The 57671-nt window shown below is 51.3% G+C and carries 60 protein-coding genes and 2 pseudogenes (1 of these 62 running past the window's edge); 56 read left to right on the top strand and 6 right to left on the bottom strand.

All coding sequences use genetic code 11. The features are described from left to right. On the bottom strand, nucleotides 1-727 hold the 5' portion of the coding sequence (gene fba / locus QZT18_RS06610; RefSeq protein WP_294145772.1) for a class II fructose-1,6-bisphosphate aldolase. Its footprint begins 137 nt before the window's first position; 727 of the gene's 864 nt are visible here — the first part of the coding sequence; the start codon lies at nucleotides 725-727; its stop codon lies off the left edge, out of view. A gap of 145 nt (nucleotides 728-872) precedes the next feature. Beyond that, nucleotides 873-2357, bottom strand: coding sequence for a threonine synthase (thrC, locus tag QZT18_RS06605; protein WP_294145770.1), 1485 nt, complete (start codon nucleotides 2355-2357; stop codon nucleotides 873-875). 476 nt (nucleotides 2358-2833) lie between these two features. Here thrC and sfsA point away from each other — a divergent pair, with 476 nt between their 5' ends. The 3 genes from sfsA to QZT18_RS06590 all read left to right on the top strand — a co-directional run bounded on the left by sfsA (nucleotide 2834) and on the right by QZT18_RS06590 (nucleotide 5616). Next, nucleotides 2834-3544, top strand: coding sequence for a DNA/RNA nuclease SfsA (gene sfsA / locus QZT18_RS06600; protein ID WP_294145768.1), 711 nt, complete (start codon nucleotides 2834-2836; stop codon nucleotides 3542-3544). A gap of 273 nt (nucleotides 3545-3817) precedes the next feature. Further along, a complete protein-coding gene (locus tag QZT18_RS06595; RefSeq protein ID WP_366925808.1) occupies nucleotides 3818-4075 on the top strand; it encodes a FeoA family protein in 258 nt (85 codons plus the stop codon). Continuing rightward, nucleotides 4072-5616 (top strand): FeoB small GTPase domain-containing protein, encoded by a 1545-nt coding sequence (locus QZT18_RS06590; protein WP_294145766.1) that lies wholly within the window; start codon nucleotides 4072-4074, stop codon nucleotides 5614-5616. Before QZT18_RS06595 ends, QZT18_RS06590 begins: the two co-directional genes overlap by 4 nt. A gap of 28 nt (nucleotides 5617-5644) precedes the next feature. On the opposite strand, the gene QZT18_RS06585 is transcribed toward QZT18_RS06590, so the two are convergent. Further along, a complete protein-coding gene (locus QZT18_RS06585; RefSeq protein WP_294145764.1) occupies nucleotides 5645-7156 on the bottom strand; it encodes an SEL1-like repeat protein in 1512 nt (503 codons plus the stop codon). A gap of 225 nt (nucleotides 7157-7381) precedes the next feature. On the opposite strand from QZT18_RS06585, the pseudogene QZT18_RS06580 reads away from it, so the two are divergent. The 18 genes and pseudogenes from QZT18_RS06580 to QZT18_RS06495 form a co-directional block, all read left to right on the top strand. Continuing rightward, a pseudogene (locus tag QZT18_RS06580) lies at nucleotides 7382-7552 on the top strand (recombinase); the annotation flags it as partial. A gap of 128 nt (nucleotides 7553-7680) precedes the next feature. Further along, nucleotides 7681-8499: a ParA family protein gene (locus tag QZT18_RS06575; RefSeq protein ID WP_120152663.1), complete on the top strand. Its 819-nt coding sequence runs from the start codon at nucleotides 7681-7683 to the stop codon at nucleotides 8497-8499. Next, nucleotides 8492-9529, top strand: coding sequence for a ParB N-terminal domain-containing protein (locus QZT18_RS06570; RefSeq protein WP_366925807.1), 1038 nt, complete (start codon nucleotides 8492-8494; stop codon nucleotides 9527-9529). The genes QZT18_RS06575 and QZT18_RS06570 overlap by 8 nt, the downstream gene beginning before the upstream one ends. Nucleotides 9530-10291: 762 nt before the next feature. Further along, nucleotides 10292-10669 (top strand): TnpV protein, encoded by a 378-nt coding sequence (locus tag QZT18_RS06565; RefSeq protein ID WP_294145755.1) that lies wholly within the window; start codon nucleotides 10292-10294, stop codon nucleotides 10667-10669. Between the two features lie 53 nt (nucleotides 10670-10722). Continuing rightward, nucleotides 10723-17406, top strand: a complete 6684-nt coding sequence (locus QZT18_RS06560; RefSeq protein WP_294145754.1) for an LPD11 domain-containing protein — start codon at nucleotides 10723-10725, stop codon at nucleotides 17404-17406. 12 nt (nucleotides 17407-17418) lie between these two features. Next, on the top strand, nucleotides 17419-18093 hold the full coding sequence (locus QZT18_RS06555) for a hypothetical protein (protein WP_120152658.1): 675 nt from the start codon (nucleotides 17419-17421) through the stop codon (nucleotides 18091-18093). Further along, nucleotides 18074-19471: a hypothetical protein gene (locus tag QZT18_RS06550; protein WP_120152657.1), complete on the top strand. Its 1398-nt coding sequence runs from the start codon at nucleotides 18074-18076 to the stop codon at nucleotides 19469-19471. The genes QZT18_RS06555 and QZT18_RS06550 overlap by 20 nt, the downstream gene beginning before the upstream one ends. Then, nucleotides 19456-20298 (top strand): DUF4314 domain-containing protein, encoded by an 843-nt coding sequence (locus tag QZT18_RS06545; RefSeq protein ID WP_120152656.1) that lies wholly within the window; start codon nucleotides 19456-19458, stop codon nucleotides 20296-20298. The genes QZT18_RS06550 and QZT18_RS06545 overlap by 16 nt, the downstream gene beginning before the upstream one ends. Then, the gene (locus tag QZT18_RS06540; RefSeq protein ID WP_120152655.1) at nucleotides 20274-21365 is read left to right on the top strand and encodes a DUF3991 and TOPRIM domain-containing protein; all 1092 of its coding nucleotides are present in this window, start codon (nucleotides 20274-20276) and stop codon (nucleotides 21363-21365) included. The genes QZT18_RS06545 and QZT18_RS06540 overlap by 25 nt, the downstream gene beginning before the upstream one ends. Continuing rightward, a complete protein-coding gene (locus tag QZT18_RS06535) occupies nucleotides 21362-21730 on the top strand; it encodes a hypothetical protein (RefSeq protein WP_120152654.1) in 369 nt (122 codons plus the stop codon). The genes QZT18_RS06540 and QZT18_RS06535 overlap by 4 nt, the downstream gene beginning before the upstream one ends. A gap of 358 nt (nucleotides 21731-22088) precedes the next feature. Next, complete coding sequence (locus QZT18_RS06530; protein ID WP_120152653.1) at nucleotides 22089-22559, top strand: hypothetical protein; 471 nt, start codon at nucleotides 22089-22091, stop codon at nucleotides 22557-22559. Between the two features lie 9 nt (nucleotides 22560-22568). Beyond that, nucleotides 22569-22940, top strand: a complete 372-nt coding sequence (locus tag QZT18_RS06525) for a hypothetical protein (protein WP_120152652.1) — start codon at nucleotides 22569-22571, stop codon at nucleotides 22938-22940. Continuing rightward, nucleotides 22916-23245, top strand: coding sequence for a hypothetical protein (locus QZT18_RS06520; protein ID WP_120152651.1), 330 nt, complete (start codon nucleotides 22916-22918; stop codon nucleotides 23243-23245). The genes QZT18_RS06525 and QZT18_RS06520 overlap by 25 nt, the downstream gene beginning before the upstream one ends. Nucleotides 23246-23262: 17 nt before the next feature. After that, the gene (locus QZT18_RS06515; protein WP_120152650.1) at nucleotides 23263-23739 is read left to right on the top strand and encodes a hypothetical protein; all 477 of its coding nucleotides are present in this window, start codon (nucleotides 23263-23265) and stop codon (nucleotides 23737-23739) included. A 12-nt stretch (nucleotides 23740-23751) separates the two neighbouring features. Then, nucleotides 23752-24252: a hypothetical protein gene (locus tag QZT18_RS06510; protein ID WP_120152649.1), complete on the top strand. Its 501-nt coding sequence runs from the start codon at nucleotides 23752-23754 to the stop codon at nucleotides 24250-24252. A gap of 16 nt (nucleotides 24253-24268) precedes the next feature. Next, nucleotides 24269-25486, top strand: coding sequence for a MobP3 family relaxase (mobP3, locus tag QZT18_RS06505; RefSeq protein ID WP_120152648.1), 1218 nt, complete (start codon nucleotides 24269-24271; stop codon nucleotides 25484-25486). 254 nt (nucleotides 25487-25740) lie between these two features. Further along, nucleotides 25741-26415, top strand: coding sequence for a hypothetical protein (locus QZT18_RS06500; protein ID WP_120152646.1), 675 nt, complete (start codon nucleotides 25741-25743; stop codon nucleotides 26413-26415). Between the two features lie 12 nt (nucleotides 26416-26427). Then, on the top strand, nucleotides 26428-27114 hold the full coding sequence (locus QZT18_RS06495; RefSeq protein WP_120152645.1) for a hypothetical protein: 687 nt from the start codon (nucleotides 26428-26430) through the stop codon (nucleotides 27112-27114). A gap of 27 nt (nucleotides 27115-27141) precedes the next feature. Here the strand turns inward: QZT18_RS06495 and QZT18_RS06490 are convergent, their stop codons facing one another. Further along, complete coding sequence (locus QZT18_RS06490; RefSeq protein ID WP_294145745.1) at nucleotides 27142-27390, bottom strand: helix-turn-helix domain-containing protein; 249 nt, start codon at nucleotides 27388-27390, stop codon at nucleotides 27142-27144. A gap of 149 nt (nucleotides 27391-27539) precedes the next feature. Further along, the gene (locus QZT18_RS06485; protein WP_120152643.1) at nucleotides 27540-27728 is read right to left on the bottom strand and encodes a hypothetical protein; all 189 of its coding nucleotides are present in this window, start codon (nucleotides 27726-27728) and stop codon (nucleotides 27540-27542) included. 122 nt (nucleotides 27729-27850) lie between these two features. On the opposite strand from QZT18_RS06485, the gene QZT18_RS06480 reads away from it, so the two are divergent. The 35 genes and pseudogenes from QZT18_RS06480 (at nucleotide 27851) to QZT18_RS06315 (ending at nucleotide 57444) form a co-directional block, all read left to right on the top strand. After that, the gene (locus QZT18_RS06480; RefSeq protein WP_120152642.1) at nucleotides 27851-28681 is read left to right on the top strand and encodes a hypothetical protein; all 831 of its coding nucleotides are present in this window, start codon (nucleotides 27851-27853) and stop codon (nucleotides 28679-28681) included. Nucleotides 28682-28767: 86 nt separating this feature from the next. Next, nucleotides 28768-29364 carry a hypothetical protein gene (locus tag QZT18_RS06475; protein ID WP_294145742.1) on the top strand — a complete coding sequence of 199 codons (597 nt, stop codon included), beginning with the start codon at nucleotides 28768-28770 and terminating at the stop codon, nucleotides 29362-29364. Between the two features lie 18 nt (nucleotides 29365-29382). After that, a pseudogene (locus tag QZT18_RS23490) lies at nucleotides 29383-29550 on the top strand (SymE family type I addiction module toxin); the annotation flags it as partial. A 3-nt stretch (nucleotides 29551-29553) separates the two neighbouring features. Further along, nucleotides 29554-29913 carry an SLOG family protein gene (locus tag QZT18_RS06470; protein ID WP_294145740.1) on the top strand — a complete coding sequence of 120 codons (360 nt, stop codon included), beginning with the start codon at nucleotides 29554-29556 and terminating at the stop codon, nucleotides 29911-29913. A 72-nt stretch (nucleotides 29914-29985) separates the two neighbouring features. After that, nucleotides 29986-30678 carry a DUF4406 domain-containing protein gene (locus QZT18_RS06465; RefSeq protein ID WP_294145738.1) on the top strand — a complete coding sequence of 231 codons (693 nt, stop codon included), beginning with the start codon at nucleotides 29986-29988 and terminating at the stop codon, nucleotides 30676-30678. Next, nucleotides 30675-32924 (top strand): VirD4-like conjugal transfer protein, CD1115 family, encoded by a 2250-nt coding sequence (locus QZT18_RS06460; protein ID WP_294145736.1) that lies wholly within the window; start codon nucleotides 30675-30677, stop codon nucleotides 32922-32924. Before QZT18_RS06465 ends, QZT18_RS06460 begins: the two co-directional genes overlap by 4 nt. Next, nucleotides 32914-33258, top strand: a complete 345-nt coding sequence (locus QZT18_RS06455) for an Mbov_0395 family pilin-like conjugal transfer protein (RefSeq protein WP_120152637.1) — start codon at nucleotides 32914-32916, stop codon at nucleotides 33256-33258. The genes QZT18_RS06460 and QZT18_RS06455 overlap by 11 nt, the downstream gene beginning before the upstream one ends. Before the next feature lie 92 nt (nucleotides 33259-33350). Beyond that, nucleotides 33351-33614 (top strand): DUF6133 family protein, encoded by a 264-nt coding sequence (locus QZT18_RS06450; protein WP_294145734.1) that lies wholly within the window; start codon nucleotides 33351-33353, stop codon nucleotides 33612-33614. A 65-nt stretch (nucleotides 33615-33679) separates the two neighbouring features. Next, nucleotides 33680-33991: a SpoVG family protein gene (locus tag QZT18_RS06445; protein ID WP_120152636.1), complete on the top strand. Its 312-nt coding sequence runs from the start codon at nucleotides 33680-33682 to the stop codon at nucleotides 33989-33991. Between the two features lie 22 nt (nucleotides 33992-34013). Then, a complete protein-coding gene (locus tag QZT18_RS06440; RefSeq protein ID WP_366925806.1) occupies nucleotides 34014-34895 on the top strand; it encodes a conjugal transfer protein TrbL family protein in 882 nt (293 codons plus the stop codon). 13 nt (nucleotides 34896-34908) lie between these two features. Further along, on the top strand, nucleotides 34909-35121 hold the full coding sequence (locus QZT18_RS06435) for a mercury transporter (protein WP_120152635.1): 213 nt from the start codon (nucleotides 34909-34911) through the stop codon (nucleotides 35119-35121). A gap of 9 nt (nucleotides 35122-35130) precedes the next feature. Beyond that, entirely contained in the window at nucleotides 35131-35460 is a 330-nt protein-coding gene (locus tag QZT18_RS06430) for a hypothetical protein (protein WP_120152634.1), read from the top strand. Between the two features lie 3 nt (nucleotides 35461-35463). Further along, the gene (gene dcm / locus QZT18_RS06425) at nucleotides 35464-36975 is read left to right on the top strand and encodes a DNA (cytosine-5-)-methyltransferase (RefSeq protein ID WP_294145730.1); all 1512 of its coding nucleotides are present in this window, start codon (nucleotides 35464-35466) and stop codon (nucleotides 36973-36975) included. Continuing rightward, a complete protein-coding gene (locus QZT18_RS06420) occupies nucleotides 36972-37562 on the top strand; it encodes an MT-A70 family methyltransferase (RefSeq protein ID WP_294145728.1) in 591 nt (196 codons plus the stop codon). Before dcm ends, QZT18_RS06420 begins: the two co-directional genes overlap by 4 nt. After that, on the top strand, nucleotides 37549-38115 hold the full coding sequence (locus QZT18_RS06415) for an A24 family peptidase (RefSeq protein WP_294145726.1): 567 nt from the start codon (nucleotides 37549-37551) through the stop codon (nucleotides 38113-38115). The genes QZT18_RS06420 and QZT18_RS06415 overlap by 14 nt, the downstream gene beginning before the upstream one ends. A gap of 22 nt (nucleotides 38116-38137) precedes the next feature. Further along, nucleotides 38138-38986, top strand: a complete 849-nt coding sequence (locus QZT18_RS06410; protein WP_294145724.1) for a Flp pilus assembly protein CpaB — start codon at nucleotides 38138-38140, stop codon at nucleotides 38984-38986. A 15-nt stretch (nucleotides 38987-39001) separates the two neighbouring features. Then, nucleotides 39002-39883 (top strand): zeta toxin family protein, encoded by an 882-nt coding sequence (locus tag QZT18_RS06405; RefSeq protein WP_294145722.1) that lies wholly within the window; start codon nucleotides 39002-39004, stop codon nucleotides 39881-39883. After that, complete coding sequence (locus tag QZT18_RS06400) at nucleotides 39883-40368, top strand: XF1762 family protein (protein ID WP_120152614.1); 486 nt, start codon at nucleotides 39883-39885, stop codon at nucleotides 40366-40368. Before QZT18_RS06405 ends, QZT18_RS06400 begins: the two co-directional genes overlap by 1 nt. Next, nucleotides 40343-41695, top strand: a complete 1353-nt coding sequence (locus QZT18_RS06395) for an ATPase, T2SS/T4P/T4SS family (protein ID WP_294145720.1) — start codon at nucleotides 40343-40345, stop codon at nucleotides 41693-41695. Before QZT18_RS06400 ends, QZT18_RS06395 begins: the two co-directional genes overlap by 26 nt. A 14-nt stretch (nucleotides 41696-41709) precedes the next feature. Continuing rightward, the gene (locus tag QZT18_RS06390; RefSeq protein WP_120152613.1) at nucleotides 41710-42579 is read left to right on the top strand and encodes a hypothetical protein; all 870 of its coding nucleotides are present in this window, start codon (nucleotides 41710-41712) and stop codon (nucleotides 42577-42579) included. Continuing rightward, a complete protein-coding gene (locus tag QZT18_RS06385) occupies nucleotides 42576-42917 on the top strand; it encodes a hypothetical protein (RefSeq protein ID WP_294145715.1) in 342 nt (113 codons plus the stop codon). Before QZT18_RS06390 ends, QZT18_RS06385 begins: the two co-directional genes overlap by 4 nt. Next, nucleotides 42914-43846 (top strand): type II secretion system F family protein, encoded by a 933-nt coding sequence (locus QZT18_RS06380; RefSeq protein WP_294145713.1) that lies wholly within the window; start codon nucleotides 42914-42916, stop codon nucleotides 43844-43846. Before QZT18_RS06385 ends, QZT18_RS06380 begins: the two co-directional genes overlap by 4 nt. A 15-nt stretch (nucleotides 43847-43861) precedes the next feature. Continuing rightward, nucleotides 43862-44737, top strand: a complete 876-nt coding sequence (locus tag QZT18_RS06375; RefSeq protein WP_294145711.1) for a secretion protein F — start codon at nucleotides 43862-43864, stop codon at nucleotides 44735-44737. Between the two features lie 12 nt (nucleotides 44738-44749). Beyond that, nucleotides 44750-45151: a DUF4320 family protein gene (locus QZT18_RS06370; RefSeq protein ID WP_120152610.1), complete on the top strand. Its 402-nt coding sequence runs from the start codon at nucleotides 44750-44752 to the stop codon at nucleotides 45149-45151. A gap of 10 nt (nucleotides 45152-45161) precedes the next feature. Continuing rightward, nucleotides 45162-45698, top strand: a complete 537-nt coding sequence (locus tag QZT18_RS06365; RefSeq protein ID WP_294145702.1) for a hypothetical protein — start codon at nucleotides 45162-45164, stop codon at nucleotides 45696-45698. A gap of 127 nt (nucleotides 45699-45825) precedes the next feature. Further along, complete coding sequence (locus QZT18_RS06360) at nucleotides 45826-46413, top strand: DUF6550 family protein (RefSeq protein ID WP_294145700.1); 588 nt, start codon at nucleotides 45826-45828, stop codon at nucleotides 46411-46413. A gap of 66 nt (nucleotides 46414-46479) precedes the next feature. Continuing rightward, nucleotides 46480-48177 (top strand): hypothetical protein, encoded by a 1698-nt coding sequence (locus QZT18_RS06355; RefSeq protein ID WP_294145698.1) that lies wholly within the window; start codon nucleotides 46480-46482, stop codon nucleotides 48175-48177. Between the two features lie 748 nt (nucleotides 48178-48925). Further along, a complete protein-coding gene (ltrA, locus tag QZT18_RS06350; protein WP_002570018.1) occupies nucleotides 48926-50899 on the top strand; it encodes a group II intron reverse transcriptase/maturase in 1974 nt (657 codons plus the stop codon). A 74-nt stretch (nucleotides 50900-50973) separates the two neighbouring features. Further along, nucleotides 50974-51744 (top strand): hypothetical protein, encoded by a 771-nt coding sequence (locus tag QZT18_RS06345; RefSeq protein WP_294145690.1) that lies wholly within the window; start codon nucleotides 50974-50976, stop codon nucleotides 51742-51744. 14 nt (nucleotides 51745-51758) lie between these two features. Then, nucleotides 51759-52394, top strand: coding sequence for a hypothetical protein (locus tag QZT18_RS06340; protein ID WP_022512925.1), 636 nt, complete (start codon nucleotides 51759-51761; stop codon nucleotides 52392-52394). A gap of 3 nt (nucleotides 52395-52397) precedes the next feature. After that, nucleotides 52398-53093, top strand: a complete 696-nt coding sequence (locus QZT18_RS06335; RefSeq protein ID WP_022512924.1) for a hypothetical protein — start codon at nucleotides 52398-52400, stop codon at nucleotides 53091-53093. Further along, nucleotides 53086-54918 (top strand): VirB4 family type IV secretion system protein, encoded by a 1833-nt coding sequence (locus tag QZT18_RS06330; RefSeq protein ID WP_022512923.1) that lies wholly within the window; start codon nucleotides 53086-53088, stop codon nucleotides 54916-54918. Before QZT18_RS06335 ends, QZT18_RS06330 begins: the two co-directional genes overlap by 8 nt. Then, nucleotides 54918-55745: a C39 family peptidase gene (locus QZT18_RS06325; protein ID WP_022512922.1), complete on the top strand. Its 828-nt coding sequence runs from the start codon at nucleotides 54918-54920 to the stop codon at nucleotides 55743-55745. The genes QZT18_RS06330 and QZT18_RS06325 overlap by 1 nt, the downstream gene beginning before the upstream one ends. Nucleotides 55746-55766: 21 nt before the next feature. Continuing rightward, complete coding sequence (locus QZT18_RS06320) at nucleotides 55767-56762, top strand: hypothetical protein (protein WP_022512921.1); 996 nt, start codon at nucleotides 55767-55769, stop codon at nucleotides 56760-56762. 25 nt (nucleotides 56763-56787) lie between these two features. Continuing rightward, the gene (locus QZT18_RS06315) at nucleotides 56788-57444 is read left to right on the top strand and encodes a helix-turn-helix domain-containing protein (protein ID WP_022512920.1); all 657 of its coding nucleotides are present in this window, start codon (nucleotides 56788-56790) and stop codon (nucleotides 57442-57444) included. A gap of 54 nt (nucleotides 57445-57498) precedes the next feature. Here the strand turns inward: QZT18_RS06315 and QZT18_RS23485 are convergent, their stop codons facing one another. After that, entirely contained in the window at nucleotides 57499-57654 is a 156-nt protein-coding gene (locus tag QZT18_RS23485; RefSeq protein WP_366925809.1) for a hypothetical protein, read from the bottom strand. Between the last annotated feature and the right edge of the window lie 17 nt (nucleotides 57655-57671).

The following is a 57671-nucleotide window of genomic DNA, read 5'->3' as shown; positions in this document are numbered from 1 at the left end:
GTGTTGCATCTGCAAAAGCAAGCTGGCACTCTGTGTTAACATTAATCTTGGCTACGCCAAGGGAAATTGCTCTCTTGATCATATCTTCCGGGATACCGGTACCGCCATGGAGAACTAACGGCATTTCACCCGTTTTATTCTTTACGGCTTCCAGTGTCTCAAAGCTGAGTCCCGGCCAGTTTGCCGGATATTTGCCGTGGATATTGCCGATTCCCGCTGCCAGCATATCTACGCCGAGATCTGCAATTGCTTTACATTCATCGGGATCTGCGCACTCGCCCATTCCTACAACGCCGTCTTCTTCACCGCCGATGGAACCAACCTCTGCCTCAAGTGATAAACCTTTCTCAGCACAGATACGAACGAGTTCTTTCGTCTTCTCAACGTTCTCGTCGATTGGATAATGAGAGCCGTCAAACATGATGGAGGAGAAACCTGCCTCAATACATTTCATGCAGCCGTCATAAGTACCATGGTCTAAGTGGATTGCTACCGGAACTGTAATCTTAAGTTCATCGATCATTGCCTTTACCATATCAGCAACAGTCTTGAATCCGGCCATATATTTGCCGGCTCCCTCAGATACGCCCAGGATAACCGGTGAATTCTGTTCCTGTGCGGTCTGTAATACTGCCTTTGTCCATTCCAGGTTGTTGATATTAAACTGCCCAACTGCGTACTGGCCTTCTTTTGCCTTCTGAAGCATGTCCTTTGCGTTTACTAACATATTACGAACCTCCTTGTCGCTTTTCTCACTTACATTCTTTTATTATATACCATATTTATGGTTTTGGGAAGACTGTTAAAAAATTAGCACATTTTTTTCGTAACGATACAACCGAACGTTAATCTGTCACATTTCTTCCATCCGTCTATTTCAGAATGTCAGCCACCGTGCTCTTCATGGTCTCAGATGTGCACTGTATATTATGGCGGATTTCGGCATTTCTAATCTCCTCAATGGCAGCCGGAACCACAACTCCGGAGGCTTTCTCCATCTCGTCAATCAGCTCAAACTCATCCTTACCCTCTTCGCTTCCGAAGATTGCTTCCATAACGCTTCTGGAAAACTTATATGGACTGGCTGTGGAGGCGATTACGGTTTTGGCCGTATCATTTGTTTCTTTTACATACTTTCTATATACGCAGGAAGCGACGCCCGTATGCGTGTCAATCATATAACCGGTCTCATCATAAAGACGTTTAATCTCGGCGGCATTCTCTTCCTGTGTTGCAAATCCTCCGAAGAAATCGCTCATTCTCTCTCTCATATCAGGAGTAACCGTGTATTTTCCGTCTCTTACGAGTTCTTCCATCAGTCCCTTTGTCTTTGCGGCATCACAGCCGGTGGAAAGATAAATCAGTCTCTCCAGGTTGCTGGAAATAAGGATATCCATGGACGGTGATGAGGTCAGAATAAAATCCCTCTTTCTGTCATAGATACCGGTCTGGAAGAAATCATATAAAACTTTATTGTCATTGGACGCGCAGATCAGTCTGCCAACCGGAAGGCCCATCTGTTTCGCAAAGTAAGCGGCCAGAATGTTTCCGAAATTACCGGTCGGTACGGTAATATTGATCTTCTCGCCTTCGGAAATCTCGCCGTTGTCAAGCAGTTTTACATAGGCATAAACATAGTAAACAATCTGCGGTACAAGACGTCCGATATTGATCGAGTTTGCGGAGGAGAGCTGGTATCCCTTAGCTGCCAGTTCCTTTCCAAACTCTTTATCATTAAATATCTTTTTAACGCCGTTCTGGGCGTCATCGAAGTTTCCGTCGATTCCCACAACGCTTGTATTATCGCCTTTCTGTGTAAGCATCTGCAGTTCCTGCACGCGGCTTACGCCATCCTTCGGATAAAATACGATAATCTTCGTCCCTTCCACGTCCGCAAAACCGGCCATGGCCGCCTTACCGGTATCTCCGGAGGTTGCGGTCAGGATTACAATTGTGTTGTCAATTTTATTCTTTCTGGCTGATACCGTCATCAGGCGGGGAAGAATCGAGAGCGCCATATCCTTGAACGCAATTGTGTTCCCGTGGAACAATTCAAGGTAATATGCTCCGTCTGCCTTTACGAGAGGGGCAATCTCTTCTGTGTCAAATTTGCTGTCATAGGCTCGGTTAATACAGTCCTTCAGTTCCTCTTCCGTAAAATCCGAAAGAAATAATTTCATCACCTCATAAGCGACTTCCTGGTAGGTCATCTTTGCCAGTTCTGCAAATGAACGGTCAAATGCAGGAACCTCATCCGGCATAAAAAGACCGCCGTCCTCTGCAAGTCCCTTCAGGATCGCCTGTGATGCCGTAACATTTTTTTCACCGCCGCGGGTACTGCTATAGTAGATTGCCATGATTTTCATCCTCTCTTTATTTAATGATTCAGCCTCTTTATTGTCCTGTCTTTATGTCCTCCGGAATCGGGAAAAAGCCTTGTATCTCCCTATATTCCGAGGGTATCCTGGTTAAGAATTTTACCATACTTTGGTTGTTAGTGCAAGAAGAATCGTGGGGTGGGAAACAGGGGAAAATGAGGACTGTTACTGTTCACACCCCAGCTAAAAGCAGCTGTGCTGCGAACAATAACACGCTTCACGATGCACAGAAACGGCAAAAAAACGCCGTTTCGCGCCGCAACCCTCGGATTTTCTGTGACCTTCGCTACGCTCCACTCACAAAAAACACCTGGCGGACTACTTCCCGTGAACGGTAACTGACGACGCCCTAAATCATGGAATCATTCCGTAATTGCAATACAACGCCTGTATGCAGTATAATAGGAATACTTCTTATAGAAGTTTACTGCAGGAAAGGCAATGGTGTATCTATTATGCAATATGAACATATCGTAACCGGAACATTTTTAAAGAGGCCCAACAGGTTTATCGCCCATGTGATGATTAATGGCAGGGAAGAGGTCTGCCATGTTAAGAATACGGGAAGGCTCCGGGAATTTTTAGTACCCGGGGCGGAGCTTCTTGTGGAGTTTCATCCGGTTGCTGCGGCTCTGGGGAGGAAAACCGCTTACTCTGTCATCGGCGTTTATAAGGAGAATGCGGGGTACAACCACGAACGCCTGCTTATCAATATGGATTCACAGGCGCCGAACCAGGCGGCCGCGGAATGGCTGAATAAAGGAGGGCTCTCCTCAGATATAACGGAAGTAAAAAGAGAGGTTACGTATCATGAATCCCGGTTTGATCTGGCATTCAAAGAAGAGGGATGTCCGTCGTTTATGGAAGTAAAGGGAGTTACGCTGGAACACGACGGCGCCGCCATGTTTCCCGACGCACCGACCGAGCGCGGAGTTAAACATATTATGGAACTCAGGGATGCCGCCATGGAGGGGTATCATGCCTATGTCCTATTCGTCATTCAGATGAAGGGAATTCTTTCTTTTTCACCCAACAGGACCACTCATCCGGAATTCGCGGATGCGCTTAAACTGGCATCAGAATCCGGTGTCCATATTCTTGCCCGCGACTGTATTATAACAAAACAGGAAATGAAAATTGATATGCCGGTGGATGTGATTCTCTAATCCGGCGCAGAAGAATCCCGCTTATGGGATTCTTTCTTTTTTCCATTCAAGTCATTATACCGCGCAAAGAAAGATCGTGCATTTTCCCGTACTATCCCCGTTAGGCGGGCGTCGTCAAACGACTCTGCCGGCTGTTTCTTTGCCTTGTTAAACATCAGGTTAATTTCCATATAAAGTTTACCTGAAAACAGCAATTATTTTTTCTGTGCCAGGCACTTCAGCCCGACTGTTAACATATCTAATAATAAAGCTATCATTCTGTGATGTGAGACCATGTTATATCCCTTAAGTAAAATGTCCATTGGGCAAACCGCTGTAATTTGCTGGCTGTCAGATAATAAATCCATTACCGGAAGACTTCTCGATCTCGGTTTTGAGCCTGGTACCTCAGTTACCTGTATCTTACGAAAGTGCGACGGCGAGCTATCTGCATTTCTTATCAAAGGTGCTGTTATTGCCCTTCGGCGCGAAGACGCCGATCTGATTTTTATCAAAGAAAACGAAACAGAAACGGAGGAACCCCATCTATGAATCATAACAGCCCTTTTACAATAGCCCTGGCCGGAACCCCCAATGTGGGAAAAAGTACTATTTTCAACGCCCTGACAAAAATGCATCAGCACACAGGAAACTGGTCCGGAAAGACAGTTGCCTGCTGCAGCGGACAGTTCCACTATAAAGATATGTCCAGCCTGGTTGTCGACCTGCCCGGAACCTACTCCCTGCGAACCCATTCAGAGGAAGAAGAAATCGCCAGAGAATATATCGTCTCCGGCGGTCCCGATCTGCTGCTGGTTGTCTGCGACGCAACCTGTACCGAGCGCGGCCTGCGTCTTTTAAAGCAAATCCGTGACCTGGAAGATTCCCTGCTGACCCGTGTCATCCTGTGTGTAAACCTCTGTGATGAGGCCGCTAAAAAGGGTATCGAGCTGAATTTTGAACTGCTGTCGGAAAAACTGAACATACCCGTGATTCCCTGCACCGCCAGAGACCGCCATGGGTTAGACCGATTGAAAGAAGAAATATACGGAATCTGTAAAGATAACGGAAGGCTGAAACCTGAGAGCCAGGCTCAACCGGAGAGCGGCGAAATGGACTACCATAGCTCTTCCGCCTTTCAGATGTGCCGCTGCTGCCAACAGAGCTGCGGTGATGAACCGGAAAGTCTGTCCGCATTCTCCTTCCCCTGCGATTCCTGTCCCTGCTGCGGCCTATGTTCATCCGGCGTGTACTCCTACTCCGGTGAGACCGGCGGGAATGGCAAAAGCGCTGATTCGGAAGATGATAACACCGACGGGAACAACGATTCGCACGATAATAACACCGACGGGAACAATGATTCGCACGATGATAATACCGACGGAAACAATGATTCGCACGATGACAACACCGACGGAAACAACGATTCGCACGATGACAACACCGACGGGAACAACGATTCAGGAAATGTTAACCTCAGTGAAAACACCAATTCAGGAAATGACAAAACATGTGAGAACACCAATTCAGAAAATGACAGCATCAGTGGAAGCAGCTGCCCCGACTATCATAGTACCGGCGGGAACGGAACCTCCAAGCGCTCCCTGCGGGAGCTGATTCCCGACTTCTCCCCCGCCTCCCTGGCCGCTCAGGCCGTAACCTATAAAAATCCGGCATACCTGAAGCGCCAGGAACGGATCGACCGCCTGATTACCGGCCGATTTACCGGTTCTCTCATTATGATCGCCCTGCTGCTCGCCATATTCTGGCTCACAATCACCGGCGCCAATTACCCGTCTTCCTTCCTGTGGGATCAGTTCTTCCGCCTGGAAACCTGGCTGGCCGCAGCGCTTACAAGCGCAGGCGCCCCGGAATGGATTATCAGTTCCATGATTTACGGTGTTTTCAGGGTTGTTGCATGGGTTGTATCCGTCATGCTCCCCCCGATGGCTATTTTCTTCCCGCTCTTTACCCTGCTCGAAGACTTGGGCTATCTGCCCAGGGCCGCATTCAACATGGATTGTGCCTTTAAAAAATGTAAAGCCTGCGGTAAGCAATGCCTTACCATGTGCTTAGTCAATGCCCTCCAATGAATCCAGCGCTTTCCATACAATCTCTCACCTAATATATCACTTTCCATTTTCCAAACAGACTCTTCTTAAAATGAGAAAATCTCCGTCCGGCGCTCTCATTTCCCATTTCTATCGCACGCTGATAATAATCTGCCGCTTTTTCCAAGTCCTCCGGCGATTCATTTTTTCTCTCGTAGAGGTAGCCGAGTTCATAAAAGGCATAGCCGTCGCACTCTATTTCGGCCGCCTTCTCAAAAAGCTCCCTGGCCCTCTCCTCGTCGGTCTCGCATCCCTGGCCTTTCATGTACAGAAACGCCAGTTTGGAATAGGACTGCAGGGTTCCCATCTGACGGCATCGGTTCAGCCAGTAGAAGGCCTTCTCATAGTCCGCATCCAGACCGTCCCCGCCCTGAAAATAAAGACCGCCCAGTATCTCCATGCACTCGGCATTTCCGAGCTGCGCGCCCTTCTCATACCAGGTAACCGCCTCTTCCATATCGGGAGTTTGGCAGATTCCGTCCCTGCTCATATTCCCCAGGGCAAGGCTTGCAAAACCGTCCTTCTCCGTCTCGGCCGCCTCCTTAAACAGCTTCTCGGCCGTCTGGAGATCCTGGATATCCGACGTTCTCAGATAGAGGTGGGCAAGGGGCAGGGCCGTCTCTTTCTCTCCTGCCGCATAGGCGCGGCTGTACCAGTAAAACGCCTTTCCATTATCGCGTTCCACCACCTCGTCACGGTAAAAGATATTCCCCAGTTCCGTATAGCTCTCCGGCTCCTGGCTGTTTGCCGCCTGCTCAAAAGCCTCCACCGCTTTTCCTATGTCGCGTTCCGTTCCCCGGCCGTTCAAATACATCCGCCCCAGATGGAGATATGCCTTTAACGCTCCCTGACTGGCCGCCGCCCTGAAATACTGATACGCTGCCTCAGCGTTATCATGATCCAAATGGTAAATCCCCATCCGGTACAGGCCCCAGGCACTGCCCAGCGCGGCGCATCGGTCCGCCCATTCCAGAGCCTTCTCCGCATCCTTCCGTGTGTATTCACCGTTTAAATAGCATTTTCCGACCTTGACCATAGCTGAGACGATACCGCTTTCCGCCGCCTGCTGATACCACTTAAAACAGGTATCCCTCTTCTGCTCCTCATCCGGAAGCAGGTCAAAAATAGTCTCCCCCTCATAGGCCGTAGCGATCTGCAGCGCGGAAAACGGGTCTCCCTGCTCTGCAGACTCAAGCACCTCTTTATAACTTTCCTCCAGTGTATGGAGGGAAGATTTCTTCATTTCTTCATCATAGTGGCCCGCCCTGACCGCTCCGAGTACGCAGCGGAAACTCCCGGCCTCAATGCCTCTCTTATAACATTCGTATGCCTTTTTCTCGTTGAATCCAACGGCGCCCTCTCCCCAGCCGTAGCAGTTTCCCAGGAAAAACCAGCCCTCCGGGTCTCCAGCCCTGGCCGCTTCCTCGAGGTACTCAATGCCCTGGGAGAATAATTCCTCATTGCACTGTTTCCATATCAGTTCAACGCCTTTTTCGCACAATCCTGTCATCAGTATTGCCATATTGATCAGTTCCTCTTTCTCTTTGCATGTATCTTTCTGTGCCTTTATCCATTTTCACGTGCACGGCCCTGCCGCGTTTAAGCTGTATCAGAGCCTGATTCTACAGGCTTATCATACTATTTTTACCCTCCATAGACAACTGTTTTTATCTAATTTCATTTCTCTGTAATTGAAATTTAAGATTCCCGCATAAAATATCCTGACCACATTATAAAGAGGTTGTATATGTATCCATCTTTTTCTGAAGGTTCACTTCTGCCCGGGGCTATCTATCTGCGGCTTTCAAAGGATGATGAAGGTTCCGGGGAAAGTTTAAGCATTGTCAATCAAAGAAAAATGCTTCTCCGCTACGCCAGGGAACACCACCTTACCATTGTCCGCGAATATGTGGATGATAGAGATATAATAGGACTTAATCAGAAAACCTTTTAGCTTCAAGGGTTTTACCGATTAAGTCCTATTTTTATACCCATACCCTATTTACCCAATACCCAAAAATACTTTACCCATGAAAGGAGACGCCGATGGCAAAAGTTATCGCAGTCATGAATGAAAAAGGAGGCGTGGGGAAGTCAGCCACGGCGACTACTCTTGCTTACCTTTTAGCAAAACGAGGTCACAAGACCGCCCTGATTGACTTTGACGGTCAGGGACACGCCAGCATTATCTATGGCGTAAAGAACACCAATAAGTTGGAAGTTACGATCAATACCCTGCTCCGCAAAATCATTGAGGACGAGCCACTGCCGGAACCGGACAGCTACATACTGAAAACCGAGTGTGGGGTGGATGTCATTCCGTCCAACAGCCAGCTTTTCACACTGGAACGTAATCTCTGCAACGTGGATTTCCGGGAACGTATGCTTTCCCGGTACGTTGATACCATCAAGGACAGCTACCAATATATCATTATCGACTGTATGCCCCAAATGGGTACGCCGATGATTAACGTGATGATGTGCGCGGACAGTATCATTGTGCCGACACAGGCGGAACTTCTATCCACGCAGGGATTGACAGAGCTTTTGAAGCATTATCAGACCATCCGCAAGAACAGCAACCACCGTCTGCGTATTGACGGCATCCTGATTACCATGGATTCTCCCAACACCATTCTGTCAGCACAGGTTCATAAGCTGCTGGAACAAGGGTTTGCAGGCAAAGTCCCGATTTTCAAGACGCACATTCCCCGCTCTATCAAAGTGGCGGAGGCCGTGCTGTACCACAAGACAATCTGCGAGTTCCTGCCGGATAACCCAGCGGCGATTGCTTATGAGCGGTTCGCAGACGAATTTTTAGCAATCGAGAGGACAGAGGAAACGGAGGTGTGTGCAGTTGGGTAAACCCAGAATTGATTTATCAGATTTTGATGAAATGCTGAATTTTGAGCCGGAGTCCCCTGCTTCGGTTTCGGCGGACAATTCTGCCACAGTTTCTCAAAATGGCGGCATGACGGAAATGGACTTTGACCAGATGGAGTCCTTTCCAAATCACAAATTCAAACTGTATGAGGGACAGCAGCTTACCGACATGGTGGAGAGTATCCAGCAGTTTGGCATTCTTCTCCCGCTTATCCTCTGGCACACCGAGGACGGCAGGTATATTATCCTCAGCGGCCACAACCGCCGAAACGCAGCCCAGCTTGCGGGACTGACACGAGGCCCTGTCATTATCCGGGAGAACCTGACCCATGACGAGGCCGTGCTGATTGTCACAGAAACCAATCTGCGTCAGCGTTCCTTTGCTGATATGAGCCATTCAGAACGAGCCTATTGTCTTGCAGAGCATTATGAAGCACTCAAATCACAGGGTAAGAGAAATGACCTTTTGGCAGAGATTGAAACCCTCTTAAACCCGCATGGCTGCGAGGAAAATGAGACTTCTGCTGAAGTTCAGCACAGGTTAAAAAGCAGGGATAAAATCAGTCAGGAATATGGACTTTCCAGAGACAAGGTAGCGAAGTATATTCGCCTTGCAAGGCTGGTTACTGGTTTAATGGAACGGGTGGACACTGGCGAAATTGCGTTTCTCGCCGCTTACGATCTCTCCTTTGTGGAGGACACGGCAAAGCAACAGCAGATTGCCGACCTGATGGAGTCTGACAGCTATAAGGTGGATATGAAAAAGGCGGAATTACTCCGCAATTACTACGAAACCAACAAACTGACCGATACCGCTATCGTGCAGATTCTCTCCGGCGAAAAAACGAGGAAGCCAAAGAGCAGTAAACCCCAGCCGGTCAAGGTCAAGTCTGCGGTGATTACCAAGTATTTTACCGCACAGCAGACCGCCAAGGAAATTGAAGAAACCATTGACAAGGCGCTCGCCTTTTACTTTAAAAATCAAGAACGGGAAATGGAGGTGACAGCTTGAGCAAAGCAACCTTTCTTGCCGACTTATACCAGAAATCGGTGCAGGAGTACACAAAATCTCCGGCTGAATGGAAAGGCTTGCTGTCCTGCGTGGCACGTTTCTACAAAAGGTCATTTGATAATGCAGTGTTGATTTACGCACAGAAGCCGAATGCCACGCAGCTCGGCACATGGGATGACTGGCACGATGAACGAATTGGGCGGAGTATCAACAAAGGTGCCAAGAGTATTGCCGTTATTGATATGCAAAACCCCGGAGCCAGTTTGAAAAACCTCTTTGACTTCATGGATACCAACGGCACAGAGGAAAGTTTCAGGAACTTCATGCGGTATCATTGGGAACTGGAAGAACAATACCGCCCCAGCTTAATGCTGCGGTTCCATGATAAATATGCTGTGCCAACCTCCAGCATGGAAGCCTGCCTATATAAATTGGTAAGCAAGCGGGTGGCGCAGATACTCCCCAAGTATATGGAGAACTTCAAGGTGCGGGAGGAAAGTAGCCCCCTCTATGGTATGCCGGAGGAAGCGGTTAAGGCGGAATTTACCCAGCTTATCATAGAAAGCGTTGCCTACACGGTCTTTTCCAAATGCGGCGTATCCACCGAACTGTTTGAGGAAAACAGCTTTGAAAACATCAGCCGGTATCATACACTGGGAATGTTCATGGCGCTGGGGAGCTGTACGGTTTCCCTTGCAAGGCCCATACTCAAGGAAATTCAGCAGGAAATTGAAGCGATTAAAAACGAAAGGAGCCAAATTTATGAGAACAGAACCTTTGATGAATTTCAGTTACAGAGAGGGAGCGGACGGGATGCTGTATCCCGAACTGCAAATCTCCGAGAACCCGGAGACGGACAAAATGCCGGTGGGCAGATACGGGAAGCTCTGGAAGGAGTATATGATGGAGAACCACCCGCACCGTCTGTCGGAACTGGTGGCACAGGGCAAAATCAACGAGACAATCCTGAAAGTGGACGAGGAAGCGGATCGGCGCAAGGAAGAACTGATACAGGAACTTCTGGGCGGACAGCCGATGCCGGATACGGAGGATACAATGGAGAGAGCCGGACACATGAACAGCCTGACGAAACAGGCGGAGGAAATCGTCATGAACGAACTGGTGATGAAAGTCAGGTAGCAAAACAGAATACCGAGCGCAAAGAGCCGCCCACAGATGGTAAAAAGCCGTCTGTGGGCGGCTTTTTCGTTGTCCCTCCCAAAGAGGCACAGGAGGCCGCTCCAAGGAATGGGACACCGGCCGATATTCCCACTTCCCTTCCTGCGGAGGGAAAAGAGGATGCAGTCACGGCTGAAACAACAGAGCAGACCGCACCGGAACAAACTGGCTCTGTGCAGCCGACAGAATCGGATTTTTCCTTTCAGTATCAGCTTTTAAGCCGCCTGCGTTCCGACTGTGATTATTTTTTAGGAGCGGGGCAAAGAAATGAAACGCATTTATGGGCAGGGAGTGTGCAATCGCAGATTTCTAAAATGCGGGAGTTGTACGATGCCGTGCCTGAAAAACCGGAATGGCTGACAGAGCAGGACATAGAACGCTATGAAAAACAAATGGCGGCATTGGAAACAGAAGCCGCCAGCGTGGACACAGCCATAAGCTCTGAACCGGATTCAACGATGCCTGTGCTTGATGAGGAAGAAATCTCCGACCTTGTGGATGTGGTTCTGTGTGCGGACGATGTGACGCCGGATACGGGGGAATGGCTGCGGGAACTTTGTGATTTCTTTCAGGGCGGCCATAAGCAGACCACCAAGGCAAACGCGCTGAAAGCCTTTTATCATAACGTGGACACCGACTACATCACACTGACAGGCGACCATCTGCATATCACCGGCACGGATACCGGGCTTGATTTTGAGACAGAGGGACAGCTATTTTCCTTTGAATATGGAGAACTGGCAGACCATATTGACCGACTGATCCTCCATGGTGTGTATCCGTACAGCGCCGAGGCCAGTATGCTGGATGACTATGAAATTCCAGATGAAGCGGATGAAAGGAACGGCGTACAAGACGAGGAAACGGAAGAAAATCTGGCGGAGATGGAACCGACCTTTACCGGCGGAGAACAGACGGAGGACATCACACCGCCTGCCCAGCCGGAAAACCGTCAAATTACCCTGTTCGATTTTGTACCGCTGTCAGATACCTATGAGGACACGGGCGGCGGAGATAATGACAACCTGATAGACCAGAACACGACCGAGCCGGAGCCGCTCCCGTTCCAAGAAGGCGACCGCATCTATTATCGTGACAGGGTATATGAAGTCCTGAAATTCCTGCATGATGGTCATACGGTGGAAATCGGGGAAGTTTCCCAGCTTCAGAACCTCGCCGGGTTCAAAATCCGGGAGCGTGTGCCGGTATCAGAGATTGCAGACTGCAAGCTGCTGAAGAACAGCTATACAGAGGGCGAAATTGCGGAAATGGTGGTCAATGCCGTTCAGAGCGGCGACAATTCAGAGGAAACCCAAGACACACTGAAAGCCGCCCTGCAAGTAAATCAGGCGAATGATGGTTACGCCGATACGGTCATGCGGGATTTTGATACCCGTACAAGGAACGGCGGATTGAATTACCGCTTTTCCGAGGAACACCATCTTTACGATGGCGGCGCAAAAACCAAGTGCAGGAACAATATTGCTGCTATCCGTCTGCTGAAAGAATTGCAGTCGCAAGGGCGTATAGCGACCGCAGAGGAACAGATTACCCTTGCCCGGTTTGTGGGCTGGGGCGGCCTTGCAAACGCCCTGACGCCGGGGAAACCGGGCTGGGAAAGCGAATACGAGGAAATAAAAAGCCTGCTGACAGAGGAAGAATTTCAGTCGGCACAGGAAAGCACCCTCACGGCCTACTATACCGAGCAGAGTGTCATCCGCCATGTCTACCATGCGCTGGAACGGTTTGGCTTTCGGGGAGGCAACATCTTAGACCCCGCCATGGGAACCGGCAACTTCTATTCCGTGCTGCCGGAGCGCATGGAAAACTCCAAGCTGTACGGTGTGGAGTTGGATACCGTCTCCGGAGCAATCGCAAGGCAGCTCTACCCGGAAGCAGAGATTCAGGTCAAAGGTTTTGAGCAGACCAGCTATCCCGACCACTTTTTCGATGTGGTCATCGGCAACATCCCGTTCAATTCCATCCGGGTGGACGATCCCCGCTATAACCGGCACAACTTCCGTATCCATGATTATTTTCTGGCAAAGTCGCTGGATCAGGTGCGGCCGGGTGGCATTGTGGCCGTCATCACTTCCAAATACACCATGGACAAGGCGAATTCCAAGGTACGCCGGTATCTGGCGCAGCGGGCGGAGCTTTTAGGGGCAATCCGGCTCCCAAACAATGCGTTCAAACAGGTGGCGGGAACAGAGGCCACCACGGACATTCTCTTTCTGCAAAAGCGGGAACGGGAAATCGTGCCGGACGAGGATAACAGCCCATGGATTTCCATAGAGGAAACCGAGGATGGACTCCCGCTCAATACTTACTTTGTCGAACACCCGGAAATGGTACTGGGCGAAATGGTGTTTGACGAGAGTATGTTTGGCAACGAGAAAACCACCGCCTGCCATCCCATCCCCGGCGATGACTTAAACGAGCGGTTGGAACGGGCGGTGTCCTATCTGGAGGGAGAGTACCACGAGGCCACGTCCGAGTATGCCGAAGAAAAAGGCGTGTTAAAGGCTTCCCTGCCCGCCGATCCTGCGGTAAGGAATTTTAGTTTCACCGTAGTGGATGACACCATCTATTTTCAGGAAAATTCCCGGATGTACTTACAGGACATCACTGGCAGAAAAGCGGAACGTATCCGTGGCATGGTGGAGATTACCCATGCTGTCCGAGCCTTGATTGACTTCCAGAACCAGCAGTCGGGGGAGCTGCCCACAGCGGAATATGAAAGTAATCTGCAAGAGCATATCCGCCGCTTAAACACGGTTTATGACCGTTTCGTAAAGGATTACGGTTATCTCAATTCTTATGGCAACGTGATTGCCTTTTCACGGGACTCCAACGCTCCCCTCCTGCGCTCCATTGAAAAAGAGAGCAAGGCAGAAAAAGGCGTGTTTGAGAAGTCCGCCATGTTCCATAAGGCGACCATCAAGCCGAAAACGATGCCCAAGGCGGTGTTTTCCGCAGAGGAAGCCTTGAAGGTATCCTTAAATGTCAAAGGCAGGGTTGATCTTGCCTATATGTCGTGGCTGTATCAGATGCCGGAGGGCAGAAAGGCCACGCCGGAGGAAATCATAGCAGAACTGGGGGACGCCATTTACCAAGACCCGGATGAATATAGTGGGAACCCGCTCTCCGGCTGGCAGACCGCCGGGGAATATTTAAGCGGCTATGTCAAGGATAAGCTGACCACCGCCATGTTAAGGGCGGAGGAAGAACCGGAACGGTTCAGCCGGAATGTGGAGGCGCTAAAGACCGTGCAGCCGGAACCGCTGACCCCGCAGGACATCAGTTTTTCTCTGGGAACGCCATGGATACCGCTGGACGTGTATCAGGACTTCATGTATGAGACATTCAAAACAGCCGATTACAACCAGAGTGGACGGTACGCCGTGGAGCTGGAATTTTCCAAATTCAGCAGCGCCTACTTTATTTCAAGCAAGGGCGTAGAGAAAGACTCCGTGACCGTCAACCAGACCTATGGAACCGGACGAATGAACGCCTATGAGATATTGGAAGCGTCCTTAAATCTCCGCTTTGTGGAGGTAAAGGACAGGGTGGACTATGTGGACGAAAACGGCGAGGATAAAGTCAGATATGTCCTGAACAAAAAAGAAACCATCCTTGCCCGTGAGAAACAGGCGCAGATCAAGTCGGAATTTGAACGCTGGCTGTTTGCCGACCCGGAGCGCGGCGCAAGGCTGACAAAACTCTATAATGATAAATTCAACAATCTCCGTCCCCGTGTCTATGATGGTTCCGACCTTGCATTCCCGGATATGTCGGATGATATAGCCTTGCGAACCCATCAGCGGGATGTAGTCGCCCACGGGCTTTATGGGGACGGCAATCTGCTGATGGCCCATGAGGTAGGCGCCGGAAAGACTTACGCCGCCATCGCCTTAGCCTATGAACTGAAACGGCTGGGCAAGGTGCATAAACCGCTGTTTGCCGTCCCCAACCATCTGGTGGGACAATGGGCGGACGCTTATATGGAACTGTACCCCAACGCCAATATTTTAGTGGCGGAGAAAAAGGACTTTGAAAGGAAGAACCGCCGCCGCTTTGCCGGGAGGATTGCTGCCGGTGATTATGATGCCATCATTATGGCGCACTCCAGCTTTGAACTGATCGGGCTGTCCAGAGAACGCCAGCTTGCGGCTATACAGACAGAACTTGACGCCGTGACTGACGCGATCAGTGAGCAGAAAGCGAAAAGCGATAAGGACTGGTCCCTCAAGCAGATGCAGATATTCCGCAGGAACCTGCAATTCCGCTATGACCACCTATTCAACGCGGAAAAGAAAGATGATGTCATCAACTTTGAGGAACTGGGTGTGGACGCCCTGATTGTGGACGAAGCCCACGCTTATAAGAACAATTTTTCCTACACAAAAATGAGGAACGTGGCTGGTGTCAGCGGTGCAAGCAGCCAGCGGGCAATGGATATGCACCAGAAATGCCAGTACATCAATGAGATCAGCGGCGGCAAGGGAGTGATTTACCTGACAGGAACGCCGGTAAGCAATTCAATGGCGGAACTGTATGTCCTGCAAAAGACCTTGCAGCCGCAGGAACTGGAACGGCGCGATCTTCTGATGTTTGATGAATGGGCGGGAACTTACGGCAAGGTGGTGTCCTCTCTTGAAATCAAGCCGGAGGGCAATGGCTACCAGATGAAGAACCGCTTTGCACAGTTCCATAATCTGCCGGAACTCATGAGTATGTTTGCCATGATTGCGGACATCAAAACGGCGGATATGCTGGACTTGCCCACACCAAAGCTGAAAACAGGCGGGGTACAGGTAGTCAAGACCGCCTGTACCCCGGAGCAGAAACGGATCGTCATGGAACTGGCGGAACGGGCGGAGAATATCCGAAACGGAAACGTGGACAGCAGCGAGGACAATTTCTTAAAGCTGACCCACGAGGCCCGCCTGCTCTCCACTGACCCAAGGGCATTAGACGATTCCCTGCCGGATGACCCTGACACCAAACTCAATGTATGCGCCCGGAACGTGGCACAGATATACCATGATACGGCGGAACAAAAACTGACCCAGCTTATCTTCTGTGACCAAGGCACACCCAAATATGACGGCACATTCAATTTTTACGAAGCGACCAAGACGGCGCTGCTTGCACAGGGCGTAAAACCAGAGGAAATCGCCTTTATCCATGACGCCAAGACAGATGTACAGCGGGAACAGTTATTTGAAAAGGTCAAAAATGGGGAAATCCGTATCCTGATGGGCAGTACCGAGAAGATGGGAACCGGTATGAATGTGCAGAATAAGCTGATTGCCCTCCATCATCTCGATGTACCGTGGCGGCCCGCCGACTTAACCCAGCGGAATGGCCGTATTCTGCGGCAGGGCAACGAGAATGAGGAAATATCCATCTTCAACTACATCACGGAAAATACCTTTGACGCTTACCTGTGGCAGATTTTAGAGCAGAAACAGCGGTATATCAGCCAGATCATGACCGGCCGTTCCGCCCTTAGAACCTGTGAGGATCTGGATGAAACCGTATTGCAGTACGCCGAGTTTAAGGCCCTTGCGACTTCCGACCCTCGCGTGAAAGAAAAGATGGAGGTGGATAACGAGATTAACCGCCTGACGGTCTTGAAATCGGCATGGCAGACCCAGCAGAATGATTTGCGGCTCAATATCACCAAGCATTACCCGGATGAAATAGCGAAAACAACCCGGAAGATTGAGGGCATGACAGCCGACCTTGCCGCCTATACCGAAAAGAAACCGGCGGAATTTCAGATGATAATTGATGGGAAATTCCATGAGGAACGCACCAAGGCGGCGGAGCATTTTATGGTGCGCTCTCGTAAGCTGGGACGTGAAACTGGCGATACCCTTGATATGGGCAGTTATGCCGGTTTTTCTGTTCGTCTGCTCCGCACATGGGGCGGCGGTGTAAATATCCAGCTTTGCGGGAAATGCACCTACCAGACCGATATGGGGGAATCCGAACTGGGAAACATCACCCGTATTGAAAATCTGGCGCAGCGCATAATTGAGCGCAAGGATGAGGAAGAACAAAAACTGGAAAGCCTGAACCGGCAGCTTGCGGCTTCAAAGGCGGAAAGCGAAAAACCGTTTGCAGACGAAGAACGGCTGGCGGAACTGCAACAGAGGAAAGTATCCCTTGACCTTGCGCTGGAATTTAAGGAGGACGGCGATGATGTGATGGCGGAGGATGGCGGTGAGGAAGAAACCACCGTTCAAACGAATAATTCTGCGGCGCAGAGACACCCTCCCACGCTGGAACAGCGGCTTTACCGGAAACTGATGGTGTTTGCCGCTCCCGTGTTGGACGGCAGTGCTTATTACATGAAGCTGAAATCTGACGGTTTTGAGGATTTGGTACTGGAAGCCATTGGCGGAGGTGAGTACAGTATTGCCCACTACTACAATCAAAATGGCGCTGCCATGCGCGACCCGGAGATTACCTTTACGGTTGATACGGAAACAAAGTCTATCCACCCCACCTCGTTCCTTCAGGACGATATGGGGATTTTTTATAAGACAGAAATGGCATCACCGTCAATGGTAAAGGATTTGAAAGAATTTATGAGCCAGTGGTTTACCAACATCAAAAATCAAGGCTTTGAGCCAGACACAGTAAAACTTTACGAACAGGATGAGGAACAAGAATATGAAAGATAGGAGTGATTACTTATGGATCATACGATAACGCCGGAACTGACGGCCGCCTTTACCAGACGGGCGGCCGCGCTCGGCTTTGACATATTACCCGGCACCGATGAAATGCCGTTATGGGCTGAAAAAGCAGGACAAGAAGTATGCCGGTTTGATAAGACGGGCGGTATGCTCTATTTTTCGGACTCATCGCTGATAGAGGAACGGAACCAGCTTAATACCCTTATGAAAAGCATGAAGCAGGCGCATGACCTTTATGCGGATGCCAAACCGCTGAAGGTGGACGGTCTTGACCGGGAGGACGGTTTTCGGCTGATTTCCGAGTTTGGAGCTGCGCTCCTTGCCGCCAAGATGACCAAGGATCATGAAATACGCTTTACCACATGGGAATATACCTATGACCGCGCCGGCGTGATGTGGGGACATTACTATGAAACCAATTACGAGGGTGCCAAGCGTGATTTTGCCCTCCGCGCCGGTCTGATTGACGAGAACCAGCTTTTTACCAAGGAGGAATTGGTGGCGCTCCATGATGCCTGTGTGTTCCGTGGCAGGAACGATGATGAAATCAGCTATGAGGATGATAAAAAATTGCAGGCTGTCATGGAAAAGGTGGAGGAAAATATCCCCGACCTGATTTTTGACCGGGAACAGCCGGAACAGGAGGACAGCCATGGAATACAGCCAGATTAACGCACTTTCCAAACGGGGCGCAAATGATTACGGGTTATGGGAACTCACTATGCCCCGTGAGAAAATCTATGAAATCAGGCAGGCGCCGGAAACGGTGTCCGGTGATTTACGGCAGATTTTTGAGGGAGTTTCCCCTGCGGATGAACAGCCGGAGGGAACCTTCCAGTTTGTCCTCCCCCATGAGGACGGCCTGCGGCTTGTCCCGGTGGACATGGGGACAGAGTTTGCGGACAGGAACCGCCATAACGGAACCTCTGTCCGTGGCCCACGGGAGGAAATCATGGCGGAACTGCGGGAGAACCTGAAAGCACAGGGTTACAGCCTGCGACCCAACGCCGCTTTTGTAGATGTGGATGTGATAGCCACCCTGCAAAAAATCATGGAGCATAACACGGACTTCTATCAGACGGATTTTAAGTACGATATGGAAACGCTGCGGGAGGCTGCCGGGGATCGCGGCGGCTACCGCAATTTTTTCTGGCTCACCCGGAAAAACGGCACATGGTGTTTCCCGGAACGGGATGTTTACATCCAGAATACCTGCGCCGCCAACACATGGACGTACTATGGAGGAAGCAGAGACGAGAACGTAAAAGCCTTCTGGATTGAACTGAAACGTGTGGAAGGCGATGATAAGAAACTCATTGGCGATATTGTGGAAATGGACTACCAGAAGCACCTTGACTATCTCTGCACCCATTCCTTTGCCCCGGCGTATGCGGAGGTGGTGTTCAAAAGCCCGAATGATGTCCGTACCTTTCCTTATCGGGAATATAACGAAAACTGGCAGTCCATCGGCCAGCGGTACGGCACGGTGGAGCGCGTTAAATATTGGGTGGAGAACCAACAGGAATTTGCCTATGCCGTTATCTCCGCCCATGGACTTGTCTGGGACGCCGCAAAGCCCATGGAGGTGGATGAATATATCAAGCGGCTGGAGCATGACCGGCTCCACGATTACGGTTATACTGCCGATGATGTGCGGCGTATCGGCCCATTAGACGCAAGAAAGGCGGTACAGAAAGGACTTTGCTGCTATGCCCTGCATAGGGACGGCACACGGGAACCTGTGACAGACCGGGAAATGCTTCAAAAGCACCTGTCCAATAGTGGATTATTTGGCATGGAAGCGCAGGAAGCCAAGCTGTTGCAGTATTTTAAGCAGGACTGTACTCCGCTGTTCACGCCAGAGGAAACGAGGCTGATCTGTTCCCTTGCCATCCAGACCGGGCAGGAGGCCGGACGGGACAGCGCCGGTCTGCTGGACAGCATTATCCATAAAGCGGAACTGACCATGGGACAGCCGGAAAGCGCAGCTTTGGAACAGGGCATGGGACTTGACCGTGCGGAACAGGAGGAACTATGCAGGGATTCTTAAAGCCTTATCAGGTGGAGCAGATCAAGAAGAAATATCCCGTGGGAACCCGGATTGAACTTGACCACATGGAGGGCGAACGGGATATGCCGGACGGCCTGCGGGGAACGGTGGATCACGTTGACGATCAGGGGCAGCTCCATATGAAATGGGACAACGGGCGTTCCCTCGCCGTGGTTCCAAATGCAGATGATTTCCACATTTTGCAGCCGCAGGAACAGGAAAAGGACAGGCCGCAAACACCGCAGAAGGAAATCCATACCGATTACGAACCCATGAACCTCTATGTGGATTATATCAACGCCAATGTACTGCCAAAAGTCGATTATGAGCGGCTTCAGGCCGACTATGGCACAGAGGAAAAAACCTATGCCAAGTCTGTGCTGAACGCCCTGCACCAAGGGGTGTTAGAGGTGTATGGCACGGAAACCTTTGGCCGGGAGACGGCAGGCGGCTATGTGCTGCTCCCCGGCGTGGTGCAGTCCAAGAATACCGGGGAACTGTGTATCGCCCTGCTGGAACTGGATTTACAGTCCTCCGGCGAGCATTGTGCCACGGACTTCCTGATCCGCTATGGCTGTATCAGTCAGTTTGAACCGGAAATGCCGGACAAAGTGGGTAAGTTTCTCCGGGATACCTATGGGGCTTATGACTATGGCTATACCGCCACGCTGACAGATGACATCCGTGTGGACAAGGACAGACTCCCTCAAGCCATGCGGGAGGTGCTGGAGGATTTTAAGCAGCATGAATTTGTCTCCTGCGATCCGAAAAACGCTGTTGGAAATGTGAACGACCGCCCGGAATGGGAGGAAGATATGGAACGCTGACCGCCCTGCTCTTTTGCAGGGCGCTTTGCTTTAGACCGGAGGTGACGAATACGAGACAACAAGCAAGGGCAATGCCCTTTACCGAGGAACAGATGCGGCAGATTTATAATACCAACCTGATTGATTTTGCCGTCCAGCACGGCTTTGAGATTGAAAAAGGCGACAGGAATACCGTCCATGTCAAACACAGCGGCGGCTTATACCTGTTCAAGCATGGCCGGGGCTATGTCTGCTTTTCAAAGGAGGGCTCCAAGGGAAACATCGTGGATTTTGTACAGGAATATATGGGAGCCAGCGACTTCAAAAGTGCGGCAGAAGTCATCCTGAACTGCCGTGCTTATGAACAGACGGAGCATACTATCCCACCCGTGGAGAAAAAACCGCGCGGCGATTTGGTTCTGCCGGAAAAAGACAGGAGTTTTGACCGCACGATTGCCTATCTGACCCGCACCCGTGGCATTGATAAGGAAATCGTGTATTCCATGATAGAACAGGGCAAGGTGTATGGAGCCAGAACGGAGAAAAGCGGATATAGCTTTCATAACTGTGCTTTTGTAGGCTATGACGAGAATGGGAAACCCCGATACTGCGCCTTGCGCGCCCCCAGCGCCGACAGCCATTTCCGGCAGGATGTTGAGAACTCGGATAAGACCTACGGATTTACGATGGAGGGGCGTTCCAACCGTGTTTATGAGTTTGAGGCCCCCATTGACGCCATGAGCCACGCCACACTCTGCAAGCTGAACGGCATTGACTGGCGGGAAGATCACCGGGTATCGGAGGGATGCCTGTCAGATAAGGCACTCTCCCGCTATTTGCAGCTCCACCCGGAGATTACGGAAATTGTATTCTGCTATGACAATGACGTTGACGGCAAGCTGGCGGACGGCACGCCCCACAACCACGGTCAGGCACAGGCGGAGGTTTCCGCAGGGACATTTACAGATTTGGGCTACAAGTGCTTTATCCAGACCCCGCAGACCAAGGACTTCAATCAGGACTTGCTTACATTCCGGGCAATGCTGCAGGCCGATGACAAACAGCCGGAGAAAGCGGTGGAGCGATGAGGCCGGTATTTGTCTGCCAGCTTTCTGAAGAAAAGCAGGCGGAAATCAGAAAAATGCTGGAAGGGCTGATTCTGCATGGCTGCGGCGGGGATAAAAGCGAGGTGGAACGCTACTATGGCATGAGCTTTGAGGAAGCGGTGCAGAACGGCATGGACTCTAAGATTGTTGATTTGGATTACCTCATGGTATTTTATGCAGAAGAATATAACAGCGGAAAAGCGGATGAGCAGTTCCGTCTTGCAGACGCCGCAGTCATTTCCAGTATCTTAAAAGAAGCGAGAAATCATGATAAGGTTCCTGATTTCGTCTATTTGCAGGGGCGGTGCGGACAGCAGCCCACACAGGAGGACGAATGGGAACGATGAAAGGAGGCCGTACATGAAAGCAGTTTTGATTTGCGGCGGCATAATCGCCGGGCTTGCGGTATTGGTTTTGATTGCCGCCCACGGAAAGCGTGTTTGCAGATATGCCACTATTTTTCTGGATCACTATTGATGTGGCCGGGAACAGACTTTTGCTTTCGCCCTTTAGGGAGCGAAGCGACCAACAGCCCTCACCGCCTACGGTGGGGGCTACTTAGTGCCAAAATCTTAGATTTTGGAGTTAAGGCAGGAATAGGCGGGTTCCACCCGCCAGCAAAACAGCTTACAGGCAAAGCCTGTAACGGGGTTCTCTCCTATATGGGAGGGTTCCGAATGGAACCACTTAGAAAGGGGGCTTGTTATGCCTGAAAAGAGCCTGAAACGCTCCATCAACTTTGCCCCGGATATGCTGGAAGCTCTGGATAAACTGGCGGCGACCAACCACACGACCACATCGGAGCTGGTGCGGCAGTTTGTGGAAAAGGGGCTGAACATTGAGGGGCATAAGCAGGATGTGGATTTTATCGCCAGTATTATCCGGCAGGAATTTACGTCTGTGTACCACATCGAGGACATTAAGGCGGTCATGGAACAGCAGACCAGCCGCCTTGCCAAAATGCTGATGAAGTCCGGCAAGCTGGACGGTGCGGCATTCTTCCTGCTGGTTAAGGTATTGATGAATATGGCCCATGACGGCACGGAGGACGAATTTGACCAGATGTTAAACGAGGCCGTGACGCTGGGGGTGGACTATATGCAGAAAAAGGATTTCCAGATTAACAGCTTTTTGCAGGACACTGACAATCTCCGCAGACTTGCGGACAAATTGTAGGAGGTGCTTATGGAACAAGATATTTATATCTTATTATCATGTGACGCATGGGCAGGACATGACAGTATGCGGATTCAGGGTGTTACGACTGATGAAACCATGCTCCACGCCATGCTTGCGGCAAAAATCAAGGCTGGAGATATGGAGTATGGCGGTTTTTCGGGAGAAGCAGCATACCAGATTTTCAGTCAGGATTTCAAAAAGGAGGAAGTCGATTATAAAAAACTGACATACGGCTTTGTACAGACCTATGAAGATATGCAGATTACGGAGCCGGTCAGCATGGCGCAGTTTCCTGAAGCGTCAAACGCCTATGAGGAACTAACGGGAGTAAAGGCGGCGCAGGCCATGAAACATTGGGGCTTGACAGCCGCAGCCTGAATTTTTCAGAGGTGGAGGTACGCACGGATCATGATTATATCTGTTTTCTGGTGCCGGGTATTTGTGACCGTGACAGATTGGAAGAAAGCGACCAGTATCAGGAGTTGATGGAGGACGAGGACGAAACAGAAGTCAATGTCAGCATCGCAGCTTATTCCGTTGGCACAGGAGAGAGCGAAACACCGGACAAGGACGAGCTGAAACTGATTGAGCAGTACCGGGAAGAAATTGACGAGAAATATGGAATCGACCAGATACTTTCTGACTTTATCAGTTTTGAATTTGAACCGGAGGAAGAATATTAAAGCAGGAGGAAATTGGAATGTCACACGCACAACGCTATACAGAGTTGGCCGCATTGACGGGAAACAGACCGCTGGACTGTTCCTATCATGCGGCCTTTTATCTTTTATCCCATGACCCGGAGATTTACGAGGCCGCCCGGAAGTGCGTCACGGCAGACGGCATTGAGTTTGCCAAAGTCAAACGCCTGACCAAAGGGTTTGACGAGACTTCCCAGCAGATCATTGACATCGCCCATAACCTTTTTTCGTGGACGAGCAAATGTAAGGTGACGCCCTTTGATATATCCCGGCTGGGCTATCCCTATATGGAACTGGCCTGCACCGCCTGCTATATCGCCGCCGGCCAGATGGAAGTGGTAATGGAGCCGGAGACAGGCAATTTGACGCTGGACGATCAGGAGTATCAAAAGACCCAGCGGCTCCATGAGCGGATGGAACGCCTATACGCCAATATGGAGATAACCGGGGCGGAAGAAAACGGGATAGAACGATGAAAGGAGGAACTTGTGATAACAGGAGTGATTAAAAATCAGGCCAGAGGCGGGACGCTGGTTGTGACCCTGCCATGCAGCCTTTACGATTTGCGGGATCATCTGGCAAGCATCGGCATCACATCGGAATGGAGGGAATTGCCCGTGGGCGGCACGGAAGCAGTCAAGGTACAGCTTACGGCGGAGGAACCGATAGGCGGGCTGGTGCTGTCCAAGCTGGAGCAGGGCGATACCCTGACCGGGCTGAATGTGGCCTGTCAGGAGATCCGCCGGAACTGCCCCTATGGGTATGATGAATTTATGGATATGCTTGCCCCCAAAAAGGACGCCATGATGGACAGATTCCATTTTTACCAGCCGTATGTCCCCTACCCGCCCAGTGCGGCCACCGGTGTGGACTATCTGATGGAGGAAACCGACCGATACCGCTTGACCATGGAGAACTATGCCCGTGCGTGTAAGGCCGCAGAGGATGAGGAATACGAAATGCCGGAGGACGATGGATGGGAACGCTGACAGGAGGTGACGGCCTATCTCCATCTTAGTCTATAAGCAGCGTTTCAAAAATCCCAACTATAAAAGTACGGCCAGCAAAAATTATGCCCATATCCGCTATATTGCCACCCGGCCGAGGGTTGCCAAAAACGAGGGCATGAGCCATGGCCTGTTTGGAAAACTCACGCCGGGTACTGTGACCGAGTTTACTGACTGGCGGGATATTGCGAGACTGGTTTACCAGAACTCAAAGAAGCACATTACCATGTACCGCAGCGTGGTTTCCTTTGATGAGGCCACGGCCGGGGAACTGCGGTTGACCGATCAGAAATCATGGCAGAGATACATAGACAACCACATCCTTACCATCGCACAGAAAAACGGGATTGCTCCAAGTGCGCTTCAATGGGCGTGTGCGCTCCATAAGGAGAAAGGCCATCCGCATATTCATGTGGTGTTTTGGGATACGTCCTCACGGGTGAAAAACCCATTTACCCCGCCCGCCATTCCGAACGCAATCCGCAGGCAGATGATAAAAGACACCTTCCCGGACAAAATCCGGGCATATGGGGAAGAAAAAAATGCTGCCGCCGCTGAAATCAGGCGGCTGGGTGATGAACTGGCGGACGATTTTGAAAGCCATATCCGGCAGCTCGAAGCGAAAAAGTATAAACGGCTGCGGGAGGAATACGACGCCGAGGACGAAATTTCCGATACCTTTGACTTTAAGGATACGGTGCTGGAGGAAACGGCAGACCGGGTATTCAAAATCAAGTCTGCCCTGCCGGAGCATGGCCGGATTGCTTATCAGCTTCTGCCGCCTGCGGTCAGGAAACAGGTGGACGCACTGGTGCGGTTCCTGCTGAAGAATTTCCCCGCCCTGCAAAAGCAAAAAGAGGACTATGTGCAGAGCAGGATGAAGATGACGCTTCTCTATGGCGGGAACGAGGATTATCTGGCCTCGATGAAAGAGAAATTCAGCATGGAAGCTGACAAAATCATCGCCAACCGTATTTTAGGCATGGTAAAGACCCTGAACCGGCTGGACGGGGAAATGAAATCTGCCGAGTACCAAGGGCGCCGCCGACAGTTCTATATGGAAAATATGCTGCTGGAAGCACTCTCCATGCTTTCCGATATGACCGGCACGAATGACCGGCAGTTTGAGGATATGCTGAAAGCTGGCGGCGATCTGTCTAAGGAGGCAAAAAAGGAATTGTACCTGAAATATCAGGATAAAGGCTATGAGCATTGACCCCGCCGCTTTCCGGCAGGGAGATTCAGAGCCGGAAAGGAGAACTGTGTACTTAAAACAGCAAAGACAATATTTTAACGGCTGTGGTGTTGCGGAACATAGCGGCGCCACGGCCTATGAATACCCACAAGACCATCCATGCCGGGGCTGCCCGTATCAGTTTCCTGTGAACGTGCCAAGCTGCACCATGGGGAGCAGGCCGCCGGACTGCGCATGGTATTTTTATAAAAAGCTGATGAAACGGAGGAAGTGAATTGAAAACAAGACAGGAATTTTTACAGGACTTCTTTGAACGGCTTCGTAAGGCGGGCTTCCGGGTGGAAACCATGCCGGAGGGCGATCTTGCCGCCGAGGTTTACGCTGGTAAACCGCTCCTGTGCGTCATCACACGGGATGGGGAAATCATTTATGAAGCCTATGACGCCGATAACGCACGGACTTTGGAGCAGACAGCCGGAGAAAGCCGCAGGGAGCTTGACTGTTATGTGCAGCCGCCTTTTGGGGATATGGAGCAGATGGAGCCGGCCAGCCTGACAAACGGCTCTTTTTATAAGGTGTTTGAGAGTGCCGCCGTGGTGCTGCTGTGCCGACAGACGGCCCTCTTTGGCTATGAGTTTGTCACTTGCCAGAAAGCGGCGCCGGGGCATAACCGCCGCCGTTTTTACAGGGAGAAGTATTTCTATGACCCGGTGACGGCACAGGGCAGCTTCATGGAACGCAGCGGCCTTACCCTGCAAAGTCCCCTGCAATTTTCACCGGAGGAATTGCGGCTGTTAGTGTCCTGCTGTGCGCGGACTGTCTGTCTGGACAATGAACTGGATAGCGCCGCAGAAAGCCGGATCAATGCGCTCATGGCAAAGATGGAAAGCTATCTCCCCGCAGAACCGGAACTGTCACCCCGCCAGTGTTTCCAGCACGAGAATGGATAAGGAGTGTAACCTATGAAAAGTAAAACAGAATTTTATCAGGCATATTTTGAAACGATTGAGAAAAAAGGCTTCTCCATCCGGCCGCCGTCCTCCCCCGACTATGTGGCGGACATCTACCACCGGGAAAAGCCTGTCGCCTTTTATTCCAAGCAGGACGCCATCATCAAAAACCCCTTTGTGGAGGTAGACGAGAAACAGATTGCCAGACTTTTGAGCCTTGCAAAGACTACCGCCATTGCCTGCGGCATTTGTGCCGATAAGCCTTACGATGATGCGCTGACAGGAAAGGAACAGGGCGGCGCGGTAAGGATCAACGAGCATAACGGCGTTGTGCTGGCGTGTAAGCACCACCCCATTTTTGAATATGTGCTGTCCACCTACCGCAAGGACACCGAGCATGGGAACGCCGCCATCCAGCGCCGGTATTTTTACAACAAAGAGGCCGCCTTTGAGGATTTTGCCCTCAGAAGCGGCCTTGTGGACGAGAAGAAGCTGTTTTCCGAAACGGAACTGAAAATCCTCCATGCCGGTCTTGTCAAAATGCGTACCGTGGACAACGACTTAAACCAAGATGATATGGACTCGGTGGCGGCACTGATCGACCGGATCGAGGATATTGTGCCGGAGCTTTCTAAAAAAGAACGTGTTTTTGATTTTACCAAGCTGTTCAGCCAGATTGAAAATACGCTGGAACGATAAAAGGCCCCGCCATCTGCGGCGAAGCCTTTACTCCCTGAGCTCAAGGAGTTTGCACGGGGCGACATTCAAAGCCCTTGCAATATTGAACAGTATCTCCATGGAAAACGGCCTGATAATATTTGGGGCTTCAATGGCACTCAAATGAGAACGGCTGACACCCGACTTTTCAGCCAGCATTTCCTGTGTCATCCCTTCCCGTTTCCGGTAAAATGCAATGTTCAACCCCAGTTCAATATAATAGTCTTTGTTTTCAAATGCAATATGATTATTCGGCATCGTAAACCTCCTAACCATATTATTTTACCCGTTGCGATGAAAAGCATAAATTATTTGAGGTAAAGCGATTGCACTACCACATAAAGCAATATATAATATAACGGAAGATGGGAAAAAGAAAACGGCCCCGCATCCTGTCTGCGGAGCCGTCAGTCATTGTCTTTTTCAGAATCGGGCTTGATGACGCCCCGCTCCTGTTCCACCTCATTGATATGCTTCAGCAGTACATACTCAATGTAGTTCGTCAGGGAACGGTGTTCGGCGGTTGCCAAGGCTCCTATTTTGTCAAAGATTTCATCTTCGAGACGCAGGGTAAACACTTTTTTGTTTGTAGCCATAGAATATATCCTCCACTTGATTGGTTTAGATATATTGTATGGTAGTTTTTTAACTTTATATACTGTCACTTGACAGGTAAGTGATAGCATTTTATCCTAAAAAGAAAAAGGAGAGTGAAAGTATGCACCAACCACCACAAGGGGAGTCCATATGGGGAACCATCAACACCTGTACGGAAATCGCCCTCAACATTTACATGATTATTGCCAAGGACGCGAATGGGACTGAACACACCGGCGTTATGGCAAAAAAGGAAACAGCCGAAAAAAACTTGTCGCCCAAGGCGGTCAGTATGGCGGAGCAGGACGGCGACTGGCTCTGCTATGACGAGAACATGAAGGACATCCCTATGTATGAGATCCTTCAGCGTAAGATGGCAGCCTGCAAACGTGCGGAAACAGCCATCATGCAGCAGATGGAGGATATTAAACGGGACGGAAAGGTGTCCCTGTCGGATTACTTTGGAGAGTGCAGGCCGCCGGTTGAGACGCCGCAGGGCGATGTGATAGACACGCTGCCAATCCGCAACGGAATCTGTTTTACTCAGGATAACCATGAGATGCTTTTTGCTGTCCATGAAGCGGTTGCGGATAATTATATGACCCCCACGGCGATGGAGTTCGGCCAGAAGCATGGGGAGTACCTATTCTATGATCTGGCATCCAGCGCAATTCCCCTGAACGAGTTAAAGAATGTATTTGGGGAAGCGGAGGCGCTCATTGTTTCAGAGGACAGCCTGTACGCTACCCTGAATCACCGGTTTCAGGCATATGCGTCCCAGTACAATCATTGTATGCCGGAGGAAAGCCGGATACCGGAGGTAAACGCTCCTGACGCGCTGTTCCTTGCCGTACAGTTAGAGGCCGCCAAGGATATGACAGAGGAAATGGCACAGGGCGGCGATTATGAACCGGATTTCGATGAAGAAACCGGCTATGAAATTGAGCCATGAAGCAAGGGCTTGTGTTGATAACGGTGCTTCTGCTTGGCCTTTGCGGTTGTTCCTTGCAGGATGCTCCCCGGTCAGCAGAGGAAAGCATGGCGGTTGAGGAAAGTATGACGATAGAGGAAACCCGGCATATTTGCTTACCGTCAGGAACAGCGGCGAGGGAGGACTGCGCCCTTTGCGGTTCAAGGAGTATTTGGAGTTATTACAGCAAACTGGACTCCATCGGTGTGCTGAACCTTGCAAGCGGGGACATCAGTGATCTGCGGATTTTTGAATATGAGGATGACGGTACGCTTAAGGATAATTCCGGGTATTCCAGTACAATGATGGTAGGTGACGGTGATGGCCGTTTCGGTCACATGATGGTCATGGGCGGCCGTGGTATCTGTGATTTAAGCCTGTCATGGGAGGAAGGCAAGGAAATTACTTTAGAAGAAATTGCCCCGCTGTACTGTCCGGATTGTATGAGCAAAATTGCAGAGCTGGACAAAAGCTGGGCGGATGAATTTCCTGATGGGAAACGCTGCCCCTATGCTATGATTGATTTTGTCACAGGGGAAATCTATTCCCTGAACGGAATCTGCACCACTTGTTTTATCCGGGATTATTACATGAATTTTGAGTTTGGGGACAGGGAGATTGAAGGCGTTATTGTCTATGCCCCGGAACGGTTCCCAAAAGAATAAGGAAATGCGAGGATAAGGTTGCAGGATAAAGAGATAGAAAAAAGAAATACGCGGAGGTTAAAAATCTATGGGGTGCGGGATGGGCAAGGCCCTCTGACACCGCAACTGCGGATGCAGGGAAAGTGGCTGGCAGACTGCGGTTTTTTACCGGGCGGTCATGTGGAAGTGAACTGTTCGGAGGGGATGCTTGTGATCCGTAGAACAAAGTCCGTCAGCGTTCTGGTTGCCGGGTCCCGTTCCATCACCGCCTTTGACCTCTCCCCTTATATCCCGTCAGACTGCGGCTTGATTATCAGCGGCGGCGCCAAAGGGATTGACACCGTGGCAGAGCGGTATGCTGCCGCACATGGGATAGAAAGCAGGGTGTTCAAGCCGGACTATGCAAGGTTCGGCAAAGCGGCCCCTCTAAAAAGGAATGATGAAATGGTGGAACAGGCGGATATGGTTCTTGCCATATGGGACGGGAAAAGCCGTGGCACAAAGCATACGATTGACTATGCCGCAAAAATCGGGAAAGAAGTCAAGGTAATTACAGTGACAGCAGAATAGCTTAGAAAAAGACATGGCGCATACCTCTTAGTGGGGTGTGCGCCATGTTTTTTCATTTTTGGAGGTGATTTAATGAAACAGGTCTATATCGCAAGCCCCCTGCGCGGGGATTACGATACCAATATCCGAAATGCGGTGGAATATTGCAGGCTGGCGGCGGAAAGCGGTGTTCTGGCTCTGGCTCCCCATATCATTTTCAGCCAGTGGTGTAACGACACCATCCCGGAGCAGCGGGAACAGGGGTTGAAGCTGGGGCTGGAACTGCTGTCCCACTCAGAAGAATTATGGGTGATGGGAAAGCAGATCAGCGAGGGTATGCGCGGCGAAATAGAATTTGCCGCAGCGCATGGCATCCCGACATTCTATATGCGGAACCCGACCGCTCCGCAGTATTACCCAATCAGCCCGGACGGAAACTGCCTGCTATCGGAAAATGACTGTATTCCAAACAGCCGCAGGGAGGATTATGAAAAACAGTGGGTAATTTTACGCCATGAGTCGCTGGCAGCGGAACACCGTACCCCGCTGAACCAGCTATGGCTCTGCACCCACGGTCCCGGCTGCGCTCCTGATTATCATTTCAGCGATACCATTCATCTGCTCCATCCGGTTGACCGGGATCATTTGGCAATCGCAAGGGGCGAAGTGTGGGGCGTTGCAAAGCCGGAAACGCTGGAACGGCTGACGGAACTCTACCCCGCACTGGGGGAGAACCTGACGGCTTTGCAGCCTGTGGCGGAGCCGGACGAGGACATGAGCCGATGAAGAAAAAAGAAAAACTGATTCTAAGCACAGCCCTAATCTGCATTGGCAGTATCTTCAACCTGTTCTTTACGGCGGCGCTCCACGGGCTTTTGTCAAGGGAGTATGACACGCTGACCCTTGTACCTCTGTTCCAGTGCATGACCGGACTGTTTACTAAACGCCAGCAGCTTTTGATGTTTCTTTCCTTTGAGGGATTTATCTGCCTGTGCTGTGTCCTCTTTTGGGTGCAGAACGACCGGCCATATCAGAGCGATTTAATCAAGGTGGCCGGGGATATTTGCACACCGGCTCCGGTCGGCCAGTTCCAGCATGGTTCCTCTCGGTGGCTCAAAGAGGAGGAAAAGGGCAAGACCTTTCGGACACAGGACATTGACCCTGCAAACCCGGTCATCAAAATGCTGTTGGACACAGGATACGATGATCTGCCATTTATGAAAAAAGAAACCGAACATGGGGAAACCGGGCGGGAGGAACAGCGGCAAGGCTCTGTCGAGACGGAGCCGGACAAAGCCGACGCCCTCCCGCCTGTTTCTATAAAAAGCGAATTGAAGGAGGATGAAAATTTTGAAACGGTATCTTATGACGTTGCGGCTCCTGATTTAAGGCAGGAGGGACAGAAACGGGATAACCCCCAAGAGGACCCGCATACAGAGGAAGAAGCGCCTGACCCCAATAAGCTGTTTGACAGCGGTGGAATTGTGGTGGGCATGGAGAAGCATGGGAACCGGGAAACCCTGTACTGCATCGGGGATGACACCCACACCCTGACCATCGGCGCAACCCGGTCAGGAAAAACACGCTGTCTGGTAATCCAGTCCATCTGTTCCCTCGCGCTGGCTGGGGAAAGTCTGGTAATCAGCGACCCCAAGGCAGAGCTGTACGACTACACGGCGGGGTATCTTAAAAAGCTGGGTTATGAGGTAATCTGCCTTGACTTTAAAAACCCGGAGAAAAGCACACGCTACAATCTGCTCCAGCCGGTCATTGACGCGGTAAAGGCAAAGGATATGGAGCGCGCGGAAATGTACGCATGGGACATTACCAACATTCTGGTGGGCGACAACACCTCCAACGAGAAGATTTGGGAAAACGGCGAGAAGTCCACGATTGCGGCGGCTATCCTCTGTGTGGTGGTGGATAACGCCAAGCGCCCGCAGTACCAGAACCTTACCAATGTCTATTGGTTTATTGCGGAGATGAGTAAATCCGTGGGCGGCAAGTCCCCTATGAGCGAGTACATGAAGAAGCTCCCCAACGACCATCCGGCGCGGGCGCTCATGTCGATTGCGGAGGTGGCGCCCAGCCGCACCAAGGGCAGCTTTGACACCTCGGCGCTGACCACGCTCCGGCTGTTCACTTCCCGCTCTGTTTACTCGATCACCCATAAGAGTGATTATAATATCGCGGACATCGGCAGGAAAAAGCAGGCACTGTTCCTGATCCTGCCGGATGAAAAGACCACCTATTACCCAATCGCCAGCCTGATGGTGTCCCAGCTTTATGAACTGCTGGTGCGGCAGTCGGATATGCGCGGCGGCCGTCTGGAACGCCGGGTTAATTTTGTCCTCGATGAGTTCGGCAATTTTACGAAGCTGAACGACTTTACCAACAAACTGACCGTGGCAGGCGGGCGCGGGGTGCGGTTCAACCTGTTCCTGCAATCCTTTGAACAGCTTACACAGAAGTATGATAAGGAAACCGCCGCCATCGTCAAATCCAACTGCCAGACATGGATTTATTTACAGGCGGATGATAAGGAAACCTTGCAGGACGTGTGCGACAAGCTGGGCAAATACACCACCTCGGCTTACCAGCTATCCAGCCAGCACGGGCGGTATGTGAACCCAAGCAGCTCCCACAGTATCAGCCTTGTGGCGCGGGAGCTTCTGACCACGGATGAGATACGGCGGATCTCCCGCCCCTATCAAATCGTAATCAGCAGGGCGCACCCTGCCATGATGACCGCCCCCGATCTGTCCCAGTGGCATTTTAACAAGATGTGCGGGCTGGGCGGCCCGGAGCATAACCGAAAGGTACGGGAGGCCAGAGAAGCGGCGCGGCCTGTCATTTCCCAAAAGACAGGAGAAATACCGCTGTGGAATATCTGGGTGTACTACACCAAGGACTTGCAGCTTAAAGAAGCGCAGCAAAAGTCACAGGCGTTTGCTTCTCAGGCAGGCGCAATGTTTTCATCCCTGAAGGGATACAAAAAAGGAGGTTCAGACAAGAGTGAAGATGACGATTAAAAATGGAATAAGCAAATTGAGGGCGGCGGCCGTAACCGGGTCAGCCGCTCTTTTCATGCTGGGAAGCAGCACCACGGCATATGCGGCTGGTATCTCCGACAGCCAGATTGCCAAAGGCACGGAAAAACTCATTCAGGACGCCACCACATGGCTGATGGTGCTTGCCCCGGTTGTGGCGGGGCTGCTGATCATCTATTTCTGTATCAGGCGTTCCGCTGCTGATGAAATGGATCAGAAAAAATGGAACAGCCGTATTGTGGTGGCGGTAGTGTCCTGCATCGGCGCGGTGCTGGGCAGCGCCACCCTCAATATCATCATCGGCTACTACAAGTAAGCCGGAGCATCAAAACCGTGAGAATCCGCAGGGAAAGCCTGCGGTTTTTCTATATCCAAACAAAATTCAAATCAAAAAGGAGAACAAACACAATGAAAAACATGATGAACAAGGTATCCGCAAAGGTCAATAATCTGGCAGTCCGGGGCTATGTCAAGGGCTTGCAGGCCAAGGACAAAATCAGGGAGACTTTAACGAGTCAGAGCGGTGAAGGCTTCGTGGACACGGCTCTGAAAATCCTTATCAGTGTTGTGGTCGGCGCTCTGCTGCTGGCGGGCTTGTATATGCTCTTTAAGGATACGATCCTCCCCACCCTGACCCAGCGTATCAAAGACCTGTTTGATTACAAGGGTTAATTTCACTCGGCACGGCCGTCCCGCATGGAGCGGGGCGGCCCATTCTTTTACAGGAGGCAGCGCACATGAAAGTAAGTGCAAAAATTACGGCGCAGTTTGAGGACGAGGGCAGGCTGAAAGCCATCGCCACGGTATGCCTTGATGGAAAATTCCTGATTACCGGCATCCGTGTGGCGGACTGCGAAAAGGGGCTGGCGGTGTTCATGCCCAGCCGCAAGCTGAAAACCGGGGATTACAAAGACATCTGTTTCCCCATTACACCAGAGTTTCACAAGCAGATCAAGGACACCGTTCTTTCCGCTTATGAAAAGGCAAAACAGCCGGAGGAAGAAACGCCGCTCCCGGAGCGGGAGCCGGAAGCAGAGCCGCAGGGATAAGGCGTGAGGAAGATAACGCCCGGTGGGAAAAACAGATCCCACCGGGCAGGGAGGTGATTATTTGGAAGTAATCCTTGTGCTGCTGATTGAGGCGGTGTTAAACGGCGCGGTGGCGTTCATCGACAGTATGCTTGCAGACCTTGTTCCCATGACGCTCCATGCCGACCAGTACATGACAGCGGCCAGCGGCGGCAGCATGGTGGACGTTCTGTTTCAAATCCTGCTGGGGTTTGGCGTATCACTGATTATCCTGAAATTCTTAAAAAAGGGATTTGAGTGCTATGTCATGTGGACGGACGGCGACCCGGACAGTGAGCCGACCCAGCTTATCATCCGGTTTGTGCAGGCAATCGCCGTTGCCGTCTGCTTTCCGGTCATGTACGGCTGGCTGGCAGACATTACGGAGAGCCTGACGAACCAGCTTATCACGGCAATCGGGGCATCCACCAATTATGACTGGCAGGCATGGGTAAACGGCCTGTCCTCGGCGGGGCTTGTGACCGCCATTTTCGGGCTGGTGTTTGTCATCTGCTACTTTATCCTCTATTTCCAGTTCCTCATGCGGGGCGTGGAGATTATGATCCTGCGAATTGGCCTGCCCCTCGCCTGCACCGGCCTTTTGGACAATGACAAAGGCGTGTTCAAGACCTACCTGACCAAGTTTTTTCAGTCCACGGTGGCGGTCATGGTGCAGATCAGCCTTTGCAAACTGGGCGTGGGCATGATGATGAATGTGGGGATTAACCTCAATGTCTTTTGGGGGATTGCCTGTCTGGTCCTTGCCATCAAGACGCCGAGGTTCCTGTCCGAATTTATGGTTCCCACCGGCGGCGGTGGCGGTATGGTAAACAATATCTATCACTCTGTCCGTCTGGTCGGCATGGCAAAAAATCTGATGAAGTAAGGAGGTGGCGGCATTGATTACCCTTGACGATATTTCCACGGCCGTCATCGTCCTGATCCGGGCGGGAGCCGTGTTCCGGTTGATCTACTGCATGGTGCGGCTCCAAGGGGCGGAGGAAGAACAGACGCAGTTTAAGAAACGCGCCAAGAACACGGTGCTGTTCTATGTGCTGGCGGAATGTATCTGGCAGATTAAGGACATTGTGTTCTACTATTACGGAGCATAGGAGGCCAAAATGAACGAAATCAACCTGTACATCCCTACCGGGGTAAAAGCGGAAAACGAACTGTTCAACGGCTTCGGCAGACGGGAGCTGTTGCAGAGCGCCATCGGCTCCCTGTCCGGCGGGGCGGTGGCGGCTCTTTTATGGCTATTTGCCGGAAATGTGGCGCTGACCGTTGTGGCGGTGCTGTCCGGCATCTTCGGCAGTGTGATGATGTGTACGAAAGACCAGAACAACCAAAGCGTGGTTGACCAGATCGGCAACATGGCCCGGTTCTGGCGCAGCCAGCAGATTTACCCCTACCGCATGATGGACGAGTGGGGGTTCAAGAAAGGAGACTGACATTTGAAATTTCTTGACCTTTTTGCAGGGATCGGCGGATTCCGTAGAGGTCTCGAAAGAAGCGGGCATACCTGTGCAGGTCATGTCGAAATAGATAAATACGCAAACAAAAGCTATATGGCGATGTATGAGCTGGAACCCTGCCCGTATGGGCTGGACTCTGGCTCTAATTTTTATAAAATGTGCAGCCCGGAGGTGAGGAAAGACTGTGATGGAAGAACGTGCAAAGGCGAATGGTACGCCAAGGACATTAAGCAGCTCAGAGCAGGAGAAATTCCAAAAGCTGAAATCTGGACTTTTGGGTTTCCTTGTACCGACATTAGTATCAGCGGCCGAATGGCAGGACTTCATGGAGCAAGAAGTGGACTCTTTTTTACGGTCGTTAGTCTGCTCAAAGGCACGGCTCCCGAAGATAAGCCCCGATACCTTATCGCCCTGAATGTTAAACATCTTGTGTCAAGCGAAAGAGGCACAGCTTTTACCACCGTTCTCTTTGAACTATGGGAAGCAGGGTATGACTGTGAATGGTGTGTTGTCAATTCCAAAGATTTTGGAGTCCCCCAGCACCGGGAAAGAGTGTACCTTGTTGGACATCTTAGAGACGGATGTGCCGGAAAAGTATTTCCTTTCTGCGGAACAAACCCTGCGCCTGTTAAAAGACTCGTAGACGGAAAGCAGGGCAAGCGGATTTACGACCCGTCCGGCACGTCCATCACCCTGACTGCCAGCGGCGGCGGGTTTGCCGGAAGAACCGGGCTGTATGCCGTATCAGTCAACCGTAATGAGGGCATTACCGGAGAACTGGAACAAGCCCATACCCTGACCGCCAGTGACGGCAGGGGGCTGAACCGCAATCAGGAACAGAATGCCGTGCTGTCGCAGATACCGCCCTGCGCCGCCTTTATCGACCTGTCGAAAGAGCCTAAATTTACAGACAAGGCCAGATGCCTGCGGGCAAGGCAGTATTCCGGTATCGGCAATTTCAAGGGGGAAACCTCTGGTATTTTTCTTTGTCAGGGACACCCGGATTGCGTCAGGGCGGTCATCACCCCTGACCGGCTGAACAAACGGCAGAACGGGCGGCGGTTCAAGGAACCGGGGGAACCCAGCTTTACGCTCACCTGTCAGGATCAGCATGGCATTTTAATCTGCTGTTATGACGAGGGGCTGCCAATCCGGGAAGCGAAAAAGGACGGCTACACCACGGCGAAACATGGAGACGGAATCAACCTTGCCTATCCCAACAGCACGGTCAGCCGTGGGCGCGTGGGGAAGCAGTGCGCCCAAACCCTGCTGACGGGCGGGAGCATGGGCGTTATGCTGTGCTGCCGTATCCGCAGACTGACGCCGAGGGAGTGTTGGCGGCTCCAAGCCTTTGAGGATTTCCTGTTTGACCGTGCGAAGGCGGTGGGAATCAGTGACGCCCAGCTTTATAAGCAGGCGGGAAACGCAGTGACGGTCAACGTGGTCTATGAAATCGGACTGCGGCTGGCGGAGATTGGGGGCGGTGTATGAAGTTTCAGGTAATCTATGCCGATCCCCCATGGGCGTATCAGGTCTATTCTAAAAAAGGACAGGGGCGTAGCGCCGAGAATCACTATCACACCATGGGTAAAGAGGACATCTATGCCCTCGATGTGGCTGGGATTGCGGATGAGAACTGTGTGCTGTTTTTATGGGTGACATTCCCCTGCTTTTTGGAGGGGCTGGAAACCATACGGCGCTGGGGATTTACTTACAAGACACTCGGCTTCTGCTGGGTGAAACGCTGCAAAAAACAGACAGACAAATGGTTTTGGGGGCTGGGCTTTTGGACGAGGGCAAACCCGGAACTTTGTCTGATTGCGACTAAAGGCAGACCGAAACGCGCGTCCAAGGCAATCCACTGTATTGTAGACACACCGGTGGAGCGCCACAGCAAGAAACCGGATGAGGTGCGCCGCCGGATTGAACTACTCATGGGGGACGTTCCCCGTGTGGAACTGTTCGCAAGGCAGAGCTATGACGGCTGGACGTGTTTAGGCGATGAGATCGACGGTCTGGACATCCGGGAATCTATTCAAATCTTAAAGGAAATGGAGGACGGAAATGCTATGGATTGACAACATTGACCTGTTTGTTGCGGCGCTGCTTTTTGCCATGTTTGCAGGGCTGATCTGTGACATGGCGCTGCGCCGGTATCTGAAGCGGGAGGAACTGCCGCGCACCGCACATATCACGATGGCGGTGGCGGCAGTCTTTTTATGCCTGCACGGGTTTTCCATGGAGGCCCTGCGTTCTATCCTGCTGTGCCAAATCCTAATACTGGCGGGAGCTTGTGACGCCGCTACTTATGAGATACCGGACTTTCTGCATCTGCTGATTGCCATGGCGGGGCTGGTGGGGTTTCAAACCCTGCCAGCCCTTTTAGGCTTTGTTCTGGTTCCCTTGCCATTCCTGATTGCCGCCGTCAAAACGGACAAAATTGGCGGCGGCGATGTAAAGCTGATGGCGGCCAGCGGCTTTGCCCTCGGCGTGACAGGCGGTGTCTGGATGATGATATGGGGACTGTTCATGGGGCTTTTATGGAACGCCGCTTTCCGGCGTGAAAAACCGAGCATCCCCCTTGCGCCTTTTCTGGCTTTTGGCTGTTTTATGGCGCTGATGCCTACTTAAATCAATTTGGAGGAAAACGAACATGAAAAAATTACTGCAAAACCGTATTGTGGTGGGACTGATTTGTATTGTCACCGCCCTCATCATCTGCTTTGGGCTGACGCCCATGTTTAACGACGCCTTGAAATCCAAGGTGGAAATCGTGCGTGTCAACACGGAAATCAAAAAAGGCGATGAAATCACGCCGAAAATGCTGACAACCGTGGAAGTGGGCGGCTACAATCTCCCCAGCAATGTCATGTATAAGGCCGAGGACGTGATTGGGAAATATGCCAACACCGATCTTTACAAAGGCGATTATGTGCTGGAAAGCAAGCTGTCTGACACACCCCAGCTTAAAAATGAGTACCTGACCGGGCTGGACGGCACGAACCGGGCGATTTCCGTTACCATCAAGTCCTTTGCGGCCGGTCTTTCCGGCAAGCTGGAGCGCGGCGATATTGTTTCTTTGATTGCCAGTGACGTGGGCGAGGCCAGACAGACGCTGATCCCGGCGGAACTGCAATATTTAGAGATTATCGCAACTACCGCCAGCAGCGGCACGGACAATAATGTGCAGGAGGAACCGGAGGACGGCGAGGACGCGGAGCTTGCGTCTACCATTACTGTCCTTGCAACCCCGGAACAGGCAAGGCTCCTTGCGGAACTGGAACAGACCGGGAAGCTCCACGCCGCCTTAGTCTATCGCGGCGGCAGCGAGAACGCACAGAAATTCCTTGAGGAACAGGCCAAAGTGCTGGAAGAACTCTATCCGGTGGAACCTGTGGAAAGCGAGGGCAAAGGCAATGAAAGCGAGAATACAGACAGCGCACCGGCACCGGCTCCCGGTGAGGACGCCAATGCTGCTGCGGAAACCGGAGAACAGGACTAAGGGAGGGGCGAGACGATGGAACAGGATAAGATTTTAGCGGTCATGGGCAGCCCCGGCAGCGGAAAGACCACCACCGCTGTGAAACTGGCGGCTGCCCTTGCAAGGCGGAAGAAAAATGTCATCGTAGTGTTCTGCGACCCCTTTACGCCGGTCATACCGGTTCTGCTTGCCCCGGACGCCATCCATGACACTTCCCTCGGAGAACTGCTGACCGCACCGGGGCTGACACAGGCGAATATCTTAAATGCCTGTGTCCCTGTGCCGGACAGCGACTATATCAGCCTGCTGGGATACAAAAGCGGGGAAAGCCTGATGCAGTACCCGAAGATTACGAGGGACAAGGCGGTGGAACTGTTCGTTTCCCTGCGGTATCTGGCGGATTATATCATTTTGGACTGCGCCGCCGTATTTGAAGCCGACCCCGCATCCTTTGTGGGGATTGAGATTGCGGATCGGGTGCTGCGGCTGGGGACGGCAAACCTCAAGGGGATTTCTTATTTCCAGACCCATAACCCCATGCTGGAGGACAGCCGCTTTGACAAGGGACGGTTCCAGACCGCCATCGGCTGCTTAAAGGTCGGGCAGGACTGGGAGGCTGTATCCGGGCAGTATGGCGGTGTAGGCCATGTGCTGCCCTATGTGGCGGAGCTGGAACAGCAGGACAATGAGAGGACACTGTTCCAACCGCTGAAAGCGCAGGAGAGCCTTCCATACAATACGGAAATCGACAGGCTGCTCGGCAATCTGTTTGGACTCCAGACGGCGGCCGCTTTCAAAGGTAAGGGTGTGAAAAAAGGAAAAGCGTCCACACAGCCCGCCCCGGCGCAGGCGGCACAACCGGCTAAGGCAAAAGGCGGGTTAAAGCTGCCCTTTACGAAAAAACGGGGTGAGTTTTAATGTTTACAATCCGTCACATAGAACTTGCAGAAGCAAACGCCTATGTGACCGAATACCACCGTCATCACAAGGCCGTGAGGGGACACCGTTTCTCCCTTGCCTGTTATGTGGACGGCCGTCTGTGTGGCGTTGCCATCGTGGGGCGGCCCCGGTCACGCCGGATCGACCAGCACACCACGGTTGAAGTGCTGCGTCTGTGTACGGACGGCACAAAGAACGCCTGCTCCAAGCTGTACGGAGCCTGTGGCCGGGCGGCAAAGTCACTGGGATATGACCGGATGATTACCTATATTTTGGAGAACGAGGACGGCGCAAGCCTGCGGGCAAGCGGCTTTTCCTACTGTTACACCGGCCGGGGCGGGAGCTGGAACCAACCGGGCAGGCCGAGGACGGATCAGGCGCCCACCTGCCCCAAGCAGTTGTACGAAATCATCCTCAATCGAAAGGAGGAACCCGAAATTGCAGGAAGCAATCAACATTCATGATATTGGCTTTATGGGCGGGGAAACCCGCCTGCGACCTTTCCCGGAAGTCCTGAAAGAAGTGCAGGAGCATATTACCAAGCATTATGCGGCTACCCTGAAAGACGACCCGGACGAGAGCCGGGAACTGATTAAAAGCTATATCCAGAAATACCTTGAAACAAACCGGATTGGCGTGGCTGATACCGAGCCGGACGAACTGTGCGAACTAATTTACGGCGAGATGACCGGCTTTTCGTTCCTGACCAAATATCTCTACCGGGATGATGTGGAGGAAATCAACATCAACCAGTGGAAAGACGTCAAAATCACCTATTCCAACGGCGACATTTTGCCGAGCAAAGAGCATTTCAATTCTCCCCAGCACGCCATTGATGTGATCCGCCGTATGCTCCACAAGTCCGGCATGATTTTTGACAGTGCCCAGACCATCGTGGTGGGGCATCTTTCCAACAAAATCCGTATCACAGTCATGGGGGACGGCGTGATTGACAAAGACAAGGGGCTTTCCGCTTCTATCCGTATCGTCAACCCCCGGAAACTCACGAAAGAGCAGTTTGTCGGCTTTGGCACGGCAACCGCTGAAATGCTGGACTTGCTGGCGGCCTGTTACTGCCACGGCGTTTCCATGTGTATCACCGGGGCGACTTCCAGCGGCAAGACCACCCTCATGTCATGGATTTTGGGACAGGTTCCCTATAATAAACGCATTGTCACGCTGGAACAGGGCTGCCGGGAATTTGACCTGACTGTGACAGACGAATCGGGGAATGTGCTGAACAACGTGGTACATCTTGTCACCCGTTTTTCCGATGATCCCAAGCAGAACATTACCCTTGTGAAGCTCTTAGAAACCACGCTGACCATCAACCCGGACTGTGTGGCCGTGGCCGAGATGAAAGGCGCCGAGAGTATGCAGGCCATCAACGCGGCAAATACCGGCCATGCCGTGATTACCACCATCCATGCCAATTCCTGCGCCGATACCTATTACCGCATGGTGACGCTGTGCAAGCAGAGCTATTCCATGGATGACGCCACCCTGATGGGGCTGGCGACCAAGGCTTTCCCTATTGTGGCTTTTGCAAAAAAGCTGGAGGACAACAGCCGCCGCCTGATGGAGATTTGCGAGTATGAATATCTGCCGGATGGGAAACAGCGTATGCGTACCCTGTTCCGGTTCAACATTACAGACAACCAGATGGTGGACGGCAAGCCGAAGATCATCGGCCACTATGAAAAGGTGGAACCGCCATCGGAAAGCCTGCTCAAGCGCCTGCGGGAAAACGGTATGTCCTATACGGCGCAGCAGCGGCTTTTCTGCGCATGAAGGAGGTGTCCAGCATGAGCCTTGTCGCAATGAAACAGCCCTATCTTTTACAGGTCATGTACGATGATGAACCGTTGAATCCCCGTACCGATTATGACAACTTTGGTAAAATGGTGTGCTGGCACAGCCGCTACAATTTAGGGGACGAACATGATTTTGAGGACACGAACGAACTCTTGAAATCGCTGGCGCGGGACAGTGTAGAGCCGGACGCGCTGATTAGCCTTGTACGCTCAGGCAAGGTTGAGGGTGTAAAGTTGGAGTACAACCAATCTGACGGTGGCTGGGCGGTCAGTGAGTACGATGATTATTTTAAGAAATGGTTCACCACCTTTTTTGAGGGAAGCATGGCGGATAACAAGCAGGATATTTTTGAGGATATTTTGAACACGCTGCCAGACCAACTGCTTTATGCACTTGCCAGTGAAAAGAACCTCATATTGCCGCTGAACCTCTACGATCATTCAGGGCTTAGTATGTCAGTATCCTCTTTTATTGGGCGCGCCCAGCACGCTGAATGGGATTCCGGTCAGGTGGGATGGATTTATGCCACCGCCGACAGCATTCGCGCCGAGTATGGAAACTGTTCTGCGGAAAGTGTGGAAAAGGCAAAGGCGCTGTTAAAATCCGAGGTAGAAACCTACAACTATTATCTGTCCGGTCAGTGCTACGGTTTCCGGCTTTACGAAAACGGCGAGGAAATGGATAGCTGCTGGGGCTTTTTAGGCGCGCTTCAGGATGTGTTGAAAGAGATTGTCGGGGAGGTTCTGCCGGAGAGCCACAGGGATATGGTGGATCATCTCCACGAAGTCTCCGATACCGTCACCCGTGCAAAAGGTTATGAGGATTTCATAGAAGATTTGGAGGAAATGGAGGAAGCATGATGAATCGGATTACAATGGAAGAATTAAGCAATATGAGAGGTAAGGAAGGGCTGATTATTCAAGGCTGCGGCGGCGACTTAAAGGAATGGGTTGACGGGATTAACGGTCTTTTGACAGAGGAAGAAATCCTGCTGAATGGGGATATATTCCGTGATATATCTGTATTCGAGAATCAAGGGAGAACCTGTCTGCTGTTCCCTATGGAAGATGTGGAGTTGAATATTGGCAAACTGGCGGTATGGAGAATAAAAACACATGAAAATTTTGCCGGTACATGGTTAAGTGACTATCTGGACAACTATATTGACCGGGAAGAAATGGAGGGAGAAAGGGATTGACAATACTTGTAACGATTGCGTTTTTACTGGCGGTAACGGGCAGCTTTTTGATGCTCTCGTTATCGCCCTTTTCTTTTCTGGAGGGGTTGGCCGCCTATGTGCAGCCGAAAAACCCATCCTTGAAAAGCAGGATTGAGAAAAGCCGGAAGAACAGGCAGCCGAGGGGAATCAAGCTGTTATTTCTGGAAACCAAGGAAACCCTGCGCGTCACAGGAAAATCAGGGATGTTCACGGTGCTGTGCATCCTTTCCATGCTGCTGTTTGTGCTGGGCGTAATGATTGCCCTTACCATGAAGAACGGTTTGCTTGTGCCGGTGCTGGCGGTGGGGTTTGCCCTGCTCCCGTTCTATTATGTGAAATTCACGGCGGGGCGGCACAAAAAACAGATCAACACGGAACTGGAAACGGCGCTCTCCATCATCACTACCAGCTATCTGCGCGGGAAAAACACCATCATCCGTGCCATTGAGGAAAACACCCCCTATCTGAACCCACCTGTGGCCGAGGTGTTCCGAAACTTTTTGCTGCAGGCCAAACTCATCAACTCCAATCTGAAAGAAGCATTGGAGCAGATGAAGCCCTGTATTGATAATGCGGTGTTCCACGAGTGGGTGGACGCGGTGGTGGCGTGTCAGGACGATTATAACTTGAAGTCCACCCTGCCGCCCATCGTGGCAAAACTCAGTGATATGCGCGTGGTGTCTGCGGAGTTGGACTTGCTGCTCTTTGAGCCAGTAAAAGAGTACATCACCATGATCGTGCTGCTGCTGGGCAGTATCCCGCTGATGTATTTTCTCAATGCGGAGTGGTACAAGACACTGATGTTTACGCAGTTCGGCAAGGCACTTCTGGCAGTCTGCGGCGTGGTTCTGTTTATCTCCATCGCCGCCGTTGCCAAACATACCCGGCCGATTGAGTACAAGCGGTAAGGAGGCGGAACGAAAATGCAGAATATGATTTTACTTCTCTTTGCCGCGTTCTTTTCGCTGGGGCTGTATCTGATATTGGCACAGGCGTTCAAGGTTCCCACCTACAAAGCCACCAAAGCGGTGCTGGGAGCCGTCAAAAAGAATAAGAAAGCGGCGAAAAATTCAGACGCCATCATCACGGAGCTGGCGGCAAAGCTGGCAAAGATTCTCCCCATGGACGATTACAAACGGCGCAAGCTGACCGCCACGCTAAAGTCCGCTGAAATCCCCATGACTGCCGAACAATACGCGGCAGAAGCCATGGTAAAGGCGGGGTTGGTATTCCTCTGTGCGGTTCCCTGCCTGCTGGTGGTTCCCATTCTTGCACCGGCGTTTGTGATTATCGGGATTGCGGTCTATTTTAGTGAAAGCACGAAGGCTGATAAGAAGATTACAGCCAGACGGGAGGAAATTGAATATGAACTGCCCCGGTTTGTGGCAACCATCACGCAGGAACTTCAGGCCAGCCGCGATGTGCTTTCCATGCTGGAAACCTATCAGCGGAGCGCCGGGAAAGCCCTGAAAAATGAACTGGCGATTACCGTGGCGGATATGCGAACCGGCAACTTCGAGGGGGCGCTGACACGGTTTGAGGCCAGAGTGTCCAGCGCACAGCTTTCCGATGTGGTGCGGGGGCTGATCGGCGTCCTGCGCGGGGATGACGGCGTAGCATTCTTCCGTATGCTGTCCCATGATATGAAGCAGTTGGAGCTTCAACGCCTGAAAAAGCTGGCGCTGGAGCGGCCGCCCAAAATCCGAAAATACTCATTTATGCTCCTTGCCTGTATGCTGCTCCTGTTTATGGGCGTGATGGGCTATCAGATCCTCGGCACCATGTCGGGGATATTCTAAGGAGGGAGGCTTATGTTTTGTAAGATACTGAAATCCAAGCGGGGCGAGGGATATATTGATGTGGCAATCGGGCTTTTATGCCTGATGCTGGTGGTTGCCCTTGCCGTCAGCTTCCTGCCGGTTTTTACCGCCAAACAGCAGCTTGATATTTTTGCTGCGGAAATTGTCAGGCAGGCTGAAATTGTGGGCGGCACGGACGTGTCCTCCCGCATCAGCGACATGAAAACGGAAACCGGCCTTGACCCGGAAATCCGCTGGGACTGCGATTATTACAGAGGGAAAAAGGTGCAGCTAAACGGTGACATCGAGGTGACACTGACAGAAACCGTGGACATCGGCTTTTTCGTCTTTGGCTCTTTCCCGATTGAGATCAGAGCCAAAGCAACGGGAAAATCCGAAGTCTACTATAAGTGAGGTGGAGCCTATGCGAATCAGAAATGTCCTGCGGAACAAAAAAGGCGAGGCCACCATACTGATGGTTGCCCTGATTTTGGGGCTGCTTCTGCTGATGTGCGCCATGGCAGAGTTTTTCCGGCTTGCAATCATCGTGCAGGGTGTCCGTGACGGACTCCAGCAGTCGGTCATCACGGTGGCAACCACCAATTATGACGAAACCTATAACGGTCTGCGGGAGGGGTATTCCGGGGGCTATGTGCTGTCCGGCGACCGCTGGCAGGAAAACCTTGACTATGATGATGTACTTGCCCGGATGGGTACTCTTTTGGGCGCTGATATGGAAGGCGGCACGCTGACCAAGTGGCAGCCAGAGGGGTATGAATACCGGCTGTCGGAACTTGACGTGGAGATTGTCAACACGCCCCTGACACCGGGAAACACAAACAAGAATTTTGAAGCGGACGCCCGGATCACCATTGAAATCCCGCTGTCCTTTGGCTGGAGCATGGTGCCGCCGCTTAAAATGGAAGTCCGAACACGGGCGGCCTATATGCCCAAATTCTAAGGAGATTCTAAGGTTTTGGGAAAATGTCTGGACGCGCAGGCAGATTCCCCTTATAATGGAGTCGGGTAAAGAATTTGGGTAAATAGGGCTGAACTGTTCATCCAATCAATGAAAGTGAGGCCATACAATGAAAAACGAATATAATAAAAAGAAACGCATTACCATTATCACGCTTTCCGCTTTGGCGGTCTGCCTTGCAGCCGGTCTGTTCTGGTACATGGGTACGCTGGGGAATACCCAGCCGCCTGCGGCACAGACAGAGAGCCAGCCCGAACCGGAGCCGAGCGTTACCGTACCGGAAATCAAACCGGAAAGCACCACGGCGCCAAGCACTTCCACACCGGAAACCACCTCGGAACCGGAAACCACGTCTGAACCAGAGAAAGAAAGCAGCTCCGCAGCGGGAACCGTGGCCGGGGATGTGCAGGCAAAACCCTCAGAGGGCAAGCCGAAATCACCGGCAGAAGCAACGCCCCCGGCAGAGCCGCCCAAGGGTACACCTGAAAGCAGTGCGCCGGTAGAGAACCCGGACGCAAGCGGTCAGTGCCAGCCAGAGCATACGCCCCAGCCGGAGCCGGATCAGCCGCAGGGTGGGGAAACCCGTTCAGACGGCGCGGTATATGTGCCGGGATTTGGCTGGGTTCCGTATGAGGGTGAAAATTCAACTGAAACCGCGCCCAACGCCGGAACGGGTAAGCCTGTTGGCGAAATGTAAAAATGAATAAAACATTTATGAGGGTACAGTCGTATTGGCTGTACCCTCATTTTTTGGAGGTGCAAATTGAAAAAAATCCTTTCAGCATTACTGTGTCTGGCAATGCTTTTTTCTTTGTCCGTACCGGCACTTGCGGACGGAAACCCGAATATAGACGGCGGTGGCGGCGGCATGGGACAGGGAACCAGTCAGAACTCGTGGACGCCGGGGCGTGACGGGGTGCGTGTAACGATTATCAGAGACAGTGACAATACCCCTGTCTCTACCCCCATTGATTTCTCTAATCAGGGAAATGGGGATATTGTCATGCACTTTGGCAGTGTAAGCAAAATTTCATATCGAAGCACTGGACTGACTCCGCATAACGGAAATTATCATTCCATAAAACCGGTCAATACCATGCCCCGCATTATCAGCAGCGGAAGTGGAAACGCCAACATTGAAGCAATCCGCAGTTACTTTTGCCGTGAGGGAACCATGCGGGACATAGCGGCGGCCACTGGGTTTAACTATGATGACTTAATCAGCGGCAGCTACAAAATTCTTTTGGAACCCATTGCCTATTTCAAATACAGCGGCGTGATGTTCGCCATGACCGCTACGGAAGCGGCGCTCTATAATAAACAGGTGGCCGGCGGCCTTAGAAGTAAGATGGTATCGCTGACGCATAAAAATCTCCCCCTTGCCATGTTCCTTGAAACCCCTGATTTGGGATTCCCGGCGTGGGGCGGCTCCACCACGGATAAACAGAATGACGATACCATTATTGCACAACTGGGTTTAGGCATTGTCCGCTTTTCTGAACCAGACCCGGAACCGCCCAAAGAAAGCGATGTGACTTATCGCTGTGACACAGAGGTGGTTACTTCCGTGCTGCTGTCCACCGGCTCGCAGAAAACGCCAGACAATCCGGCTTATGCGACATTCTCCATCAATGGCAGGACATATTCCCACACGGATATTTATATCCCGGAGGGTGGAAGTCAGCTTGCATGGGTGAAATGGCGGACGCCCAAGGAACCGGGTGTCATTACCATCACAATCCGAAGCAACTGCTCCACCAGCACCAATCATATCACAGCGCAGATTGTTGACCTTGACAAGAACCCGCCGCCCGATCCGCAGGCCAATGACCGCAATGACGGCTATTCCATTCCGGCAAAACCGTCCAAACCGAATGTGACGAGCCTGACATGGGGCGAATGGGACTGCTGGTGGCATGAGTATTGGGTATGGCACTCGGATGGGGACGGCGGCGGGTATTATTGCGATCACGGGTGGTGGGAGTATGCGTGGATTCCGTATTCCGCCAGCCTGACAGCCACATTCAAGACCCAGCCTGACGAAAAATCGCCCACCGCATCCGGCAGGCAGATGAAAAGCGGCTATGGGCTGAATGCCAGCGTATCGGCACAGGTGCGATCTACCGCCCCCAGCAGCCATATTACAGGACTCCAGAACGTGGTGGCCTACTTCCCCGAATTTAACTATGCGACTTATTGGCGGTTGCTGAAACGCCTGAACACGGGACTTTCCAGCAGCTTTGAGTTTCAGAAAAACAAATACAGCACCTATGGCCGTCCATCACATTTTTCGCCGGTGTGGTTCCCTGACGGGCGTTACACCACCTATGTAGAGTGTATTGACGCATGGACGCCCGCCGGTATGCTGCAAATTAACCTGACCGATGACCTGACCATCCGGGGTTCACTCTATGATGACTGGCACAGTGCGATACGTTTCCTCACAAACATCATTCTGTAACAACATTTACAGGCGCAAGACTGTGTGATGCTAAAAGAGGAGCATTTCCGAATGAATAATATAACGGAAATGACAACTGATATTCCGATGGGTGGAATGACGGGGTAACGCCCTGAAACGCCCCCTTGATACTCCGACGTGCGCAGCGGTGTGTAATAACTACTGTGTACGAAGCTCGGTGAAGCCGGCAGAGAGCAACCGTAAGCAGATGAAAAACAATGCCTGCACGAAAGCTGTCCAGAGGTGGATGGTGTTGCCTATATGCCGGAGGTCTATAAAATATCTATGGTGAGAATGTGGGAGCGACGCCCACTGACAAAACGTCCGAATGAACGGGTCTATAAGTCAATACGGTAGAAATGCCGTAGCCGCCAACGTGCGGCGTGCGTGAGGTTTAGTAAAATAGTGCCCATGAAAAACCTTGCGGTATTACAGGTACCGCCCAGCGTACAGGCTCAAAGGACAGCCTAAGGATATGTGAAAAGATAGGAATATCGGAACGTAGTAAGGTCAGAACGTGGAACGGATTACACTGTTATGAAGCGTTAGCAAGGAAACCCCACAGGGAATAACTTGCTTTTATCTGACTGAAAGTGGTGGCACAGTACCGATGAAGCCGTAGAAATACGGTGGAGGGATAGCCACCAGTCGAGAATTACACTGAAAAACAGTACAACAAAACAACAAAATCATAGGTTCGAGTAGGAATAAGAAAGGCTATCCCCACGGAAAGTGAGGTACGCCGACTATGAGTGCAAAAGGCAAACAGAAGAAAAAGGCAAAGTTACGCTTTGCCGAATACTACGATTTACAAGATACCCTTGATAAGCTCTATACGGACAGCCAGAACGGTAAATTGTTTCAAAATCTTATGCCGCTTATCTGTGCAGAGGAAAATATTAAATTGGCTTTCCGCACACTAAAGAAAAACAAGGGTAGCAAAACGGCAGGCACAGACAGCAAAACCATTAAAAATCTTGCAAAATTAAGTGATGAACGGCTGATTTACCTCGTACAACGAAAACTGCAATGGTACGAACCGCAACCAGTACGGAGGGTGGAGATTCCAAAGCCTAACGACCCGGCTAAACTGCGGCCGCTTGGAATACCAACAATTATGGACAGGCTGATACAACAATGTGTGCTACAAATTTTAGAGCCTATCTGTGAAGCGAAATTCCACGATAGCAGTCACGGGTTCCGACCAAACCGAAGCACTGAACATGCAATCGCCGAAGCCTATAAGCATATGCAGCTTACCCACTGTTCATTTGTAGTGGATGTTGACATCAAAGGATTTTTCGACAATGTCAGCCATGGCAAGCTGTTAAAGCAGATGTGGACAATGGGAATTCGGGATAAAACCTTGATTTCCGTCATATCAGCAATGCTAAAAGCAGAAGTCGCAGGAATTGGATTCCCTGAAAAGGGCACTCCGCAAGGCGGTATCATTTCACCGCTGTTATCCAATATCGTGCTTAACGAATTGGATTGGTGGATACACAGCCAATGGACAGGAATGCCAACCAAACGACAGTATGCGGTAGGTGTCAGCGCAAACGGTTCGCTTATCCACAGCAGTAGATATGGTTCACTGCGTAATCTCACAAAGCTAAAGGAGTGTCACATTGTTCGGTATGCGGACGATTTTAGAATTTTCTGCAAAACCAGAGGTGATGCGCAAAAGCTGTTCTATGCCACTAAGGATTGGCTTCATCATCGTTTGGGATTGGAAATTAACGAGCAAAAATCTCAAATCGTCAATCTGAAAAAGCGGTACTCCGAATTTCTCGGCTTCAAGATGAAGCTGAACCGCCGTGGCAAAAAGAAAAATGGCGAACCAAAATATATCGTTCAAAGCCACATCACTGAAAAATCAGCAGAGAAAATAGCGCTGAAAGCAAGAGAGCTCATTTACAACATCCAAAATCCTGCGGACAAAAGCGGCCAATTTGCAGCAACGTACGTTTACAATTCATTTGTCATAGGCGTTCACAATTATTATGACATGGCTACACACGTTCAAAAGGATTTTCGGAAAATTGCCTTTCCTATTCAAAAGAGCCTAAAAATTAGACTTCGAGAGAGGTTAAAGACCAAAAAGCAGCTTGAAGAAAAGAAAAGTAACTACACCATTCCTGCACACATTCAAGAGGCATACGGAAAAAGCAAGCAGTTACGCTTTGTCGGCTATGACAAAGTGTTGGTGCCAATCGGATATATTTCTTATAAAAAGCCACTGGCAAAAGTACGAAAAGTGAACAAGTACACACCGGAGGGCAGAGAGTATATTCACAAAGGACTTGAACGGATAGATAAAAACATTTTGCACTATCTGATGAGAAATCCTGTGCGAAACTGTTCCGTTGAGTTTAATGACAACCGCCTGTCATTGTATTGTGCGCAACAAGGAAAATGCGCAGTTAGCGGAGTGTTTCTGGAAAAAGATGATGTCTATTGCCACCATCGAACACCTAAATATTTAGGTGGCAAGGACAACTACAAAAACCTCGTCATCGTTTCAGAAGCTATCCACAAGCTGATACACGCAAACAATCCCGACACCATCTTTAAGCTGTTAAATGGTCTGAACCTGAATGTAAAACAAATTAAGAAGTTGAACCAGTTACGAAAACTTGCCATTGTGCAAAGTTGTTTTGTGATACCAGATGTAATTCCCGATGGAACGCCGTGTGAGGTGAAAGTCTCGTGCACGGTGTGAGGCGGGGGAAAATCCAGTGATAACATCAAAGGATTACCTATCGCCATTCGGCCCTGTAAAGTGAGGAAATGACGATGAATCATTCGGATAAAACGCTTGCAATCCTGCAAGGCTCCCATGACGGCAATGACCTTGCCCCGGAGCATTTGAAGCTGGTGGAATGGGCGGCAAATAACTGTTTGAATGAATGGGGATGGGCGGCGGTTGATGAGCTATACGCCAGCGTTTCGCAGGGAACCTATCGAAAACCCGCCTATCTTGACGTGGAGTTTATGACCCGTGACCATGACGGGTTTGTTTACTTTAAGGATACACAGGTGGAGCATTACTCTAACTTTTGGGCATATACGCTGGACGCCAAGGCAAGCCTGACGAAGCTCCAGCATCAATGCTTGTTTTTGGAGGGGATTGGGGAATTGACTGCTTACCCGTATATGCTATGTGATTATGGGATGAAAGGAAAATTCGGGGAAGCATTTGTTCAGCACGAAAAGGAAAGTCTGGATCAGCATATTGGAGAGGATGGAATATGTTTTTCACTGGTAACGGTCGGCACAGATAAGACACCAGAGAAATTTATGCTGCCCGGCCATGTCTCTCCTGCCATGGTTCAGGATTCTGCGGAGTACAGGGAAATGCTGATGGTTGGGCGCGCCGACAACCCCCGCCAGATAACCATTACCGCTTATTCCTACGGCGGTGCAAAAGAACGGCCTGCCGCCAAGGAAGAATTGGACTACCTGAAATGCTGTATGGATTATTTGAACGACCAAGAACTTCTGAAAGCACAGGAAACGGTATCCTGCGATTTGACGCCAGAGCAGGAAGATGAATTTGAACGCTAATATGGAGGTGAGCCATGGGAAACCGTGCAATCTATCAAATCATTGAAAACGGCGGAAGCCATATCTTTACCGCCCACAACGGCGCAAACGCCCTGTCCCCGCTGCTGCGGCTGGCACAGGCAAAAGAGGTTCAGGCTGGCATGGAGGAACCGCAGAGCCTCGCCTACATTTTTTCTCATTTGGGCGATGACGGACAGTATCATAATCCCCGTCTGCCGGAGGAGGATATGTTCTGCAATCCGGTGAAACCGGCACAGTGCCGCACTTTACAGGAGCGGTATGAGCGGCACAGCGACTATGAAATGCACATCACCCTTGACCTCGACCATGACAACTGCAGCCTGTCCTATAACCCAAACTGCCCATGGTATCGTACCATGGGCAGTTTGTCTATTACCTTAACGGACGGCCTTGCCAACGTGGAAAAACTGTTAGAGCATGGGGAGGAACGAGGTATCACAGATTTCTACAAGCTGCTTGCCATCTATGACAGAAGCACCGGCCTTGACAAACTGCTGGAAAGTGCCCGTGGAGATATGCGGCTTACGGAGTATTTGGATTCCCCGGAGGCTGCGGAGCAGCGGCAGCGATACCGGGATCTGGTGGAACAGCGGACAGAGCCGGAAAACGAAGAAATGGAGGAACAATAACATATGGAGGGACTTTTATTCCCAATCATCATGCTTGCCGTCACCCTTGTGGGTGGCGGCATTTTTCTTTTGGTGTTGAAGCACCAGAAGCGAGGGAACCCAGCCAGCGGGGAAAGCACGGCTATCCGCACGGCGCAGGAGTTTATCAACGTCCGTGATGTCAAGGACAAGTACCTCTACACAAAGGACGGGATGGTGCTGACTTTCCTGCGGGTACATTCCATCAGCATTGACCTATACAGCAAATCAGAAAAGCACAGCCTGATCCGGCAGCTTACCGCCGAACTGTCAGACATCCAGTACCCATTCAAATTTATGGCGGTCAGCCGCCCGGTGGATATTTCGCCGCTGATTGCGGATATGCAGTCCATGCTCAAAGACGCGGGCGATAAGCAAAAGGAGCTGCTCAGGCAGGAGATTTTGCAGATGAGCGGCTATGCCCTGTCCGGCGAGATCGTGGAGCGGCAGTTTTATATCTCCCTATGGGAGAAATACGAGGACGGAGTGGAAAAAGACCTATTCAAACGGGCGGCTCTGCTTGCGGAGAAATTCAGCGGGAATGGGGTTGGCTGCGATGTGCTGACGGAAAAGGAAATCATCCGGCTCTTAAATCTTGTCAACAACCCCTCTTACACCCATCTGGAGGATACCGAATACAGCGCCAGCGTACCCACGCTGAAGGAGGACATTTATGCGTAAACAACAAAACGTGCAGGAGCAGGACGTAACCAACAGCGCCCTGTTGAATGTGATTACCCCGGTTGGGCTGGAATTTCAGAAGAACAGCCTGTCCATCGGGGAGAACATCGGAAAAATCTATGGACTGATCCGTTATCCGCAAAAGGTGGACGCAGAGTGGCTTTCCAAGATTACCAATATCCCGGCCACCATTGTTTCGATTGGCTTTAAGCCAGTGGACAACGCCACGCTGATCAGCGCCATATCCCGCAGTGTGGTACAGCAGCGCGGGTTTGCGGAGGGCGCCAAAGACCCGCTTTCCAGACAGAGGGCGGAAAAGGCCGCCGAGGACGGCGAGAAAATCATCATGCAGATTGACCGGGAGGGGGAAACCGTGGGGCTGATGAGCGTACAGGTCTGCCCTATCGCGGGGGACGATAAGACGTTCAAAAAGGTCTGCCGCCGTGCGGAGAGCATTGTCAGCGTGATGAAGTGCAAAATGCGGGTGATCCCCAATCTGCAAAAAGAATGTTTTCAACACCTCTCCCCCTCATTCCCCGCAAACGGGAAGATTGAAAGTATTTTACAGAAGATTGTGCCGCTGTCCACTTTTGTGGGCGGTTTCCCCTTTGCCAGCAGCGGCTTCAATGATGGAGAAGGGTATTATTTTGCACAGGACTCCAGCGGCGGCCTTGTGATTGTGGATGTATGGAAGCGCGGCGGCGACCGTACCAACAGTAATTTTGTGGTAATGGGGAATTCAGGCGTAGGTAAGTCCACGGCCATCAAGCATATCCTGATGAGCGAGTACATGAAAGGCACAAAAATCCTTGTCGTAGATCCTGAAAGTGAGTACAAAGACCTCTGTTACAACCTCGGCGGCGACTGGATCAACGCCGTGGGCGGCGCGGGCGGCCGTTTCAACCCCCTTCAGGTGCGCCCATCGCCCCGTGACGATGAAAGCGAAAAGGAAGCCGACCGGCTTTACCGTGACGAGGGCTACGGCATGAACGACCTTGCGCTGCACATGAAAAATCTTGAGATTTTTTTCAGCCTATATATCCCGTCCCTGACCGATATGCAGAAAGCCGTGCTGAAGAAATGCCTTGTAGAACTGTACCAGCGGTTCGGCATTACATGGGATACGGATGTGGCAAAACTGAAGCCCACGGATTTTCCCATCTTCTCCGACCTCTACAAGCTGGTAAAGGAAAAAGCGGATACGGAAAAGGACAGGCAGGCTTACGCCGACCTCTCCCTGCTTTTATACGATATTGCGGAGGGTTCCGACAGCTTTATATGGAACGGCCACAGCACCATCGCCACGGACAGCCCTTTTATCTGCCTTGATACCAATGCCTTGCAGGAAACCAGCGACAGCATCAAGCGGACACAGTATTTCAATCTGCTGACCTACTGCTGGGAGCAGATGAGCCGGAACCGTGAAGAACGGGTACTGCTGATCTGCGATGAGGCGTACCTGATGATTGACCAGAAAGTGCCACAGTCTCTTGTCTATCTCCGCAATGTAATGAAACGCGCCAGAAAATACGAGGGTGCGCTGGGGATCATCAGCCACAGCGTCATTGATTTCCTGTCCGAGAGCATTAAGCAGTATGGGCAGGCGCTCCTTGACATTCCCTGCTATAAGCTGCTCATGGGTACGGACGGCCCGAACCTGAAAGAAACGGCCAAGCTCTACGACCTGACCGAAGCGGAGCAGGAACTTCTGCTTGCCAGAAAGCGCGGTCACGCCCTGTTCATGGTGGGGGCAAAGCGGCTCCATATCAGCTTTGAGATTCCGGATTATAAGATGTTTTACATGGGGAAAGCGGGTGGACGCTGATGGCGGTTGACCCGATTACAGCAAAGATACTGGCACAGTTGGCGGCACAGGCCGTAACGGATGAGCAGGCGCGGAAACGCCTGCTCATCATCATTTTGGCACCGGTCATATCTTTGTTGGTGCTGATTGCCTTTATCGTCTATCTGCTCACAAGTCCGCTCTCCCTATTTGCGGAGTGGGCATTCGGCGGGGAGGAACTGGCGGCCATTGAGTCGTTCCAGCAAGGGTATGGCTACAACCAGAACCTCGGTGTTTTTGAGCAGGACTATGTAGACGGCAGCGGACAGTCCTATGAGGGCGTAACATTTACGGACGGCGGCATGGAAGTGACCTACTATAATCAGTTGGATGAGCGTTGGGCGGATACCATGTATGGCACGTCCGGCACCATCGGACAGGCAGGGTGCGGTCCCACTTCCATGGCAATCGTGATTTCCACGCTGACCGGAGAAGCACACGACCCCATAGAATTGTCAAACTGGTCGGTAGCAAACGGACACCGCTGTGAGGGCAACGGCTCTTATCACAGTCTGATACCGGCCGCAGCAAAAGCCTACGGATTGACGGTTCAGAAGAATTTGGACGCACAGGGCATTGTGGACGCCCTATCTTCCGGCAAACTGGTGGTGGTTATTATGAGCAAGGGGCATTTCACAAATGGCGGCCACTTCATTGTCCTGCGGGGCGTGACCAGCGAGGGGAAAATCCTTGTGGCTGACCCTGCCAGCTATCGCAGAAGCGAACAGGAATGGGATTTGTCCATCATCATGGATGAGTCCAACAAGGCCGGAGCAGCCGGAGGCCCTTACTGGGCAATCGGCAAATAACGGCGAAAGGAGACGGATGAAATGATTTTATATCTTGCTTCAACCCAGCATACCAATCTGCTGGACTTTACCGGGTGGTATGCACCGGACAGTGACACGCCTATCAAGAAAATGGTGGGCAGCTTTGTCCTGCAACAATTTGTTGTACACGATATGCGCAATTTCAGCCATTTCACCGATGTAGTGCTTGACCGTCTGGCATTCGGGGACGATGACGCCGGATTTGCCGGGGCGATAGAGGAATTTCTGACCATGTACCATGCCAGAGTGACGGTAATCTGCGAGGGGCTTTCTCCATCTGATCCGCTGTTTCAGGCGCTCCTTGACAGCGGCGTGGGCAATATCGTCTGTGATACAGAAATTGCCGCTATTCAGCAGGAGCTTACCGAATCCTTAAGTGAAACCGGCATGACCCGGTATAACCCCAAGGAACGTCCGCAAAAGAACGGCATAAAATACCGGTTTTCCTGTGAGAACGTGCGTATTGCCATGATTGGCGCACAACCGAGAATGGGAACCACCACGGCCGCCATGGGCTTATGTCACTGGCTTCAGAGCGTAGGGGCGGCAGTCTGTTTTGTGGAGAAAAATGAAAATGGTCATCTGCCCCTGCTTGCCCGAAGCTATGGCATGGAACAGAGTGGGAACGGCTGGATTTATGAAAATGTGCAGTACCGCAGGCAGGGGCAGGAGCCGGAAACGCCGGTAAACTTTATCGTGATGGATATTGGATTTGCGGCCAAGATCTTGCCAGAGGCAGATGTGCTTATCCTTGTCTGTGGGACGAAGCCGCAGGAGCTTCCCTATACCGCCAAGCTGAAACGGACACAGGAGGGCAATCACGCCTGGCTCCTGTGTCCGTTTGTTGTGGAAGAAGCCAGAGAGGATGTGGCAGACGCCTTGCAGGACGATTACCACAAGGTGCTGTTTCTGGACTATCAGCCGGAGCCGACAGACGGCGCGGCTAATGCAAAGCAGTTTAAGATGATGATAACAAAGTATATTGCCGGGGCATAAGGCCCCGGCGTTAGGAGGAATTTTGATGATGACAAAACAAGCCGAGTTAAAGAAACAAGCCTATGAAAGCGTTCTGAAAAGCCGTGCGCTGTCTGTCTTAATCTATCTGATTGACCGTTCCAATAAGGACTTGACCTGTTTTCCCGCCATTCCCACTATGGCAGAGCAGCTTCACATTTCAGTATCGACTGTGAAACGTGCGCTCCATGAGCTGGTACAGGCGGGTTTCATCAAAAAGGACTCCCGTTTCCGCGATAAGAACCGTGGGCAGACCTCAAATCTTTATACCCTTGTGTTGCGGGAGAATACACCGGAACCGCTGGAAAGTAAGGTATCAGACGTTGAACCAAAGCAGGAGGATAAAACGGTGTGTACCGTAGAACATCTTACCTTTGAAAACCTGAAAGCAAGACGGCAGCCGGAGAATGAGATGGTGGTTTCCCCTGTCTGCAAAATGGCGGATACCCCTATGGGACAGAAAGAACCACAGACAAAACCAGAGATTGTGGAGAAAATTTCCGATATAGTACAATCGCCCGTTTGGATTCAAAAAGGGGCATATTCACTTTGTCCGGCGTATAGAAGCAAAGCCCGCAAGCTGGTTCATCTTTCTTTCCAGCAGCGGGCTTTGCCTGTTTTATTTCAGTGGACGGGGGTGGGGTTCAATTTGCAGCCCCCTTGAACTACTCAATCTAACGGTTTAGAAAAGCGTAAAATAAGTATGACAAATGCATGTTCAGGGTTGCTCTAACTTTTCTGCCAGCCATTTCAACAAAACAGTAGCATTATTTTGTGTCGTATCTTTGGCAGCATAAAGGAGAGTTACATTACTACTTTTAAGCAGGAGGTTACAGTCACTCATAAATTGAACAGAAACTGGGTTTTTGTCCAACTCTGACAAATATGCGG

Origin of the sequence: uncultured Clostridium sp. (genome assembly GCF_900547735.1) — a bacterium.
Taxonomy (GTDB): Bacteria; Bacillota; Clostridia; order Lachnospirales; family Lachnospiraceae; genus Otoolea.
The sequence above is the reverse complement of the archived record's forward strand: the minus strand, read 5'-3'. Positions and strand labels throughout refer to the sequence as shown.

What these genes read in the sequence shown, in the direction of transcription:
- thrC (WP_294145770.1), bottom strand. Translation starts at nt 2,357, where the DNA reads ATGGCAATCTACTATAGCAGTACCCGCGGCGGTGAAAAAAATGTTACG.
- sfsA (WP_294145768.1), top strand. Translation starts at nt 2,834, where the DNA reads ATGCAATATGAACATATCGTAACCGGAACATTTTTAAAGAGGCCCAAC.
- QZT18_RS06595 (WP_366925808.1), top strand. Translation starts at nt 3,818, where the DNA reads ATGTTATATCCCTTAAGTAAAATGTCCATTGGGCAAACCGCTGTAATT.
- QZT18_RS06590 (WP_294145766.1), top strand. Translation starts at nt 4,072, where the DNA reads ATGAATCATAACAGCCCTTTTACAATAGCCCTGGCCGGAACCCCCAAT.
- QZT18_RS06585 (WP_294145764.1), bottom strand. Translation starts at nt 7,156, where the DNA reads ATGGCAATACTGATGACAGGATTGTGCGAAAAAGGCGTTGAACTGATA.
- QZT18_RS06575 (WP_120152663.1), top strand. Translation starts at nt 7,681, where the DNA reads ATGGCAAAAGTTATCGCAGTCATGAATGAAAAAGGAGGCGTGGGGAAG.
- QZT18_RS06565 (WP_294145755.1), top strand. Translation starts at nt 10,292, where the DNA reads ATGAGAACAGAACCTTTGATGAATTTCAGTTACAGAGAGGGAGCGGAC.
- QZT18_RS06555 (WP_120152658.1), top strand. Translation starts at nt 17,419, where the DNA reads ATGGATCATACGATAACGCCGGAACTGACGGCCGCCTTTACCAGACGG.
- QZT18_RS06550 (WP_120152657.1), top strand. Translation starts at nt 18,074, where the DNA reads ATGGAATACAGCCAGATTAACGCACTTTCCAAACGGGGCGCAAATGAT.
- QZT18_RS06545 (WP_120152656.1), top strand. Translation starts at nt 19,456, where the DNA reads ATGCAGGGATTCTTAAAGCCTTATCAGGTGGAGCAGATCAAGAAGAAA.
- QZT18_RS06540 (WP_120152655.1), top strand. Translation starts at nt 20,274, where the DNA reads ATGGGAGGAAGATATGGAACGCTGACCGCCCTGCTCTTTTGCAGGGCG.
- QZT18_RS06535 (WP_120152654.1), top strand. Translation starts at nt 21,362, where the DNA reads ATGAGGCCGGTATTTGTCTGCCAGCTTTCTGAAGAAAAGCAGGCGGAA.
- QZT18_RS06530 (WP_120152653.1), top strand. Translation starts at nt 22,089, where the DNA reads ATGCCTGAAAAGAGCCTGAAACGCTCCATCAACTTTGCCCCGGATATG.
- QZT18_RS06525 (WP_120152652.1), top strand. Translation starts at nt 22,569, where the DNA reads ATGGAACAAGATATTTATATCTTATTATCATGTGACGCATGGGCAGGA.
- QZT18_RS06515 (WP_120152650.1), top strand. Translation starts at nt 23,263, where the DNA reads ATGTCACACGCACAACGCTATACAGAGTTGGCCGCATTGACGGGAAAC.
- QZT18_RS06495 (WP_120152645.1), top strand. Translation starts at nt 26,428, where the DNA reads ATGAAAAGTAAAACAGAATTTTATCAGGCATATTTTGAAACGATTGAG.
- QZT18_RS06490 (WP_294145745.1), bottom strand. Translation starts at nt 27,390, where the DNA reads ATGCCGAATAATCATATTGCATTTGAAAACAAAGACTATTATATTGAA.
- QZT18_RS06485 (WP_120152643.1), bottom strand. Translation starts at nt 27,728, where the DNA reads ATGGCTACAAACAAAAAAGTGTTTACCCTGCGTCTCGAAGATGAAATC.
- QZT18_RS06480 (WP_120152642.1), top strand. Translation starts at nt 27,851, where the DNA reads ATGCACCAACCACCACAAGGGGAGTCCATATGGGGAACCATCAACACC.
- QZT18_RS06475 (WP_294145742.1), top strand. Translation starts at nt 28,768, where the DNA reads ATGGCGGTTGAGGAAAGTATGACGATAGAGGAAACCCGGCATATTTGC.
- QZT18_RS06465 (WP_294145738.1), top strand. Translation starts at nt 29,986, where the DNA reads ATGAAACAGGTCTATATCGCAAGCCCCCTGCGCGGGGATTACGATACC.
- QZT18_RS06460 (WP_294145736.1), top strand. Translation starts at nt 30,675, where the DNA reads ATGAAGAAAAAAGAAAAACTGATTCTAAGCACAGCCCTAATCTGCATT.
- QZT18_RS06455 (WP_120152637.1), top strand. Translation starts at nt 32,914, where the DNA reads ATGACGATTAAAAATGGAATAAGCAAATTGAGGGCGGCGGCCGTAACC.
- QZT18_RS06450 (WP_294145734.1), top strand. Translation starts at nt 33,351, where the DNA reads ATGAAAAACATGATGAACAAGGTATCCGCAAAGGTCAATAATCTGGCA.
- QZT18_RS06445 (WP_120152636.1), top strand. Translation starts at nt 33,680, where the DNA reads ATGAAAGTAAGTGCAAAAATTACGGCGCAGTTTGAGGACGAGGGCAGG.
- QZT18_RS06430 (WP_120152634.1), top strand. Translation starts at nt 35,131, where the DNA reads ATGAACGAAATCAACCTGTACATCCCTACCGGGGTAAAAGCGGAAAAC.
- QZT18_RS06420 (WP_294145728.1), top strand. Translation starts at nt 36,972, where the DNA reads ATGAAGTTTCAGGTAATCTATGCCGATCCCCCATGGGCGTATCAGGTC.
- QZT18_RS06415 (WP_294145726.1), top strand. Translation starts at nt 37,549, where the DNA reads ATGCTATGGATTGACAACATTGACCTGTTTGTTGCGGCGCTGCTTTTT.
- QZT18_RS06410 (WP_294145724.1), top strand. Translation starts at nt 38,138, where the DNA reads ATGAAAAAATTACTGCAAAACCGTATTGTGGTGGGACTGATTTGTATT.
- QZT18_RS06405 (WP_294145722.1), top strand. Translation starts at nt 39,002, where the DNA reads ATGGAACAGGATAAGATTTTAGCGGTCATGGGCAGCCCCGGCAGCGGA.
- QZT18_RS06400 (WP_120152614.1), top strand. Translation starts at nt 39,883, where the DNA reads ATGTTTACAATCCGTCACATAGAACTTGCAGAAGCAAACGCCTATGTG.
- QZT18_RS06390 (WP_120152613.1), top strand. Translation starts at nt 41,710, where the DNA reads ATGAGCCTTGTCGCAATGAAACAGCCCTATCTTTTACAGGTCATGTAC.
- QZT18_RS06385 (WP_294145715.1), top strand. Translation starts at nt 42,576, where the DNA reads ATGATGAATCGGATTACAATGGAAGAATTAAGCAATATGAGAGGTAAG.
- QZT18_RS06375 (WP_294145711.1), top strand. Translation starts at nt 43,862, where the DNA reads ATGCAGAATATGATTTTACTTCTCTTTGCCGCGTTCTTTTCGCTGGGG.
- QZT18_RS06370 (WP_120152610.1), top strand. Translation starts at nt 44,750, where the DNA reads ATGTTTTGTAAGATACTGAAATCCAAGCGGGGCGAGGGATATATTGAT.
- QZT18_RS06365 (WP_294145702.1), top strand. Translation starts at nt 45,162, where the DNA reads ATGCGAATCAGAAATGTCCTGCGGAACAAAAAAGGCGAGGCCACCATA.
- QZT18_RS06360 (WP_294145700.1), top strand. Translation starts at nt 45,826, where the DNA reads ATGAAAAACGAATATAATAAAAAGAAACGCATTACCATTATCACGCTT.
- ltrA (WP_002570018.1), top strand. Translation starts at nt 48,926, where the DNA reads ATGAGTGCAAAAGGCAAACAGAAGAAAAAGGCAAAGTTACGCTTTGCC.
- QZT18_RS06345 (WP_294145690.1), top strand. Translation starts at nt 50,974, where the DNA reads ATGAATCATTCGGATAAAACGCTTGCAATCCTGCAAGGCTCCCATGAC.
- QZT18_RS06340 (WP_022512925.1), top strand. Translation starts at nt 51,759, where the DNA reads ATGGGAAACCGTGCAATCTATCAAATCATTGAAAACGGCGGAAGCCAT.
- QZT18_RS06335 (WP_022512924.1), top strand. Translation starts at nt 52,398, where the DNA reads ATGGAGGGACTTTTATTCCCAATCATCATGCTTGCCGTCACCCTTGTG.
- QZT18_RS06330 (WP_022512923.1), top strand. Translation starts at nt 53,086, where the DNA reads ATGCGTAAACAACAAAACGTGCAGGAGCAGGACGTAACCAACAGCGCC.
- QZT18_RS06325 (WP_022512922.1), top strand. Translation starts at nt 54,918, where the DNA reads ATGGCGGTTGACCCGATTACAGCAAAGATACTGGCACAGTTGGCGGCA.
- QZT18_RS06320 (WP_022512921.1), top strand. Translation starts at nt 55,767, where the DNA reads ATGATTTTATATCTTGCTTCAACCCAGCATACCAATCTGCTGGACTTT.
- QZT18_RS06315 (WP_022512920.1), top strand. Translation starts at nt 56,788, where the DNA reads ATGATGACAAAACAAGCCGAGTTAAAGAAACAAGCCTATGAAAGCGTT.